A 44,063-nucleotide genomic window follows, 5' to 3' on the forward strand; every position below is an offset into this window, starting at 1 on the left:
GCGTAAAGGGAGACTAGGAGTCCCCCCGCAAATCCACAGAGTAAGTCATACATTGTATCTTTATTTCCTCCTCTTTGCATGGTGTGAGTAAACGTTTGATCCCCCACAAACTCATAGATCTCCCAAAGTGCACTTGCTAGGACTGAGAGTGAAAGAACAAAAAGAAATAAAATCCATCTTGAAGCATCATTCCGCACATCTTTCGGAATGAATAATTTAAATAAAGTTATACCAACAAAAGCTACATATATACCCTTTAAAATATGAATGGTAGAGTCCCACCATTTATAATGAAGGTAAAAACTAGCGATCGATCCTAAAAATAATGTACAGAAAATAAACATATAATAACCTATTATAATTGGGAGGTTAAATGGATTCTTTTTCTTAAATATTAGTAGGAGTGGCAATCCACTCACAAGAATGCCGCCAAGTGCTACTTGCCATCTCGAGGAATCCCCTTTAATAAGGTAATAAACAAATAAGGCAGACATTAATAGAATAAAAACAACACTTAAAAGGATAATTACTTTCCGTTTCAAATACTTCACCCCATTAAACAAGATTCCTTACAATTATGTCCAATAAATACAAATGAAATCATGAAAGTTAAACTGAGTGGAAATGAAATATTTGTTCTCGCATATACACATGGAAAAGAGTATATTTGATAAGTAGCAATTACTATAATTATGTACAGACTCAGGTAAAGATATAGATGGCGGAGGAAGCTATGCAAAAGGCACAAATACCAACTTACGAGCGAATTGCGATAGATTTAGCAAATAGGATCTACGATGGGAAATTTAAGGTAGGGGAAAAGATACATGGCAGATCGACGTTAGCAAGTGAGTACAAGGTTTCTCCTGAAACTGTTAGAAGAGCGATTAAGATTCTAGAGGATGTTGAGATTGTCCAATCCACTAAAGGTAGTGGAATCGTCATATCTTCTCGGGAAAATGCCTATAAATATATTCAACGGTTTTCCAACATCGCAAGTATTAAAGATCTTGAAAAGCAAATGAACTCACTGATTTCTGAAAGAGACAAGCTCGATGAGCAGCTGTTTGACACGCTTAGAAAAATCATGGACTACTCTGGAAAGCTTCGTCACACGAACCCATTGGCGCCAATCGAGGTAGAAGTTATTCCAGGCTGTATTCATATAGGACAAACTATTTCGGAATTGAAGTTTTGGCAAAATACCGGGGGAACCGTGATCGGCATGAAACGGAAAGGTGAATTAATTATCTCACCGGGACCTTATGCGGTAATTCTTGAGGGGGATGTCCTGCTTATCATAGGTGCTGAAGAAACTCATGACCGGGTGCTTCACTTTATGGAAGAGTAAAAACGATATGGAATATACGAAAAAGCCGGTTTCGAAGACCGGCTTTTCCTTTTGTAATTATTCTAATAATCCTTCTGATTCCAAAAATTCTTTTGCGACTTTGGCAGGTGACTGTTTGAGACTGTCGACCTTATAGTTGAGTTCGCGCATTTTTTCATCCGTCAACTTACCAGATAAAGAATTAATAACTTTTCTTAATTCTGGATGTTCCTTTAATGTTTCTTCTTTTAACATTGGTACGGCATAGTAAGGAGGGAAGAAGTTTTTATCATCCTCTAATACCTTCAATTTAAACTCTTCAAGTAACCCGTCCGTCGAAAAGGCATCGATCACATCACTTTTATGGTTGTTTAATGCAGTATAGCGTAACCCGCCATCAATGGCTTTTACGTCTTTAAATTTCAAATTATACTTTTTGGAAAGTCCGATTAATCCGTCCTCGCGATTTGGAAATTCGATCGTCGGACCCATGGTTAATTCCGAGCTTACCTTTGCTAAATCAGAGATCGTCTTTAAACCATATTCTTTTGCGGTGTCTTGACGAATTGCTAAGGCATAGGTGTTATTAAATCCAAGCGGTTTTAACAATTCAAAACCATATTTTTGCTTGAATTCCTTCTGGACAATATCGTAGACGATGTCCGGATCACTCTGTGGCTTCTTCTTTAAGATATTAATTAATCCTGTCCCCGTATATTCAACATACATATCAATGTCCCCATTTTTAAGGGCACTGAAGGCAACCTGACTACCACCAAGATTTAGTTTTCTTTCTACTTGAATATCAGTCTTATTTTCTATTAAATCAGCGAGCATATTACCTAATATCATTTGTTCGCTGAAATTTTTTGAACCTATTACAATTTTATCCTTTGCGTTTACCTTTGAATAAGCAGTAAAAGTCCCGGCAATGATTAACAAAATACAAGCCAAACTAATCATTATTTTTTTAGTGGTTTTACCAGTCTTTTTTGCTGATCTTTGCTTGCTTGTATAAGAAAGTGAGGATTCGAGTTTTCCGACAATATAATCAATGAGAAGAGCAAGAATACAGGCTGGAATAGCTCCGGCCAAAATCATATAATTGTCAACTGTTTGCACACCAGAAAATACGAGATACCCAAGTCCGCCTGCACCGATGAAGGCTGCAATGGTCATTAATCCAACAGCGGTAACCGCTGAAATTCTGATACCCGCCATAATCATCGGGAAGGCTAGTGGTAACTGAACCTTTCTCATCGTTTGACTCTTGGTCAGACCGATACCTCTGGCGGCTTCCAGAATGTCCCCATCAATATTCGTTAAACCTGTGTATGTGTTTTTAACAATGGGAAGCAGTGAATATAGAACGACCATGATTATCGCTGGGGTACTGCCGATTCCAACGAATGGGATGAGAAATCCAAGTAATGCCAAACTCGGTACAGCTTGGATCACATTCGTAGTTCCAATAATAGGTTTTGCGAGCTTTGGTTCTCTTGAAATTAATATACCAAGTGGGATCCCAATTATAATTGCTACTAAAACAGAAATCACACTTAAGTAAAGATGCTGGCCAAGTAAACTTAAAACCTGCTCATAGTTTGTGGTTAAATAGTTCCAAAATCCACTCATTAAAAGGCCACCTCCAAATCAATTAGTTGGCTGCTTAATGCAGATAGAATACTGCTTCTCGTAATGAGACCAATTAATTGGTTATGACCATTCACAACAGGTACATAACCGATTTTATGTTCATTCATTGTAGCTAACACAGAAATTAAATTGGCATCCTGTGAAACGGAAAGAACATTTTGTTCCATAATCATTTCAATCGACGTCGTTCGATTTAACAACTGGATGCTTTTTAATGTCACTAAACCCTTAAGGACATTATGTTTGTCAGTAACTATTAGGCTGTCTACCTTATGGTCCTTCATAATCTCAATGGCCTGAAGTACGGTCCGCCTTGAGGTAATTTTTACCGGATTAGGTATCATAATATCCTCAGCCATTAATAATTCAGGATTATTCCAAACTCTTCTTTTTCCAATAAATTCTTCAACAAAGTCATTAGCAGGATTTTTAAGAATGTTTTCAGGCGTATCATATTGGAGAATATCACCGTCTTTTAGAATGCAAATCTTATCTGCTATTTTAATAGCTTCGTCCATATCGTGGGTGACGAAAATAATCGTCTTGTTTAATTCCTTCTGCATTTGGAAGAGTTCATCTTGAAGGGAACTTCTTGTGACTGGATCTAAGGCGCTAAATGGTTCATCCATTAAAATGATATCGGAGTTGGTTGAGAAGGCTCTTGCTACGCCAATTCTTTGCTGTTGTCCCCCGCTCAATTCCTTCGGAAAACGATGTAAGAACTCCTTAGGATCTAAGCCGACCAACTCTAGCAATTCACCTGTTTTTTTGGTAATCGAAGCGGGATCTTCACCCTTTAGCTTTGGAATCAATTCTAAATTTTCTTTAATGGACATATGTGGAAATAAACCAGTATTTTGAATGACATAGCCAATGTTTCTGCGGAGCTCAATCGGATTTATGGTTGAGATATCCGTCCCATTCACATAAATTTTTCCAGAAGTTGGCTGAATCAATTTATTAATCATTTTCAGTAAAGTGGTTTTCCCACAGCCACTCGGTCCAATAAAAACAACTAACTGTCCAGCATCAATATCTAATGAAAAAGGATTAATAATTGTTTTTGTCCGATACTTCTTAACAATGTTTTTAAATTCTATCAATTCCATTCCCCCCAATAATTAAGTTGTCTTGCGTCAATGCAACAACTTAATGGTAACATAAGAGTTGTTGGTTTGTCTAATTACCTAATCGGTTATTCTTTCCAAATCAATATCCTTTAAGTAGAATAAAGTGAAGAAAATATGTTTAAAAAGTGAGTAGGTGTTAGTTTGAAGACGATTTTAATTGTTGATGATGATGTGTTCATCCGCAATCTTGTTAAAGATTTGTTAATGAGAGAAGGATTTAAAGTAATTGCAGCAGAAAATGGGGTGACAGCACTTGAGGTATTAAATAATCAGTTTTGTGATTTAGCGATAGTGGATATTATGATGCCTGTCATGGACGGCTATCATTTAACCACTGAAATTCGGAAACAGTATGATATTCCAATCATCTTACTAACAGCCAAAAGTCAAATTGAAGACAAAGAAAAGGGATTTGAGTCAGGAACTGATGATTATTTAATTAAACCGTTTGAACCAAAAGAGTTGATTTTCAGGGTGAATGCATTATTAAGAAGATATGGAAAAACGGGTGAAGCCAATATTAAGATTGGGTCCTTGTACATAAACAAAAAAAGCTATGAGGTAAAAATCAATAACAAGACCTTCATGCTTCCATTAAAGGAATTTGAACTTTTAACCTTTCTATCTACACATCCAAACCAAGTATTTAGCCGTGGTCACCTTATTGGAAAAATTTGGGGCATTGATTTTGAAGGTGATGAAAGAACGGTTGACGTCCATATAAAACGATTGCGCGAAAGATTTTCGAATTTCACCGAGGAATTTGCCATCAAAACGATTAGAGGGGTAGGTTATTCCCTGGAGGTTCAATAAATAATGATTATGAAATCTTTGTATAGTAAATTCGCCTTCATTACGATTATGATCATGGTCGTCAGCGGGATTATTTCATTTTTTCTCTCCAATGCTTATTACCAAATCAAATTGAAACAGCAAAATGACGAGAAAATCATGAATTTTGCTAATGAAATAGCAGACTTTGCAAGTAAGCACCCTTTGATTAGTTTACAGGATTATCTTGACCATATCGGGGCGATCGGTTACAAAATTCTTTTGGTAAATAACGAAGGGGAAAAGGAGTATTTTGGCTCTTCCTTTCGTGAAAAGAATTTACCTGAAGGTATTCCTAAAAAAGTATTACATGGCGAGGTATACCACGGGATTCGTTCTTTTCCACATAAAACCTTTGTAACCGGCTTTTTTGCAAATGAATTAAAGAATACAGTCGGTATTGCTTTTGTGTATAAAAGTAAAAAATATGCCATGTTTATCAGGCCAGATATTAAGCTTATGTTTAACGAGATGCATATTCTTTTCGGATGGCTGCTAATCTTATCTATTTTATTAAGCATTCTATTTGTTCTAATTGGTACCAAATATTTAGTCAATCCGATTAGAAAGCTTAATAAGGCAACAAGAGAAATTGCAGAAGGCAATTTTTCAATTAAACTGGATATTGACCGAAGCGATGAGTTAGGAAATTTAGCGATTAGTTTTACTAAGATGTCCCAGAAATTAGCAAAAGTAGATACGTTACGAAAAGAACTAATGACTAATATTTCTCATGATATCCAATCACCACTAGCCAATATAAAAGGCTATCTCGCTTTATTGGAGAATAGTGAAAAAAGTGATCAAGAGAAACAACAATATCTTCGTATTGTTCAATCCGAAGTAAACCGACTTTCCAGTTTGACCAAACAATTGCTGCTTTTATCCACGATTGAAAGTAAAAAAGATTTAATGGAAGTTAGTCAGGTTAATATCGCAGGACAACTTAAAGCTGTTATTCATCAATATGAATGGAGTATTCTAGAAAAAGACATTATGTTAAGTTATTCTCTTCCGGATGCCATGGTTAAAGGGGATCGAGCTTTATTATATTCTGTTTGGGAAAATCTGTTGACAAATGCGATTAAGTATAATCGTGAAAACGGTACAATTGATATAAAATTGTCTGAATCGGAGTTAGAAGTTGTAATAGTTATTAAAGATTCTGGCGTCGGCTTAAATCATCAGGAAATTGAAAGGATATTTGACCGTTTTTACCGCGCGGATGCCTCTAGAGCACGTTCAGTTGAAGGGGCGGGGTTAGGTTTGTCCATCGTCAAGTCCATCGTTGATATGCATCAAGGGAAAATAGATTTAAATAGTGAAAAAGGGAAAGGAACTACTTTTACCGTCATCCTCCCTAAATTGTAAAATGAAGTTCATCATCCGTTCATATTCAAGCAGTATTCTGTTTATGAAATGAAAGGGAAGGTGAATTTTTTTATGTACTTTGTACCGATTAAGGAAATGACATTTTTTAAAGTGAGATATTTATTAATCAGCTTTATATTATTTTTTGTTGCGATTCTTGTCTTCGTCATCAGTGGGCTTGCGAATGGCTTGTCAATGAATAACGCTTCTTCGATCATTAATATGCCAGCAGACTCCTTTTATCTGCAAAAAAGTGCTGAGGGACGAATTGACCGGTCCCATTTAGCAATAGATATAGAGAAATTGACAGCAACAAGTGACCTTCAGCCAATTGGTGTTCAAATGGGAGCCATTTCTAAAGTTAACTCCGAGGTTAAACTAGATATTACATTTATGGCAATAAAACCAGGCAGCTTTTTAGAGCCGGATGGAAGGGACGGAAAGAGTTTAGAAACGGGCGGGGAAAATTCTGTCTTACTAGACCACTCGCTATCTGGAACAATTAAGATAGGAACGACCGTAAAAGATGCACGGAGCGGCATCATCTTAAAAGTTGCAGGATTTCTTGAAGATCAAACCTTTAGCCATACACCAGTTGCGCTTATTTCCCTTGATACATGGAAGGAAATCTCTGGCGGCTTAGATAAAACTGAATTTAACGGTATTGCAATAAATAAAGCTAATTCAAGTTTGAAAGAGGATGTTTCTAGGATAGCTAAAAATGGGGAATGGGTTGAAAAGGAACAGGTGGTTAAAGGTATTCCTGGGTATACAGCTGAACAAAATTCGCTGTACATGATGCTCTCGTTTTTAATTGTAATAGCAGTTTTTGTTTTAGCCGCATTCTTTTATATAATGACCATTCAAAAAACGGCCCAATTTGGCATCCTAAAAGCCATTGGTGCAAAATCAAGTCAATTGGTCAAATCGACAATCTTTCAGGTCATAATATTAACCATTGGTAGTATCGCAGGTGCAGTTGCCTTTACAAAGGGGTTTATGACGCTTCTTCCGGATGATATCCCGTTTATTTTTGATTTGGTACAAATAGCTAAATTCTCAGGAATATTATTCCTAGTATCGATTTTCGGTTCGTTATTATCTGTTTTTAATATAGTGAAGGCAGATCCAATACAAGCAATGGGGAGGTTAGAATAACCATGGTAATCGAACCCTTAGTTCTAGAACATGTGGAAAAATCATTTAAAGATGGCGATAAGGAAAATCACATCGTCAGAAACTTATCATTTCGTTTGAAAATGGGCGAGGTCGTTGCCGTTATTGGACCTTCCGGATCTGGGAAGTCAACGTTTTTATCAATTGCCGGTGCCTTACAGTCTCCTGATAATGGAAAGGTAATCGTAAATGGGACGAATATTGCCTCCTTCAGTGACACAGAAAAAGCAAATATAAGGTTGAATCAGCTAGGTTATATTTTTCAAACTTCAAATTTAGTGCCTTATTTGAAGGTGGAAGACCAGTTAAGCCTTGTGTTAAAAATGGCCAATCAATGGACAAAAGGAAGCAAAAGGAAAATAAATGAGATATTAATGGCAGTCGGCATGGAGCATCGTACCAAGTTTTATCCACACCAATTGTCAGGCGGGGAAAAACAAAGGGTGGCAATTGCCAGAGCATTTGTTAATGATCCTGAAATCATTTTAGCTGATGAACCAACAGCGAGTTTGGATTCCAGTCGAAGTATGGCTATTATTGAACTAATTTCAAAAATCGTAAAGGAACAAAATAAATCAGCCATTATTGTCACTCATGATGAACAGATTCTCCCGTTATGTGATCGGATTTATCGAATGAAGGATGGACAACTAGTTGAAGTTGAAAAAAGAGGTTAATAGAAGCAGCTAGCAATCTAAGTGATTGCTAGTTTTTTTAATGGAGCATCCAGAGTTGAAATTTGTAATAGTGATAACGAAACGTGATAAAATGAAGTTAGCAAATAATTTAAAAAAAGAAGAGAATTTATATTTTGATCTTTGTTCGAGACAAATTCAGTGCGAAGTTTTTCTTTTTCCTCGTGTTTGCTTTTCTTTTAATACATGTGCCATTGCTATGAAGATTGTGTTAATTGATATATTGCTAGGTTTTATCGGTTTAAATCTTATTTTTTGGGTAAGGAATCCTTACGGGTTGTTTTGGCTATGCTCATTTGCCGTTGCATTTCTTTTATTACTCATTAAAGGGAGTCAAAACTTTAGAGATAACCTATTGCTTTTAATTGCATCAATTTTATTGGTTGATTCAGTACAAAGTGCTTATGAAATATTATTCATTAGTATATTTCAGCCCCAATCAGCAGGGGATGCAGCAAATCTTGCGCGGATCACAGGTTTTATTCCAGCTCATATTTGGGGGATTTTCTTCTTTGTCCAATCACTATGGTTTTGCTATTATGGCTTAAAACGGGGATATTATAAACTGGCGAATTAAAACTTTTACGTACAAAATATAGGGAGAGACATAAGATATTACGATGGGTTTCGAAATGAATATAAAAGGGGAGTCATTGATTGAAAATTATTGATTTAATTAAAACTCGGCGCAACATAAAAAAATTCAAACCTGATGAAATTGACAAAAATTTACTTCACTCATGGCTAGAGGCTGCTGCAATGGCACCCAATCACCGCATGACAGAACCATGGGAAATTTATTTTATTGGAGCAGAGACAAGAGAAAAGTTAAATCATAAAACAAATTTTGGAAACGCACCGATAGTAATGATGATTTTATCCAAGCACGGGGCGACATCCATAGAAAAAGTGGAAAATGCGCTGGCAACTGCATGCTTTATCCAAAATTTTAATTTAGCTGCATGGGCAGAAGGAGTTGGGACCTTTTGGTCATCGATTGGCATTACGCCCAAAAACAGGGGGATTCTTGGTGTTCCAGATGGCTATGATATTATTGGCGTTCTGGGAGTAGGCTATCCTGATGTAATCCCAGAGCCAAAGCCACGTACACCGATTCAGAACAAATTCAGAAATTTACCATAACAGGAACAGGAAAGAGCCTTCCGTATGACGGTTGGCTCTTTTAAATATGCTAGATAGCCTGATTGTATTCTAATGTAAGATTATCAATGATTGTTTGAACGGGAAGAATATCTTTGATTTCTCCAACTCTAGCCCCTGCAAAAACAAGGCCATTTTCCGCATCGCCATTCATGGATACCAAAAGAGAATCCATGGTGCAAAAGCGGTAAGAACAATTCTTTAAACAATCAATGCATTTAGCGATTTTTAGCTTATCTGTTCCACTAATTAATTTTGCAAAATTATTATTAATGGCTCTTCCCTGAAGACCAACGGTTGTTTTTACTAAAACCAAATCTTCTTTACCTGAATCAACATATTTTTGTTTAAAAGCTAATGGGGCATCACATTCCTCGCTGGCTACAAAGCGTGTGCCCATTTGTACACCAGAGGCACCCATTGAAAGAGCTTTTGCAATATCGCCGCCAGTCATGATTCCTCCTGCCGCAATAACGGGGATGGAAACAGCTTCAACGATTTCTGGGAGGATATCAAACATTGGGCGGTCTGTTCCAAGATGTCCTCCTGCTTCAAAGCCTTCAACGACAACTGCTGCTGCTCCCAGTCGTTCGGAAATCCTGGCTAATTTAGCAGATGAGACTATAGAGATAACAGGAATTCCTGCTTCTCTTCCCCATGCGTACATATCTCGAGAGATTCCAGCGCCAGAGATAATAAAGTCAACTTTTTCTTCTAGAGCTGCTTTCATTTTTTCAGCAAAGTCATTCACCGCGAATAGAACATTTACACCAATGTATCCTGCATCTTTGATCAGACTTTTAGCTTTTCTTATATGTGTTCTCATTTCGTCAGTTGAAATCCCTGTTCCAGATATAATCCCAATCCCGCCTGCATTTGCGACAGCTGAAGCCAATTTGCTTAGAGAAATACCGACACCCATTCCGCCTTGCATGATTGGAACTTGAGGTCTCATATGGCCTATTTTAAGTTGTGGAAAGTTCAAATTATAACCCCGTTTCATTATTTGTATTAGAAACTTCCCATGCATCATACCATGTCATTTTTAATATGTCTGTGATTACTATCACCAGGTCATAGTGGTAGGTGGTATTATTTTCTATATGATAAAATAAAGATTAATGTTAAATCATAACTAGGTTAACCTGCATAAAAAATTTGCTGAAACCAAACGATACGTTATGAAGCAAAAAATGGATGGTGGTAGATAGGATGATTATTTTTACGGATATTGATCTTGATGGTCTTGGTTGTGGACTTATTGCGAAACTGGCATTTGCAGACAAGGCCAATATATTTTACTGTTCTTATCGAAATTTAAATCAAAGAGTGGAAGCAGTTATTAAAAACCCTGAGAATAATAATGTGGAAATCTACATTACTGATTTAGCTGTAAATGAGCAGGTCGAGAAAAAACTCGAGGAGCGGTTCCAAAAGGGAAAACCAGTTCAAATGATCGATCATCATGTGACTGCTTTGCATTTTAATCAATACAAATGGGGGAGTGTAATTCCTGAGTATGAGACGGGAAAAAAGACTTGTGCAACTTCTTTATTTTATGATTACGTAATTGAACACAAAATGATGGAACGAAATAAAGCACTTGAAGAATTTATAGAATTAGTACGTCAATATGACACATGGGAGTGGGATGAAAATAATAATTTAACAGCCAAACGATTAAATGATTTGTTCTATATTATGAGTCGTGAACTGTTTGAGGAGGAAATGTTAAAGAGGTTGACTGAAAATAATGAATCATTTGCATTGACCGATACGGAACATATGCTGCTTGATATCGAGGAACAAAAAATTCATCGTTACATCCATTCGAAAAGTAGACAACTGCTTCAAACTTTTATTGATGATTACTGTGTTGGAATTGTTCATGCCGAACAATATTTATCAGAGCTAGGAAATGAATTAAATAATTTATATCCGCATTTGGATATGATTGTCCTTCTAAATATGGGTGGAAAGAAGATGGGATTTCGAACCATTCATGATGAAATAAATGTAGCCGAATATGCAAAAAGGTACGGAGGAGGAGGGCATCCGAAAGCCTCTGGATCAGAAATGACAAGTGAAGCGTTTGAAAAGTTTGTAATAAATGTTTTTGAAACGATTCCACTTAAACCAGATGCAGATCGGAATGAATTTAATGTTAAGGATTCACAGGTTGGAACATCTTATCAGAACCCGTTAGGAGAAAGTTCATATATCATTCCATGTGGAGATGGCTCTTTTTCTATAATACATAATAAGAAGAAATTGGAGCAGTCTTTCTCTGAATTCGCGGATGCAGAACGGTATTTAAAAAGAAATTATTCTTCTTGGCTTCGAAGCGACCATGAATATCTTTATCACGTTTCAAAAGCGCTTCGGATCTCACAAGATGAATTAAGAGGGAATTATCAGGAAATCATCAGGAACCATCTTGTAGATATTACTTTATGAATTAGTAAAAGCCATTCCTTATCGAAAAAAGGAGTGGCCTTTTTTTGTTTTTTTAACATTTAATTTTAAGGGTTTATTAAGAGTGAAGTGGTAATATAATCGTAGGTATATGAGATTATTATTTCAAAATCGTAATAACCATGCAACAGAAAGTTAATTTATATACATATTCCTGTAATGTTCTTTTGTTATGATTGGTTAACGACTATGAGAATTGGTCGTGGGAATTAAATGGTGAGGGTTTGAAAAAAATATTAATATACCTTTTTGATTGAATTAACCTATGGGGTGATATGATGGCTTCAGCTTCAAAAAGGAGTAAATATTTTGATAATGCAAAATTCATTTTGATTTTTCTCGTCGTTTTTGGGCATCTCATAAGTCCATTAAAGGAACATGATGGGTTCCTTTTCACTTTATATACAGTTATTTTTCTATTCCATATGCCCGCTTTTATCCTCATCTCTGGATACTTTGCGAAAGGTTATAAAAAGAAAGGCTACTTTATAAAGTCTATCAAGAAGATATTACTTCCTTATTTTATTTTTCAGATGATCTATTCCATTTATTATTATTTAAATGGGCAGGAAAAAAATATAGAATTTGATTTTTTACATCCTCATTGGTCGCTTTGGTTTTTGATGAGTTTGTTTTTTTGGAATTTACTGCTATATCTCTTTGCAAGGTTAAGATGGAGGGGCTTTTTTATTGCCATTGTCTTGGGAATCGCGATTGGTTTTGTTGATCACGTTGGTAGTTTTTTAAGCCTATCAAGAACATTTGTATTTTTCCCCTATTTCCTCTTGGGGTTTTTACTAAATGGTGATCAGTTAAAGAAAGTAATTCGGGCCAGATATTCACTTCCAGTTGGTATAATAATCATTATCGGGACTTATATTTTCTTTGGGTTCAGTTTCCCTCAAGATGCGGTGCCATGGCTTCTGGGCGATACATCATATGCAAATATGGGGGAAAAAGAGTTGGCCGATGGGCTGTTGCGAGGACTTCAATATGGGCTGACATTAATAGTTGTATTTGGGTTTTTAGCATTAATACCTTCCAATCAATTTAAAGTAACGAAAATTGGTGAAAGAACTTTATATGTCTATTTGCTTCATGGATTTATTATTAAATCGCTCCAAGAGATTCTACCAAATAAAAGTATCATCTCCGTTTCAGGAAATTATCTTTTACTTTTCGTTCTTTCCTTTATGATCTGTATCGTTCTAGGAAGTTATTTAATTAAAAAATATACTCAACCACTTGTCGAATTTAAAGTTTAAATGAATACAGTGAGTAGTAATGAAAGCCGAACTAGTATGGACCAGTTCGGCTATTTTTTGTGTATTTAAATTAGAAAATTGTAACGAACTAAAACCCAAATAATGAGCTGACAATATTTTTCTTTTTTCTTTTTACTTTACTGTGATCAAATACAAGTGGTTCTTCCATTTGCGAGGTCATTTTTAGTTGGTTCATTTGTTTTTGAAGTTGTTCTACCTGCTGCGATAAATCTTTTACAAGATGTTGCAAATCCTCTAGTTCACGGCGATGCTGAAGGAGTTGATAGGTAGCAACCGAATCTGCTTTTGAATTTAGATTACTTTCCAATTCACTGACTTTTGAATATAACTTTTCTAATGCTTGATTGTCATTTACCGCTTTAACAGCACCTTTTCGAGGATTTTTTTTCTCTTTTAATGGGACTATTTCTTGGATTAGTGTTCCGTTTTGGAGCTGTTCGTGTATTTTTTTTAATAGTTCTATATCCTCGCTGCTAAAATGGTAATGACCACGCTCATTTCTTTCCATTGGAAGTTCAAGCTGTTTTACCCAGCGCTGAATAGTACTTGTAGATACTCCTAATAATTTTGCTACTTCACTTGTATTCATTTCGAATCCCTCCATTGATAAAATAAACCGCAATCTACGAGTGACGAAATTATTGTTTTTTGTCTTTAAAAGGGAGTCGTTCTAATCGAAGAAAACTTTCGTATTAAGTCCAGAATTTCCACCATTTCTTTTCTTTTGTTGCTGCGACATGTCTATAACTGTTAAGCATTTGTTGAAAGGCTAATTCTCTTTGCGAAATTTCATGTCGGTACTGATTACGCTCTTCAAGGAAAAATTCACGTTCTTTTGACATTGCCTCAGTTAGACTTGAGATTTCGTTATTGGTAACATCCACATAATGGGATAGTTCTTCAGAAGTTTCTGACAACTGCTTGGAAAGTGTATAAATTTCTTGCGAAGTCTCTACAGAGGCGTTAACAATGTTGTTGGATAGGTACTGTAATGAGTCAGCTGATAGTTCAGAGGCTTTTTCAAGAGTCTCTGATAACTCCTGAATCTCAGCTCTTGTGTTAGCAGATGATTTATATATCGAGTCAGATAATGATTTAACTGTGGTATAAGTTCCATTCCTTATTTCCTTTTTTACTTCATCTAGTACTTCTCTTCGAACAACCGTCCGAATTTCATCTTTTACGTCGCTTAAGAAATTTTGCTTGTACGTATCCATTGCCTCGAAAAACTGATGTGCATCTATAGCGTCTTGGATGGTTATCGGTTTGGCTGTGTCCGAAATGACCTCTAATGAGACTATAGGTGGTTCTTTCATATCTAGATTTTCAATGGCCTTGAGTGATACAGCGAGTGATTCTGAGACATCCTGATTTTCAGTGACCTTTTGGGAAACTGCGAATGATTCTGAGACATTCTGATTACCAATGGACGCTTGTGAAACTTCGGGGAATTGGGGAACATCCTCACTTTCAGGGTGAAGTTTTTTTTGCATCCATTTCCTGATTGTTTCCTTACTTAACTTTTTTTCATATAGTTGTTTAATTTCTATTAGCTGTTCAATCTCCCTTTCTGTACATATTCTGGCCCCTTGTTTTGAACGTGGAATTTCTAGTAAATCAACTAAATCTTTTTCCCATTGACGTATGGTGCCTGGTGTTGTATTTATTTTTTTGGCTACTTCTTTTAAGGTATAGGACTTCATATAAAAATCATTCCTTTCTATTTATCTCGGAAATAATTCATCGTTGTGTTAGTAATTCACCATTCGGTAGCACATTTTCCTGCTAGATGACAAAAGCTATCAAAACAAGACGGAAAGCATGAAATAACAACAATATTTTGCAAATTGAGCATCTATTACGAAAAAACGATTGAGCAGAATAGAAATGAGGTTTATTATATGGAGTGGAAATGATGTAGAAAGAAGGAACTCAACATGTGGATTGCAGCGGCCTTTGTAACTATGGTTTGTTTTGGGACAAATAATACTATTTTCAAGTGGAGTACGGAGAAGAAAGTGTCGAAAGTACATATTCAGTTCTTCTTCTATTTTGTAGCATTCCTATTAACTTTGGGATTTGCTTTTGTAAACGGGACAGTCCATTTGAATCTTATCACCATATTACTAGGAGCTTTTATTGGAATATTAAATGCAAACGGAAATATCCAAATGTCAAAGGCCTTTGAAAAGGGCCCTGCTAGTTTGACATCGCCATTAGTAGGAACAAATACAATATTTCCAATCGTATGTGCTGGCGTTCTTTTTCATGAACAAATCACAGTGATTCAGTGGGTAGGAATCATAATTATGCTTGGCTCAGCCATGGCCATACAGTATTCATCTGGTAATAATAGAGGAATAAATTATTTCCCTTGGATGATTCGCGTTGGGCTTGCAATATTTTCTTTTGGTTTACTAGGGGTTTTAATGAAAACTACATCCTATTTGCAAATAAATTCATTAGATATCCTCATTGCCATGTATGGCGGGGGGAGTTTCTATTTAGCTATTTGCAGTATCTTGAAAAAAGAAAAGTGGAAGAGGTCAGAAGCTAATGTGGGATCCATTGTGGGACTAATTAGCATTTTAGGATATAGCAGTTATTTCTATGCCCTTAATACTGGAACGGCAAGTATCGTGTTTCCAATTGTAAGTTTAAATTGTCTAGTAGTGGTTCTAGCTGGGTTTTTACTTTTTAAAGAAAAATTAAAAAGATATCAAGTGATCGGTGTATGTACTGCTCTACTTGGGATAATTTTCACAAAGATCTAAAGCGCAAAAAAGTGCAGATTGTTTCAAGTTAAATTGAAATTCTCTGCACTTTTTATATGGCATCATGATTTATTACCTATCTCAATTCATCAACCCAAGCTTTTTCAACCCATTATAAATTCCAGAATCAGTAACCTTGGTAGTTTTATGCTTTGCGTATTTAAAAAGGTCTGGATGGCCGTTCCCCATGACAAAGCTTTCGCCAGCGTTTTGAAGCATTTCCTTATCATTCATTCCATCTCCAAATGCAATCGAACTTTCCTTATTGATGCCTAGCCGCTTCAAAACTACGTGAACTCCATAGCCTTTGTTCACTTTGTCCCTGATTACATCATAGCAATGATGCATTCCCTCGACATTGACTTGGGATAAATGGATTCCCTCTTCTTTATTGTAAAGGATAGGGTCATCTTTTTTTAGATTGATTAGTGTCATCCCTAAGATCGAACTATTAACTGAAGGAGAATAAGGTTCATTTTTATGTAAGTGGAATTTGTGCATAAACTCCGTTGTGATCTCAGAATCTACATTGGTAAAAACGTTCTTATGATTCGTATACAGGACCACTTCATGCTGGTTATCCTTAGCGATCTCTAAGAAATTCATAACTGTAGACCTCTTCATAGGCTCCTGGAATATATCTTCACCTTTATAAATGGCATATGCACCGTTATAACCAATGAATGAGTGAATATTTAACTCTTTTGCGAGTTCATCTAATTCATGTAGTGGCCTTCCTGTAGCTAAGAAAACTTCCAAGCCCTGAGCCTGAACCTTTGAAATGGCCTTTTTTGTTGAATCTTCAATCGTACCATCTGGTTTCAGTAATGTTCCATCGATATCTAAAAATAAAACTTTATAATTGGTCATGAATAGCTCCTTTTGAAGAATGTTGTTTTTAGTTTACCACTTTTTGTTAAAGGAAGTCACATTAAATAGAATCGTTCAATCAATTAATAGCGACAGTAATTCCTTGAGGGGATATTAGTTTCATGGCGTTTTTGTAATTCGATTGGATTTTCAACAAACGGAAAATGCTGCGTCCGCAGTTTTTTAATGAAATGGTATTTTGGAGGAATAATAGGTGGTGATAAATATAAAACGAAAAAGTGAGGAATTTTATGAAAAAGATTTTATTACTATTCTTATCTCTTCTCATTTTAGGACTTCCCAAAAGCGTCTATGCTAAGCAAAAGATTCCTATATTAATTTATCATTCCATCGCTCAATTTAACGGTATTGGATCCAAGGAGTTATATGTAACTCCAGAAAATTTTGAGAAACAAATGGCATATTTAAGAGAACATGGTTATACCTTATTAACTTTCGAGCGTTGGAAGGATATTAAAACTGTTCAAAAGCCAATCTTTATCACCTTTGATGATGGTTACAAAAATAATCTTAATGCCTATTCGATTTTTCAAAAACTCACAACAGAAAGTTTTCATCCAGCCGGTACCTTTTTTGTGATTTCTGATTTCGTAGGAAGGGCAAACCGCTTATCTAAAGCAGATCTAAAATTGTTAGCGAATTCAGGATTAATATCTATTCAGTCACATACAGCTACACATCCAGATTTAACCAAAGAGGAAAACTTAAAATATGAACTAAAAGATTCTAAAGAAAAAATTCAGCAAATAACTGGGAAACCCGTTATTGCACTAGCTTATCCCTATGGTAATACAAATGAACATGTGGTGGCGGAAGCGAAAAAGTATTATCGGTATGGACTGACTACAACGCCAGGCCCATTTTCAATGACAGGCTTTAAGAACGAGCTTTACTATTTACCTCGAACGTATATAAAATATTCAACTACACTCGATGATTTCGAAAAAGCAGTGAAGATAGACTAATTTAAAAACTATTACTTTTAAAAGGCAAACGTTTGCACAGTTTTTTATTGATTTTATACGAGTTCTTTATCCCAATAAATCTGCCACGTATTAATAACCTAGAAAGTATTACCAGTGTGGATCCAATTACTCAGGTGATTAAGGAGAAAGACTCAAAAAAATAGCTATTGAAAAGACAATGTAAACTAGCCGAAACCTCTATGTAATCAAACCACGTTATAATAGTGTAAACATAATTCGAGACTGTATTAGGGCGGGTGTTTATATGGAAGAGACAATGGTAAAATCCTACTTGCAAAAATCACTAGATGAGTGGAAAGATGATATTTCACTTGTCTTAACTGAAATTGCAAATGAATATGATGAAGTGGCACAGGAATTAAAGGTTTATTCTTACAAATATGGGATTACCAAGCAAGTAATTCAATCGACAGTAAATGAGGAAATTATTGATAAAATTCGTGACATGTACCATAAACCATTTGAAGAAAGCTATAACCAACTGAAAGAATACATAAAAGACCTAGAGGAGAAAAGGCGAGTTTTTCAAATGTTTATTCAAAAAATTGAAGAAGTAACAAGGAAAGAATCTGCGAAAATTACTACATATTAGTAAGTAATTTCATCCCCCTATAACTCAAAAGCAGCCTTATCAATTGATGAGGCTGCTTTTTTATTTGAAAAAAAGCATATTCGTAAGAATTATGTAAGATTTTTGTCTGATGATGTAAACATGAAACAATTTAATTAAGTTGGAGAAATACCAGAGGAGCAGCCCTTATAGGAGGCTGCTCTTTTTAGATTTCGTTAAAGAAACCGTGCTAAAGATTCCTGCATATATTAATAACAGATTTATATTGTGAGGTGTGAAACAAATGATCACCGCTAATATTGGAAGTAAAACCTATCGGATCCCGGATAACCTTGAAGAATATTTTCAACCGTTTCGCTCACAAGTGATTGGGACGAACCAAGTGTTTGATTCCCCCTATGGGAAAAAGAAAATCATCTATGCGGACTGGACGGCAAGCGGACGACTTTATCGACCCATCGAACAGAAAATTTCTGAGGTATTCGGACCCTTTATGGCAAATACACATACAGAATCGAATATAACTAGTTTAATGATGACAGGGATATATAATCAATCCAGAAAAATTATTAAGGAACATGTTAACGCCGACGAGCATGATGCCCTAATCCTGGATGGATTTGGAATGACCTCTGTGATGAATAAGTTTCAGAGATTATTAGGAATTAGAGTTCATGAACAGTGGAAAGGGCGGCTGCAGATTTCCGAAAGTGAGCGACCAGTAATTTTTATTACGCATATGGAACATCACTCAAACCAGACATCCTGGCTCGAGACACTGGGGGATGTGGTTGTATTAAGTCCAGACGAGGATGGAGGTGTGGACAAAAACCGGCTTGTTCACCTGCTGCATCAATATAAGAATAGAAAAATGAAGATTGGTTCGTTTACAGCATGCTCCAATGTAACAGGGGTTCAAACCCCATACCATCAATTAGCAAAAATTATGCATCAACATGGTGGCATTTGTATAGTCGATTTTGCGGCTTCGGCTCCGTATGTGACCATTAATATGCATCCAATGGATCCTTTGGAAAAACTTGATGCCGTCTTTTTCTCTCCTCATAAGTTTTTAGGGGGACCGGGAACTAGTGGTGTTTTGGTCTTTGATACTAGATTATATGCTAATCATGTTCCAGACCATCCCGGGGGCGGGACTGTGACCTGGACGAATCCATGGGGCGAGCATCAATATCATACTAGCATCGAGCTGCGTGAAGATGGTGGGACACCAGGAATATTACAAGCCATTCGGACCGCCCTATGTTTGAATTTGAAGAATCAAATGGGTGTGGACAATATATTAACAAGAGAGAAGGAACAGTTAAGTATTTTATTACCTAGATTAGTAGAGATTCCCGGCCTTCATTTATTAGATGGTCATAAAAAAGATCGTCTGGGTATTGTTTCGTTTTTTATTGAGAATATCCACTATAATTTAATCGTCCGCTTGCTTAATGACCGGTATGGGATTCAAGTAAGAGGTGGATGCTCCTGTGCTGGGACCTACGGGCATTATCTTCTTCACATTGATAAACCTTCCTCTAAGCATATTTCTGAACAGATTAATCAGGGAGATCTGTCGGAGAAACCAGGGTGGGTTCGTTTCTCATTACATCCGATTATGACTAACGAAGAAATCCTATTGTTTGTAAATGCCATAAGAGATATCACCTTAAACATAAATGAATGGAAAAACGATTATCGATATGATAAGGCAAGTAATGATTACTTTTTTGTGAACCACGTAAGAGAGGATATGGCCCCACTATTTCGGTTTGAATAATGCTGATCCAGCTAGAAATGCAGGATATCAGTACCTATTCTAAATAAGGCAACCATAAACTTGTATGGGCATATGCTATCAGAAGAGAGGTGGGATCGTATGATTCATATAGTTAAGCCGGGTGAAACGCTGGGGATTATCTCTGCTAATTATCGCGTAAGTCTCCGTAGACTTCACGCAGCAAATCCTGGGGTCGGTCAATTACATGTAGGCCAAAAAATCCAAATTCCAGGTCTGCCAGAATCCACTACTATACCCTTTTCCATTCAAATCTCTGTCGGAAAACTAAGACTTACATTATATAACCATGGAAGGCTAGTAAAAATTTTTCCAATCGCGGTAGGGATGATGTTGACGAATACTCCAACAGGTGATTTTGTGATTGTAAATCGGCAGTATAATCCAGGGGGACCATTTGGAGTGTTATGGCTTTCACTTTCCAAACAAGGTTACGGGATTCACGGCACAAATGACCCAAGTTCGATTGGAAAAGCCGTTTCCCATGGCTGTGTGAGAATGTATAATCGGGATGTTTTGCAGCTGGCGGATATGGTACCAAATGGGACTAGAGTGATTATTCGTCCCTAAAAAAATCCCACCTTCTAAAGTAAGAAGGTGGGACTCATTTAATTACTTATAGATTACGATTGAGCCAACAGATTTGTCTTTGGATTGTCCGTTAACACGAACCTTAAGTCCATAATGAGGGATATCTCGACCTGCATCTGGTAAGAAGGTATTAAAAAACGAATTGCTGTCATTGAATAACGATACAGCAGTTTGACTTGGAGCAGTTAATGTCTGTACACCTGGATAATTTAGGTTTAATCCTGAAGTAGAATTTAAGCCGAAAGCTGCATCCGCAATTTGATAACGAGTGCTAGCTTCAGGAGTAGATCCATCAGTAACTAAAAGCCATCTCAAATCCTTTGATAGATGGGCATCTACTACACCTAGGAAACCATTTCCTGGGTGTACACCTGTCCAGTTATCAGTGTAGCTATCATCCACATACCAAACCACTAATCCGCCATCATAACTCATTAATGAGCTGCCGCGTTTAATGTTGCCTAGACCTTGGTCAACTCCTTGATGATTACGCCATTCTAATAAATAATAGTGATCACTATATTTTTTTCCATTTTCTTTAGTAAAGCCATTTAATGTAAATAGCGAAGTAGTATTTTCAGCACCGTCATCGATTATAGTTTGACCATCCGCGACAACTTTAATGTTATCGGCATAGAAGCCAGCAAAAGAACTGCCCCAGTCTGTTGCATATCGAATGCGAAGCTTAATGTTTTGACCTTTATATTCTGATAAGTCAAAGGTTTGTGGCTGCCATTTCCCATCAGTGCTTCCAGTAAGACCAGGCATTGAATCTTTAATTGTTGGATAACCTTCTGCAACAACATCCGAACGAGTATTTGTATTACCTAAAGACTTCCATTTAACGCCATTATCAGTAGATACTTGTACAAAGGCAAAGTCCCACTGTGGTTCAATATCATACCATGCATCAAATGTCAATGTAGCAGATGTTTTTCCGGTCAGATTAACATCAGTTACCATATTTGTATCCGATTCATCTGCTTGTCCACCCCAATATTCATAACTGCCTGATGGGACGTTAATTGGAGTTACTTTTGTAGGTAAGTTTACGCGAATTGCTTGGTTATTTTTGCCAAGCGGTGAGTTTGCTTGGTCTAGTAAGAACTGCGCACCTTTTGATGGTACTTTATCCCATTCTACAACAGTTGGATTAGTCCACTTTCCACCGAGTGTTGATTGGAAGTATTGCTTTGCCCAAGGAGAGAAGCCTGTTGGTTCTGAACCTGGGATTTTTCCTGCCCATGATCCAGCTGACATAATGGACCAATACCCAATCGGTTCGTCAGCACCGGAATAGATTGTATCATATTCATCAGGAAGCCCTAAATCATGTCCGTATTCGTGGGCAAATACACCAGTTGCACCATCTTCAGGCATGATCGTATAGTCGTAGAAACCAGGTAATCCTTTACCAAGACCGTCTGGATCATAGAATACTGCTGAACGGTGTGACCAAATGGAATTATCACCTTGAGCACCGCCGCCGGCTTCTTGTCCCATACCAGCATGAATAATCTGGAGATGATCAACTAAACCATCTGGTTCCCAGAAGTTGCCGTTTCCATTTAAATCATGCGGATCTTCTAAATCATAATCATTTAGCGGTACCCCAGCCGCTTTTGCAGCAGTTAATGTGTCTACTACTAATTTTGAGACGCCTTGTTCAGGATAATTATCATGCCCGCCGGCAGGATTATCTTTTCCATAATATTCAGCCGTTTGAGGCAGTTTTAACCAGCCATAAGCTTTACCTTCAATCGTGTATGTGCCACCAGATTGCTCCAAATAATATTCCTTTTGAGAGATTTGATCCTCTCCATTTGGACCTTTATATTGGCCCTTATCCCCAAAAATCATATCTTCATAGTGTTCAAGATTATAGTCCGTGTAATAGTTATCAGTATCCTTTGAAGTAAGTTTGTTATGTTCTAAATCAGAATACTCAACTGTTAAGGTTAATAGTTTCCCTTTTTTCTGGACTCCTGGTGATTTCCCCTCTTGGACTGGATCTGGATTGCCTTTCAACTGTCCATTTTTGTTGCCGTTTCCTTTTAGAAGGCCGTGATTAAAATCTTTAAATTTACGTTGCTTTTCTGATTCAGCAGCTTTTACTTTAGCGGCTAGAGGATCAGATTTTTTAACGGTATTTTTCCCTTTTAACTCTATATATTTGTGTAATGCCTTTTGTTTTTCAGCAGTAGATGCTCCCTTTGAGATAACACCACGTTTAATAAGGGCATCTAGTAATTTATCTTCATTCACTACCGATAGGTCTAGTGAACCATAAGAATGAGAGATTGTACTTGGACTCTTATGTAGCAATTCTCCAACATTTGTACTAGCATAGTTTCCCGGAAAACCGGCAAACAATGTACCAGCCATTATTGCGGTGGATAGACCTGTTTTTAATAGTTTCTTCATAAAACTCCCCCTAATTTTTTTGGCTTGCTAGTAAATAATATTTCGAAAATTGAAATAAAACAATAGGATTATTTCCTTAATTTTCTGTTAATTCAGATAAGTTGTGGTCCTTTTGAATTATTTTATCGACAGCGATTTTAATTTTTAAAAGGTTATATCATATATGAAAATAGCCGGTTGGACTAATCTATTATTTTAAAATTGGTGTATTCTATAAAAAAATAAGGCGTGAATTCGATGTGAATTCACGCCTGAAATGACTTAATGTGTTTGATTTATCTTAATTACTCCGCTTTGGCTGCTTGAATTTGTAAGTTGATTTTTACTTTGTCAGCAACAAGAACGCCGCCAGTTTCAAGTGCCGCATTCCAAACTAGGCCATACTCAGAACGATTGATCGTACCTTCTGCACTAAATCCAACCTTTTCATTTCCCCATGGATCTTTTCCTTGACCTTCGAAAGTAACTGCAAATGTTTCAGGTTTTGATACACCACGTAATGTTAAATCACCAGTAACATTGTATTCGCCGTCATCTGTTTTTTCAATTTTAGTAGAGCGGAAAGTCATAGTTGGGTGATTAGCTGCATCAAAGAAATCTGCAGAAACCAAGTGTCCATCACGGTCTTGATTTCGGGTGTCTACACTTGCAGTATCAACTGAAAATTCAATGCTTGCAGTTGTTAAATCGGTTGGATCTGCATCAATCGTTGCGTCAAACTTGTTGAAAGTACCTTTCACGTTTGCGATCATCATGTGACGAACAGAAAAATCTACACTGCTGTGTGATGCATCAAGAGCCCATTTAGTTTTTGTCATTTTATTTCTCCTCCAGTATGTTTATTTAATTGATTTATCTCGAAATAAAAATAACTTAATTCAAGACAAATTATATGTTGTGGGCAAACATATTGTCAATTAGATTTTATAAATTTTTTTTGAATTTTTTCCAATACTATCTATATAAGTATTTAGGATTGGACGAATTAAATAATTCAAAGAGAATATATTTAAGTTTACGGATCACAGGAAAAAGGATAGGAAGAAAATTGAGGATTACATAAACTTAGATAGGACAATAAAAAAAACGCCCCTGAAGGCGTTTGTTAATGGCATAGAAAAATCTCCTTGAAAATGTAGGAGGAGCATGATATGATGATATTTGGCATAAATATTTATTATTGTAATTACTTAAAAAGTATCTATTATAACATTAACACAATTTTATTCGATTGTCAACAAATGACCAAAACAATTATCTGGGGAGTGGTTTGATGAGCGATTTACAGAGCAAAGGCCTCAAAATGGAACAAAGAAGAGTGATCACGGTTGTAAATGAAATCGAAAAAAAGATAAATAAATTAAAGCTAAATGCTGGAAAGGTAAGTTCTGATGTTCTCGAAATACGTAAAGAATTTTGGGAAGATGTAACCGTCAATATGGATGAACCTGATGATATGATAGAAACAGCAGCGAGTATCAAACAACAGGCCGAACTGCTCTCAGAACGTGAGCGGACCCATAGACATTTGGATAAACATCTCAATACACTATCAAGGTTAAAGTATTCCCCATACTTTGGACGGATTGATTTTTTAGAAAACGGGGAAGAAGCAGAGGACCGGGTATACCTAGGAATTGCATCGTTAATGGATGAACAGGATGAAAATTTTTTGATTTATGACTGGCGTGCCCCTATATCTAGCCTTTATTATGATTATTCACCTGGTCCTGCCATATATAGTACCCCTGAAGGAATGATTGAAGGGGAAATGAACTTAAAACGTCAATTTATTATTAGGGCTTCAGAAATTAAAGGGATGTTTGATACAGGGGTAACTATCGGAGATGAAATGCTTCAGGAGGTTCTTGGAAACAACGCGAGTACGCAAATGAAAAGCATTGTTGCTACTATTCAAAGAGAGCAAAATGAAATTATTCGCAATGAGCGGGCGAAAATTATGATCGTTCAAGGTGTAGCAGGAAGTGGAAAAACTTCTGCTGCCCTGCAACGGGTTGCTTACTTGCTCTACCGTTATCGAGGGACATTGAATTCAGAAAATATTATGCTTTTTTCACCTAACCCTTTGTTTAATAGCTATGTAGCAACGGTTTTACCAGAGTTAGGTGAAGAAAATATGCAGCAATCCACCTTTCAGGAATATTTACATTCTCGATTAGGTAAAGAATTTAATGTGGAAGACGCCTTTACGCAAATGGAATATTTGTTAAGTGAAAATGATGATGAAAAGGAGTATAAACTTAGAGGTGAAGGAATTCGTTTTAAAGCAAGTCTTGAATATAAAAATATCATTGATCGATATGCGCATGGATTAACGAAAAGGGGTCTAATTTTTAGGGATTTAATATTTAGAGGAGATGTATTGATTTCTAAAAAGGAGATCCATGATTATTTTTATTCACTAGAAGAAAGCATTAGCATACCCAACCGCATGCAGCTTGTAAAGGAATGGCTTTTAAGAGATTTAAAGCGGAAGGTTAGACAAGAGCGTTCGAGAAGCTGGGTGGAGGAAGAAGTCCAATTTCTCGATAAAGAAGCCTTTATGGAGGCCTTCAAAAAACTTCAGGGAAAAAATCAATTTTCGGAAAATACATTTGATGATTTTGAGCAGGAGCAAAAACTCCTTGCTGAAATGGTCGTAAAAGAAAAATTCAGGCCATTATTTGCGAGAGTAAAAAGTTTGCGGTTTATTGATTCTCCAAAAATTTATCACCAACTTTTTAAGCAAGCTGAAAATATGGATGAACGCTTACCTGTTGATTGGGACCAAATTTGCAGGGAGACAGTGAAGAAATTGAAGGATATGGAAATTCCTTATGAAGATGCCACACCATATGTTTATCTCCAGGATTTAATTGAAGGTCGTAAGTCCAAATCTACTATTCGTCATATTTTTATTGATGAAGCACAGGATTACTCACCCTTCCAGTTTGCTTTTATACAAAAGCTATTTCCTTTTAGCAAAATGACTTTACTCGGTGATTTTAATCAAGCGATATTTTCTGGTGCCACTGGTGCGGAAACGGTTTTATCTGACCTAAATATCTCGGGCGAGACAATCGAATCGTTTGTCCTTACAAAAACCTATCGATCGACTAAAGAGATTGTTAATTTTACCAGTGCGTTGATTGAGGGTGGAGAAAATATTGAACCCTTTAACCGTACGGGCAGGAAGCCGTTAGTTACTGAAATAGAACCCGATGAAATTACGCGATCAATAATCGAAACAATTAAAGATTTTCAAAATGATGGCCATCGAACCATTGCTGTAATCTGCAGGACAGCCGATGAGAGCAAGAGGGCCTTTGAAGCGCTCAAGAACAAGGTATCGCTCCATCTCATTGAAAAAGGAACGATTTCGTATGAGAAAGGAATTCTCGTTATTCCCTCCTATCTTGCGAAAGGAATTGAATTTGATGCCGTTATTTTGTACGATTGTTCTCAATATAAAAAAGAAAGTGAACGCAAATTATTTTATACCGTCTGTACAAGGGCCATGCATGAACTTCACTTGATCGCAACATCTGGGATTAGCCCGCTAATGGAGGTTGCTCCTAAAGATACCTACACACTTGTAAAACCAAGTAAATGCTAATGAAAAAGAAGCTGTATGTCTCGATGACCTGAGCACACAGCTTCTTTAAGTTTAGGCTATGTAAAAAGTACTATGCATTTGCGCCAAATTCATAAACTAACTAGAAAAAATTAAAAAACAGCTGAATCTATTTCCGCTGTTTTTTGCTATATTATTTTTTCCATTGTTTTTGAACTTGTTCTAAAGCAAGTTGGAATATTTCATCATCGGATGTTTCCCGATTAGCAATGACATTCGTTAAATAGCTTTTTCCTTCGAAAGTTACTGTTACTTCTACTTGTACCATAATTGAATCTCCTTTTCTATGTTTAAATTATTAGTAAAAAGTGTAGTCATAAATTACACAACGATTCAGTGTATTAAGTTATTTAAATAATTATGACGATATTTTTTCGACAAATGTTACTAAAACTTTCAGTTTTGATATAATTGTTTTATAAAAACAATAGGGAGGTAAACAAATTCAATGCATTTTGAAGAGGTAACAAAAGCAACATTGTTTATTGCACTCGAAATGATAAACTCGAATCCAGAATGTAATATTTTTGAAAATGGCAAAGAGGCAAGAACACTAGCTGACATGGAAGAAGAATTCTTAAATCCTAATACTAACAGTGCATTTATAAAGCTTGATGACACCTATATTGGAATAATTGACTACTTATTAGAAAATCCGAAGGATCATTACCCCTGGCTTGGTCTTTTACTGCTTCATAGTGATTATCAAGGTTATGGTTTCGGTGCACAAGCTTTTGCAGTATATGAACATGAGATGCTTAAACGAGGAAAGAAGTGTGTTAGAATTGGTGTCTTAAAAGAAAATAAAAAGGCTCAACGCTTTTGGGAATCATTAGGATTTATCTATTATAGTACTTCAACAACACAAAATGGAACTGGTATTTTTTGTTATGAAAAACAAATTGGATAATAATCCAAAATGGATACCTTAAATTTCTTGATACATAAATTGCTCAGCAAATTGCTGAACTTGATCTTTATCGATTTTATTCTTTTTCAGGAACGATTCAGCGATGACCAGATTGGCTTGAATAGATATATTTCTTTTTAAATCACGAATGGATACATCTCCATTCAATAATTGGATAGCTTTTTCTCTAATGTCTTGATTCTTAGATGACTTGTATAAAAGGTAGGCAATACATGTGATCTTGTCCACATCAAACACTCCTCTTAAATCAAGTATAAACATTTTTTTACTAATTCGACGATAAGCAACGTTTTTCCTGCTATTATTCTGAAAATTTTAAAAAACTTAAGGGACATTGTACGGATAAGAGATTTATGGATTTATTCGTTCTATTAATCTGAAAATTCAAATAAGTTAGTAAAAAAGAATCTTCGCGGGGGCGGTAAAGAATGTTTGATTACGATGTAGAAACACGAGCAGGATTTGAGGTGATTTCATCTATTTCAAAAGAAGGTTATTCTATTTATGATGTTAATTATGAAAGCCTTTTCAATAGAAGGATGCCTGCCCTTCTTTTTATTCCTAACAAGGGAGGACCATTTCCTGCTGTCATTTATATGCACCCTAGTCAAGGAAATAGAAAAACTTTTTATCATGAAGCAAAATTGCTTGCAACAAAAGGTTATATTTCCCTCCTAATTGAAGCACCGTTTTTCGGTAGGAATAGTCAAACGGATGATCTTGATAGGAAAAAATTCACAAAAAAAATTGAAGCCTTAGCGGATATTCAAGAATACATTCATACTGTAATGGATATTAGGATGGGAGTCACACTACTTAGTAATCTTACGATTGTGGATGAAGCCCGGATTGCTTTTGTTGGCCACGGTTTTGGAGCGGCTTGTGGCGGGATAATTTCAGGAATTGATTCGCTCATTAAAACGTTTGTCTTAATATCAGGGTATGGGGAGGCTTCAGAGTGGCAACTGACTAGTGAACATCCAATCGCAGCCATCATTCGCAGCTTTTTACCGCCTGAAAGATTTGAATATTTTATTTCAAGTCTTAGAAAATTAGATGCCATCCACTATGTAAAAAATGCTGCGCCGGCATCAATACTCTTCCAATTTGCCAAAAATGACGAATTTATCGAACGTGGCCATGCTGCCACTTTTTATTCTGCTGCAAGCTCTCCCAAAAAAATCATCTGGTATGATACCGATCATCTATTTACCAATTGCAAAGCAGCCTTACTTGACCGTCAAGAATGGCTCTCTGACCATATTTGTGCTCAAAATAACACGTTTTCAAAAGAATCTACAAAAAACTAAAATAAATCTCTTTCATACCGGAAATTTTGTTGAAAATTGCTTATTTGATATGGTATTTTATATAATGTTGAAGGGATAAAAGAAATACGATGATCGTACGGTGGAATTTTACCTTTCGTCCCAAAAGGGATGGAAGGTTTTTTACTTTTTTACATAAGATTTAGGAGGAAAACCAATGAAACAGGCCTTAATCAAGGATTTGTACAGAAATACGGAAAGCTATATTGAACAAAAAGTCCAGTTATCTGGATGGATTCGCACGATTCGCGACTCTAAAACTTTTGGGTTCATTGAATTAAATGATGGCAGCTTTTTTAAAGGGGTGCAGATTGTATTTGATGAGCAATTAGAGAACTTTAAGGATATTGCAAAGTTACCAATTAGTTCATCTATTAGGATTGAAGGAGACTTTATTTATACTCCTCAAGCGAAGCAGCCCTTTGAAATTAAAGCAACTAATATCGTGATTGAAGGTTCGTCAAATGTAGATTATCCCTTACAAAAGAAAAAGCATTCGTTTGAATATTTGAGAACTATTTCCCATTTAAGACCAAGAACCAATACGTTTTCAGCTGTTTTTCGTGTGAGATCACTTGCTTCCTATGCATTGCATAAGTTCTTCCAAGATAAAGGTTTTGTCTATGTTCACTCACCAATTATTACCGGCAGTGATACAGAAGGTGCAGGAGAAATGTTCCGAGTGACAACACTAGATATGGACAATCCTCCAAAAAATGAAGAAGGCAAAACAGATTTAACCAAGGATTTCTTTAACAAGGAAACTAATTTGACTGTTAGCGGACAGCTTTCGGCTGAGGCGTTTGCCTTGGCTTTCCGTAATGTCTATACCTTCGGCCCAACGTTTAGAGCAGAGAACTCTAACACTGCACGACATGCAGCGGAATTTTGGATGGTAGAACCGGAACTTGCCTTTGCTGAGCTTCCAGATATCATGGACTTGGCTGAAGAAATGGTGAAATTTGTGATAGGCTATGTCCTTGAACAAGCCCCTGAAGAAATGAATTTCTTTAACAGCTTTATCGAAAAGGGGTTATTGGATCGTCTAAATAATGCCTACACAGCAGACTTTGGCCGTGTGACATATACCGAAGCCATTGATATATTAAGGGAGTCCGGAGAAACTTTTGCCTATCCGGTAGAGTGGGGGCTTGACCTGCAAACGGAGCATGAACGTTATTTAAGTGAAACAGTATTCAAACGCCCAGTATTTGTAACAGACTATCCAAAAGAAATTAAAGCCTTCTATATGAGATTAAATGAAGACAACCAAACAGTAGCGGCAACTGATTTACTTGTCCCAGGAATTGGTGAATTGATTGGCGGCAGCCAGCGTGAAGAACGCGAAGAAATTTTGGCTGGGAAAATTAATGAGCTTGGTATGAATGAAGAAGATTATTGGTGGTACCTTGAATTAAGAAAATATGGTGGTACGAAACATTCTGGTTATGGTATTGGTTTTGAGCGTTTAATTATGTACTTAACTGGAATGACTAATATTAGAGATGTCATTCCATTTCCGAGAACAACTGGAAATGCTGAGTTTTAAAACAAATTTAAAAAGGAGAAAGCTGATTCACAGAATCGGCCTTCTCCTTTTTATTTATTAAAGAACCTTTAATTCCTCTTCAAAAAAGAATGTTTCTGGATGTTCCTTAACGATATAAGAATATCTTTTCATGTTTTTAACATATTGTGATTTTAAAATTGTGACGACCTCGCCAGTTTCTTTAATGTTAACTGACTGTCCGTTTTTGTACAGATTGTTTGAGCTTTTCATGTTTCACACTCCTTTACCTATTCCTAATTAAGTATAACATAAGCCAAGATGGAAAGGGGGAAACCCTTCTTCCTTTCAATTACGAACTTAATGTGTTATGCTTTTAAAAAAGTGAGGTGTCATTTTGACAAATTATAAAGCGAAAAAAAGTAACCTCAAAGATTTATTATCAAAAAACGGCATGGACCTGGAAAGTTTGGAACGGAATACAAGTATTCCTCAAACTCAGCTCAACGACTACTTGTCCAAAAAAGTGATGAACCTAAATACTGCGATGACAATTTCAAGAGAATTAAATTGCTCTATTGAAGACTTATACATTTGGTCATCTGAGGAAAAGAAAGCGTAATACTTAAAAACAGGCTCTTCAATTGAGTCTGTTTTTTTATTGGATTAAAAAAGCACGCGGAAATTTTCGCGTGCTTTTTTCTAAACAAACTAATTTCTTAAATCACACTTTTCTAAAGGTATAACCTTAGTTTTCTTTGTGAATTTATATCCTAGCCATACAATAAGGAATAATGGCAGTCCGATATATGAAACAAAAACACCATTCCAATCGATTTGGTCACCCGTGAATGCTGAATAATTTTGTCCTAAGACAACAAACCCACAAACGGCAAACGCGAAGAGCGGACCAAAAGGGAAGAATTTTGATTTATATGGTAACAAGCTAAGGTCCTTACCTTGGGCGACAAATGCTTTACGGAATCGATAATGACATACTGCAATCCCGAGCCATGCGATAAAGCCGGACATACCAGAAGCGTTTAACAACCATACATAAACCGTTCCATCCCCAAAGAAGGAAGCAAGAAATGCGAGTGTTCCCACTAAGGTTGTTGCAATTAAGGCATTGACTGGAACACCTTTTTTGTTTAATTTACCAAGGAATTTCGGTGCTTTGCCTTGACGGGCCAAATCCCAAAGCATCCGAGTGGATGCATACATTCCTGAATTTCCTGCCGATAATACAGCAGTAAGAATAACAGCATTCATGATTGAAGCGGCGAAAGCGATGCCTGCCTTTTGAAAAACCAGCGTAAATGGACTAACGGTTATATCCCCATTTGCTAAATTCCCGTTTGTATATGGAATAAGCAGTCCGATTACTAGTATAGCCAATACATAGAATAATAAAATACGCCAGAAAACTTGTTTCACTGCACGAGGAATAGCTTTCTTTGGATCCTCCGTTTCACCAGCAGCAACACCTAAAAGCTCTGTTCCTTGGAAGGAGAAGCCTGCAGCCATAAAGATTCCCAGCATGGACATAAAGCCGCCGTGGAATGGAGCATCACCAACAGTGAAGTTTTTGAAGCCGATTGCTTCATTACCCATGATGCCGAAGATCATTAAAGTACCAGTAACGACAAAAATAATAACTGTAACCACTTTAATTAAGGAAAACCAATATTCTGCTTCTCCGAATCCTTTAACAGAAAGATAGTTTAATAGAAACATGATGACTAAAAAGATGCCGCTCCAAATGAATGAAGGCGTATGTGGAAACCAGAATTTCATAATCATAGTTACAGCAGCTAATTCGGCAGCAATCGTAATCGCCCAGTTATACCAATAGTTCCAGCCTAGAGCAAAACCAAGGGAAGGATCGACAAATTTGGTTGCATACGTACTAAAGCTTCCGGCAACTGGCATATATGCACCCATTTCTGCTAAGCCCTGCATCAAAAAGTAAACCATAATACCAATTACAAGGTAGGAAAGAATTGCCCCGCCGGGTCCCGCACTATGGATAGCGGCGCCGCTAGCTAGAAAAAGTCCAGTGCCAATCGTCCCGCCAAGGGAAATCATTGTGAGGTGACGGGATTTTAAACTTCGTTTTAATTCAGTTGGATCCTGTTGTATTGTTAAGTCACTAGTATATTCACTCTCTTTTAATACTCTTGCTGTTTGCATTGTCTTGACTCCTCTTTTTCTAATTTTTTCGAGAAGGAGTTTGGAATAAAAAAATGCCATCGAAGAAGTATCGATGGCATTGTAAATACCCCGCATCATACCTTCCGAAAGATAGCTCAACACGCTTAGCTGGTAGGTTTAAGCGTGACAGTTCTGTTCCTATTTGGAGACAGCCCCAGCATGCTTTTTCAGAGATGAAAGCACACTTCGGCAGCTTTTCCTTTCAAACGGAGTCAGAGATGTCTCTCTCATCTCGTCCGCTTTACTGATAAAAACCGCGACCTCTACCTCATCGGTTTTGATGAGGATTTATCATATATAGTTAATATATTACTAAAGTATAAATATTATTTTAGAATTGTCAATAATATATTATTCCAGAAATAAGAAGTCTTTATTCAATCAATTAGAATAGACAGATAATTGAGTTTCTTTTTAATAAATTATTTAATTTACTTTAAAAGAGAGAATAGGTATTATTTTTAATTAGAATTAATTGCCTGTTTTTCATAGGAGGATTTTTACCATGCAGATTGTTGGAATGATTTCGGGATCGCTAATTGTTGTGGTTGCCTTTAACCTTTTCTTAATCCCTCATGAAGTGTTAAGCAGTGGATTGAGCGGAATTTCTATGATTTTAGGGATGATCTCGCCTGTTAATACAGGGGTGGCAAATTTCCTGCTGAATTTTCCGTTATTGATTATTGGTTATAAAATGTTAGGTAAAAGATTTATCGTGAATTCCATCTTTTCTGTAATAATGATCTCAATCGGCCTTTATTTAATTCCCGTTCATGCCATTGCCGATGATAGGATTCTCTCTTCTATTTTCGGAGGTGCTTTAACCGGGTTAGGTGTAGGAATAGTTTTTCGCTGTTCTGGATCGACCGGTGGATTTGATATTATTGGCATGATTGTGGCGAGAAAAAGGGATTTTCCGATTGGTGTTTTACTTTCAGGCATGAATGCAGTCGTCATCTTGATCAGTGGATTTTTATTTGATTGGGATTCTGCTCTTTATACCTTGGTTTCCATTTTTGTTACAGGTAAAGTGGTGGATGCAATTTATACAGATCATGCTAAATTAACTTTAATGATCATTACAGATAAGGGCGAAGAAATGAGAGGTCATTTGCTTACAAACTTGTACCGAGGACTGACGATTATGGATGGTGTTGGCGGCTACTCAAATCATCAAAGAAACGTAATGATAACGGTAATTTCTAGGTACGAACTTAATGAAGTTAAAAACTTAATTTCAGAAGTTGATCCATCAGCATTTGTCAATATTACCGAAACAATTGAAGTCATGGGGCTGTTTCATCGGCCAAGTCCATAAAAACAAAAAAGGTTTGCTTCTATACAATAGAGCAAGCCTTTTTTGTGTAAGATAGTTATCGAGCATCACAGGGATTTCCCACGTTTTTTTACCCATTTCATTAGCACATGAATAACCTCATCTAGTTCTTTACCAGTTGGAGTCAATTCATATTCCACTTTTTTTGGTGAGGTAGTAATGACGTTTTTGACAATCAATCCCTCATTTTCTAAATCACGTAAGCGTTCGGTTAAGAGACGATCAGATATTCCTGGAATAGATGATATTATTTCATGGTACCGCTTCGGTCCTTCCATAAGCGTATAAATAACAGAACCCATCCAACGTTTGCCAATAAATTCGATTGCCTTATGAAAGTTAGTACATATATGTTTAATTTCCTCTGCAGAATGAGTCATACAATCTTGGTGGTTAAGTTCACTCATATAAAATCCCTCTTTTTTACTATTCTAACTGTATAATAACATATTTGAATTACTTGACGATATGTACTTACTAATAGTAAGATGAATCAGAACTTACTTTTAGTAAGTTAAAAATTCACAGGGGGAAATCTCTCATGCAAACCACATTAAAAAAAAGTTTATCTGAAGTGATAAAAGAACGTCACTCTGTCAGAAAATATGATTCAACATACAATATTTCTCAAGAAGAAATTAAAGATATGCTAAAAGAAGCGACACAAGCACCATCCTCTAGTAATCTTCAACCATGGCGTTTTATTGTAATTCAAGATCAGGAGGCGAAAAAGGAACTAAGAGCAATTGCCAACAATCAAGAGCAAGTAGAAACAGCGTCTGCCGTTATTGCAGTATTAGGCGATAAGGAAATGTATAAAAGTGTGGAAACAGTCTATCGAAGTGCATACGAGGCTGGTTTGATGGACGAAGCTAATATGAATCGATTAATAGAAGGTACAAATAAAACATACCCATTTGCTCCAGAAGAAGTCTTGAAAAATATTGCCTCATTTGATGCTGGTTTAGTGTCGATGCAGGTGATGTTAATTGCAAAAGACAGAGGGTATGACACCGTTCCAATGGGTGGCTTTGATAAGGATAAATTCGCAAAAATGTTTAATGTCTCCGATCGTCTTTTCCCAATTGTGTTGATTTCCCTAGGGAAGGCGGCAGCACCTGCTTTCAATACAACACGTTTACCATTGGAGGATGTATTAATAGATTATAGATAAAAAAGTAGGCGCATGATAATTTTTCATGCGCCTACTTAGTTTATTAGTTATTAATATACTTTTCAAACACATAGCCGAAATCTTTTACAATATATTGTTTTTTGCTATCTTCTAACCACTGAAAGGCTGCTTGATTAAGCATTTTGAATTGAACAACCAAGTTGCTGTCTGCACTTGTCACACGACCGAGAGTAGTGGAAGCGACATCAAGGCTTTGTTTAGCAAACTGAAGCGAAATTTCATTTTCATGTGAGATTTCTGAAATTTTGATTAAGGCTTTATATAAATCCTTAACTTCTTCAATATGTTTCTTATGAACGTCGATGGAGAAAGGAACTGAGCCGATTTTAAATTTTATTTCTACATCAAGGTCAACGGTTCCGGCCGTTTCGAGTTTTACGTCTGAAATTCTATTCGTTGCATAACTATAGCGATGGAGCATTCGCTTTTTGCTGGTTGCACTTGTCCCATCTAAATGGATAAGGGCGTTGTTTGTAAAACAGTATTCATCAGACTTTGATTTGATGAGAAAATAAATTTTCTCATTGTCTTCATGCATGACATAATCATCTGCGTCCACCTTATCGTAATTTTCCGGCTTAATGACAGAACCCACATCACTTAATCCCAAAATATCCGCTGCTACTTTTCCAAACATTGGTATCAACCTCACTTTTATAAAATCATTCCATCCATTTTTACGAATGGGGGACAATAAAGTTTCATCCTTACCCCAAAAACTTTATGCTTTAAAAAATGGTAGTATGCACCTGATTTCTAAAAACATATTAACAAAACAAGTAATAAAAATAGGGAAACTACTTGATGGTTTCCCTCTCAGATTGTCGAGAAAGGGTATTTTTCTCGGCAATTTTTTATTCTCAGCATTTAATTATTCATTGTACCTGCTAATGGGCCTGTTGATTTCCGCTCTAGGCACTTCGCTTTCCGCGGAAATCAACAGGGAGGTAATCAACCTAAAGAATTGCAATACACTTTTTCTAGCCTTGCTAATTGTGTTGGAATCTTTTTCATATTTTGGCAGGCTGCCGTAAGGCGAGCCTGTTCGCTTGCTTTCTTCAATCCCCGTAACCGGCAATATTATCATCACTATAATAAGGACGTACCTTTTCAAAAAGGAATGAAAGATCAATATATTTATCGATAAAACGAAGAAGGTGATTGTCAGGAACCAATTCATCAATAGAAACAAATTCATATTCACTTTGGGTAGATACCTTGGTTTAAAAATAGATTTCACCACTTAATTTTTTATTGTTTGGTTGTGTTAAGAGCAGTGTATTATTGATTTTTACAGCTCTGTTGATTTGCGCGGAAGGCACGCAGACTCCTGCGGGAGTACGGGGCAGGGGAGACCCCGCAGGCCGCTTCAGCGCCGAGGAGGCTCCCCGGCACGCCCGCGGAAAGCGAAGTGCCTGGAGCGCAAATCAACAAACATGTTGCAAAGCCTATATATTAATAATATTATAATAAATTAACGCGGTGAATGGTTAAAGTTATTGTAGAAAATAAGAGGCTGTCGAAAGTTTCTCGATAGCCTGAGAGGGAAACTACTTGATGATTTCCCTCCTTTCATGGAAAATACACTATGTACATATTAAATATAGATACAGAAGGGATAGAGGAACCATGCGGCCCTTAATTTTAGGCATCCTTGCGGCTTTCTTTTTTGCATTTACATTTATCCTTAACCGATCAATGGACCAGGCTGGGGGTAGTTGGATTTGGAGTGCATCATTAAGGTATTTCTTTATGGTTCCATTTCTTTTCACAATTGTGATGGGAAGAAAAAATCTTAAACCATTACTTGTGGAAATGAAAAAACGACCTGGCGGTTGGTTTATATGGAGCACGGTTGGATTTGGCTTATTTTACGGTCCGATTTGTTTTTCGGCTGCCTATGCCCCAGGCTGGCTCATTGCAGCCACATGGCAGGTCACAATCATCTCAGGTTCCTTGCTGGCCCCACTTTTTTACGAAATGGTTATGACTGAAAAAGGACCAATCCAGAAAAAGGGGAGAATTCCTTTTAAAGGTTTAGGGATGTCATTAATCATCCTCCTAGGAATTATTCTGATGCAATTGGAACAGGCAAATCACATATCGATTGCTGCCATAGCCTTAGGCGTCCTTCCGGTACTAATCGCTTCATTTGCCTATCCGCTTGGAAACAGAAAAATGATGGATATTTGCGGAGGGCGTATTGATGTCTTTCAACGGGTATTAGGGATGACAATAGCGAGTCTGCCATTGTGGGTTGTTTTATCTGTTTATGGTTTATTTACTGTTGGTCCACCAAGTAAAGGACAAATAGTCCAATCTGGCCTTGTTGCGGTAACCTCAGGAGTAATTGCAACCATTCTATTTTTTAAAGCAACGGATCTTGTTAGAGGAAATATGCAAAAGCTTGCTGCTGTGGAGGCCACGCAATCAATAGAGGTCTTATTTGCAGTAATAGGAGAATTGTTAATTTTGAATACTGTTTTCCCGACTGAATTATCCTGGTTTGGTATGGTATTGGTTATGGTCGGAATGATATTGCACAGCTTTTTTTCACATAAAAGTAACCCGAAAAATCATCGCAGTGAAAGTCATAAAAAAACTGTGCCTAGAAATGTTTGATCCTTATCAATTTAGATTGATAAGGATTTTTTTTCGTAGTTCATGACCTTTTTTAACCGTTTAAATAGGGACTAAGCTTGTCAATTGTTTCTTGTACCTTTACTGAATTTCTCTTGTACATTGCTTTTGATTTATCACAATCTGTCTCAAGAGAAAAGATCTCTAAATCAGCCTGAACTTTTTTTAGTGTAGCCAGGAGTAATGGACGTTGAGCGGGTGCTGGCACTTGAATTTTATCATCATATAGATCGACCGTTAGCTCTCCATAGGAATCGACTTGTCCTATGAAGACATTATCAAGAGTCACATCTAGTTTTTCTAACTCTGTATAAAGCCAGCCTCTGCCTTTTCCGGAACATCTTAATGATTCATCGATGATATTCCCGTCCATAATGACTGTTTGTGGTTCTTTTTCTTTCGCCATTTTCATTTGTAAATCTTTAGGTGTCAAAGGACGGTTTTCTGTTTTTAAAAGTGTGCTTAAATTTCCACGCGGTTCCAACACAGCAAATTCTACGTCTGCAATCCTAAAAATATCCTTTTGTCGAAGTAACGCAGAAAGTTCGTCAATCGAATATTTTTCTTTTTTTAGATTATTTTCTAGGACCTTCCCATCTTTAATGACCACGGTTCCTTTACCTTCAGCAAAATCACGAAAAGCTTTACTCTTTAGAGAGACAAAGTCAACGAGGAAAGTTACCAAGAAGAAAATGAGGACGGCTAACATTCCATGCCATACATTTGCTTCTAGTCCAGTAACTACTTCACCGGCAATACTTCCAATGGTAATTCCTGCAACATATTCAAAGAAAGAGAGCTCAGAGATTTGTTTCTTTCCAAGTACTTTTGTTGTAATAAATAAAAGTCCCAAAAAAATTAATGAACGAGTTATGATAAAAATCCAATCTGGCATTAGTTTCTCTCCTCAAAATTTTATGAACCCATATATTGGGGTTCATGTCGTTCAAGTTCCAAAACACGGTATTGTAGATCCTTCTTTACCTCTTCAATCGTTAGTGTAGCTTCATGAAAAATAGCTTGAGCGTCTTTATCGAGTGAATTTAAGGCGAAGGAAGACAATTGTGCTTCGATCCCCTTAATGGTAGAGAGACATTGCTTGACATTAGAAGCGATTGTCACAAATTTAACTTCCTTTCATAAGAAAATTAAAAAATGAAAAAGGGGTTGGCAGAATCGCCAACCTAAAACTGCTTTTATTGATTGTATTGTGGTTCTTCGTTCAAAATTTCTTGAAGACGTGGTTCTAAGCTATCTAGAACCGATTGAGTTTGTTGGGCTGCTTGTTGATAAAGCTGCTTTGCATTTTGGTTATCAGTTGCTAATGCGAATCCTTCAAAACTTGCCTGTGCACTTTTTAGTCCAGCTAATGCTTGTTTTACCTGAGTTCCTACTGTCATTACATAATCCTTCTTTCCTGATATAAAATGAAATTACAAAAATAGTATGTGGATTATTCGGGTGGATATGTATTTAATGTTTTTTTGCTTAATTCTAAATTTCCCTGAAACATTATCTGGAAAATCCCATTAGACAAGAATATTTTCTAGAACTAGCGGGTGCAACGCATTTGTTTTATCAATAAAAATAAATCCATCATATCGCAGCCCCATTTTCGATGGGACGTAATTACCATATTGTTCGTATTCCGGCCGGTAAACCACACCAATTGCTCTATGCCCAATCGTTGTTGTAAATTCATGACGGTTCTGTTCATTAAATATCAAATATTTATTTACAGCCCCTGTCTTATGCATAAGTGATTCCCAGCTTCCGGGTTGGGCGGGAGGTACCTCCGTTTTTTGAAAGTCAACTCCCCATTCGGTGGAGGCAATTACCGTACCGCTATACGTACCAAACCCTACAATAAAAACATTTTCGGCCCCGTTTTCTTCTCTAATTAGTTGTCCGACATTCACCATTCCTTCATCCTTCATATCAGTTGCTCGAGCATCACCTACATGTGTATTATGCTCCCATATGATTACCTTTGCATCATCACCATAAAATCTTCGTACTGAGTTGAGTGCTTCGACCATATGCCTGTCTCGAACATTCCATGACTTAGAATCACTAGTGACCATTGTCCGATAATATTCCTCTGCATTTGCAGTAACAATGGCATTTACCTCCATATTCAAGCTGTTTTCCTGGTCGTCATCGAATTTCCATTTGTTTTTCCGGATGGATGCTAGAAGTTCAAGTGCTTCCTTTGTACAATTCTCAGAGAGGTATCCGGCTGAAACAGCATAGGATTCATGATTGCGATTAAAGGGCTCAAAGCAAGAAAATGCTTTTTTTGCCTCCTTAAGGCTGGGAGAATTGGTCCTTTCTAAATAATGAATAATTTCATCCATACTTTCCCAAAGACTATACACATCCAAGCCATAAAAACCAACTTTTTGGGCTCTTTTGTTATGGTGATTATACTCTTTTAACCATTCAATGAGCCCAATGATTTCTTGGTTTGCCCACATCCAGGTTGGCCATCTATTAAAATCCTCGAGCACATCTCTAATGTCTTGTGATGATTGATTAAATCCTTTAATGTAACGATTGATGCTTTGGCAGGAAGGCCAATCACCTTCAACTGCAATCAATGAAAACCCTTTTTCCTTGATTAGTCTTTTTGTTAACTCTGCACGAAGTGTATAAAACTCTGAAGTGCCATGAGAGGATTCACCCAGTAGGACAAATCTTTTATCACCAATAGCGGCTATTAATGGGTCAAGATCATCAATTGTTTCAAAAGGTTTTGCGTAGGTATTAATGGCTTTAATCATAGGTTAGAGCATTCCTTTCCATAAGGACTCTGTTTTCTATAATATCCCCTATATCTCATTAACCTAAATACCCAATAATTCACATTTTTGACACAATTAGTCAGTAAATTCAAAAAATTATGTGTTATAATTTTGAATTAATTACTTCTACGGAACAAACACACATCGGGGATAGGTAAAGGTTTCCATTTAGATTGATAAGATTGCTAAAAGGGAATTTCATTTTAATTATCTATCAGCTGATGTCATGGTTGGGTCCCCTAAGGTGTTAATAAAATTAAGGAGTTACTTCACTAGTTGAGGTAGCTTCTTTTTTCATTCGAGGAGTATAGAAATAAAGAAGCATTTTATTATAAATAGTACTGATTATTCGTTATAATAAGGGTAGGAAATTATTTTTGAAAGGGGCCAGATAATGTCAGGAATACAAGAATTAAATTTAATTCAACAACAGGAAGAGATTATGGCGAAAATTCAGCACCGGAGATTAACAAAGAGAAAGATCCTGCAACGCATTTTATTAATCACTCTTGGTGCCGCCCTGATGGCAGTGGGCTTAGAAATTTTCCTCGTTCCCAACAATGTAATTGACGGTGGAATCACTGGGATTTCTATTATGCTTTCGTATGTTACAGGTTGGAAATTAGGGATATTCCTCTTTATTCTTAATATACCTTTTTTCTTTATTGGTTATAAACAAATAGGAAAAACCTTCGCATTATCAACACTTTATGGGATTCTCATCCTTTCTATTGGAACTACTCTACTCCATCCAGTCCCAGCTTTTACACAGGATATTCTCCTTGCGACAGTTTTTGGAGGAATTGTGCTAGGTATAGGCGTAGGCATAGTGATTCGCTATGGAGGGTCATTGGACGGTACCGAAATTTTAGCGATTCTTTTTAATAAAAAGCTTCCTTTTTCCGTCGGAGAAATTATTATGTTCTTTAATCTTTTTATCCTCGGGTGTGCCGGTTTTGTGTTTACGTGGGACCGTGCAATGTATTCACTTATTGCCTATTTTGTTGCTTACAAAACGATTGATATTACCATTACTGGCCTTGATGAATCTAAATCTGTTTGGATCATTAGTGACAATGCTAAGCAAATTGGTGATGCTATCATGAATCGTCTTGGTCGAGGTGTCACATATATCAATGGTGAGGGCGCATATTCAGGTGATGATAAAAAAGTCATCTTTTGCGTTATCAATCGTCTTGAAGAAGCAAAATTGAAGGAAATTGTTACTGAAAATGATGACAGTGCCTTTCTAGCTGTTGCGGATATCGCTGAGGTACGTGGTGGCAGATTTAAGAAAAAAGACATCCATTAGAAGCTGGGAAACATTGGCTTCTTTTTTGCGGAACTTTGACTTTATAGTAGAAATTAGACGTAAATTGGCAATTTGTCGTTATGGGGCTAAAATGCGGTAAAATCACGATTAGTTTAGTGTGTTTCTTGTATTTTCATGTCAGATAATGCTGAAATTCCCGAGTTGATGAATGGTGCTTTTGTCGTACCTTGCGCTTACCTCGGAAATAATTTTGCGAAAAATGAATTATTTCCAAAAAAGATGGCAGGATATTTCCCTTTTCCTGCCATCTTTTTTATAAAGTAAATCTCAGAATAAAAGCTCAAACACTTCATTTAGCTCGTGAGCCCTTTTTTCATCTTGCTCTTCTTTTGCATAGTTAATTTCTTTCGGCAGCATTCTATTTAAAAATGCAATTTCTTTTTGGTTCAAATCTCGAACAAAGGATCCTTCGGAGGCATAGCGACCTTCCGATAGTTTGCGGTAAATATGTCTGCCTTCGGAATGGTCATCAGTGTAATTTGACAAAGTTTCTCTTAAGTAGCCCAAAGTTTTATCCAAGGTTTTCACCTATCCTTTCACCACATATTTTTTAACGAGATTCCTTTAATATACATGCGAAAGTTAGGAAATAGCTGGCCAGAAAAAAGCCTCTGATAAACACACTTAAGAGAGAGGCTTGTAATAAACAATTAAGATTTCGAACAAGTGATAATTCGATAGCTTAATATATCCTGGTATTTTAAGACAATATTTCCATGTTCATTTAATATTTGGAAAAGTTCAGGTTCAAAATTTTTGGAAAAATTGAACTCTGCTGTATTGTTCCCATGACTGATAGCAGTGTTTTCGATTTTTAGGACAATATCTTGGAAGCCTGTTTTCTCTAATAACTTTCTCCAATCATCCTCCATTAATAATGAATCTAAAGCATAAAATTTCATGATTTCAGCTTCTTCATCCTGACTCAGCTTTGTGTTTATCGTCATTTCGTTTGCAATAAAACGTCCACCTTTTTTTAAGACTCGATAAAATTCTCTTAGTGCGGTCGGTTTATTAACAAAAGCTAATACGGATTCAGATAAAATAAAGTCAAAGCTATTGTCTTTAAAGGGAATTTTCTCAACAGATCCTGGGATTAACTGAATGGGTAAAGTTAATGATTGAAAGCGCATTCTTGCTTTATCTATCATGATTGGATTGATTTCAAGTCCTACTACCATTGCCTTATATTGCTGATATAAATATGCCGCGGTTTGTCCAGTGCCGCAGCCTGCATCTAAAATGCTGGATTTGTTTGTAATGTTTTCACCAGACAGTATGTTTTTTGTTAATGGGATACCACCTGGATGGGCCCCACCCACGCCAAATTTGGCCAAAAAGTCAATATAGGTTAAACCTCCCATAAATAAAGACACCACCTCAATGATCTTTTAGCATTTTATGATAACTAGTGGAGAGAGGTTCTTTCTAAATAGTGATCCGGAATAACAATTAACAATAGAAATATTATGTAAACAAATAATTGACCATTTAAACATTTATCACTCAAAAACTTACCAGCAAATAACAAATTATGTTCAGTTTCCTTCTAATATTTTAAGCGATTACGCGCAAATTAATGAAATGGAAGGGGTAGATTCCTTTCCATTTTAATATGAAGGAGTGCTTTGGATGAATAAAGTAAAAGTTCAGCCGTTTTTCAATATGTTTGGAAGAAAACGAAAAAGTAGAGGAGCTATGTGGGCATCTCTATTAGGCATTGGTATAAGTGCTGCTGTTTTTGGAGTGACAAAGGGAAAACGTAAGGACCTTGCACTTCCTTTTCAGAATATGGTAAAGAACTTTACGCCAAAAACAAATCTTAATTTAATGGATAATCAAGCGATAACAGAATTTTCGGAAGAACTATTAATGAGTGCATTAAATAAAGATAATAAACGTTAAAAAAAAGTCCGCATTGCGGACTTTCAGGCTGTCGAGAAATTTTCGACAGCCTCTTATTTTCTACAATAACTTTAACCATTCACT

45 protein-coding genes and 1 riboswitch (1 of these 46 running past the window's edge) are annotated in these 44,063 nt (G+C 36.5%); of the genes, 24 read left to right on the forward strand and 21 right to left on the reverse strand.

All coding sequences use genetic code 11. From position 1 onward, the window contains the following. Positions 1 to 542 carry the 5' portion of a membrane-spanning protein gene (locus ACSU6B_RS13390; protein ID WP_410885865.1) on the reverse strand. 25 nt of this gene lie to the left of the window's left edge, so only the first 542 of its 567 coding nucleotides appear in the window; it begins with the start codon at positions 540 to 542; the stop codon falls past the left edge of the window. Between the two features lie 191 nt (positions 543 to 733). Between ACSU6B_RS13390 and ACSU6B_RS13395 the strand changes: the two genes are divergently transcribed. After that, positions 734 to 1,351, forward strand: a complete 618-nt coding sequence (locus ACSU6B_RS13395; protein ID WP_214998395.1) for a TrkA C-terminal domain-containing protein — start codon at positions 734 to 736, stop codon at positions 1,349 to 1,351. 57 nt (positions 1,352 to 1,408) lie between these two features. Here the strand turns inward: ACSU6B_RS13395 and ACSU6B_RS13400 are convergent, their stop codons facing one another. Next, positions 1,409 to 2,965, reverse strand: a complete 1,557-nt coding sequence (locus tag ACSU6B_RS13400; RefSeq protein WP_410885867.1) for an ABC transporter permease/substrate-binding protein — start codon at positions 2,963 to 2,965, stop codon at positions 1,409 to 1,411. Next, the gene (locus tag ACSU6B_RS13405) at positions 2,965 to 4,089 is read right to left on the reverse strand and encodes an ABC transporter ATP-binding protein (protein WP_410885869.1); all 1,125 of its coding nucleotides are present in this window, start codon (positions 4,087 to 4,089) and stop codon (positions 2,965 to 2,967) included. Before ACSU6B_RS13405 ends, ACSU6B_RS13400 begins: the two co-directional genes overlap by 1 nt. Before the next feature lie 168 nt (positions 4,090 to 4,257). On the opposite strand from ACSU6B_RS13405, the gene ACSU6B_RS13410 reads away from it, so the two are divergent. The 6 genes from ACSU6B_RS13410 (at position 4,258) to ACSU6B_RS13435 (ending at position 9,332) form a co-directional block, all read left to right on the forward strand. Further along, positions 4,258 to 4,929: a response regulator transcription factor gene (locus ACSU6B_RS13410; RefSeq protein WP_410885871.1), complete on the forward strand. Its 672-nt coding sequence runs from the start codon at positions 4,258 to 4,260 to the stop codon at positions 4,927 to 4,929. A 3-nt stretch (positions 4,930 to 4,932) separates the two neighbouring features. Then, complete coding sequence (locus ACSU6B_RS13415) at positions 4,933 to 6,318, forward strand: HAMP domain-containing sensor histidine kinase (protein WP_410885873.1); 1,386 nt, start codon at positions 4,933 to 4,935, stop codon at positions 6,316 to 6,318. A 72-nt stretch (positions 6,319 to 6,390) separates the two neighbouring features. Next, on the forward strand, positions 6,391 to 7,476 hold the full coding sequence (locus ACSU6B_RS13420; protein WP_410885875.1) for an ABC transporter permease: 1,086 nt from the start codon (positions 6,391 to 6,393) through the stop codon (positions 7,474 to 7,476). A gap of 2 nt (positions 7,477 to 7,478) precedes the next feature. After that, on the forward strand, positions 7,479 to 8,171 hold the full coding sequence (locus ACSU6B_RS13425; RefSeq protein ID WP_410885877.1) for an ABC transporter ATP-binding protein: 693 nt from the start codon (positions 7,479 to 7,481) through the stop codon (positions 8,169 to 8,171). Between the two features lie 55 nt (positions 8,172 to 8,226). Further along, positions 8,227 to 8,766 carry a M50 family metallopeptidase gene (locus tag ACSU6B_RS13430; RefSeq protein ID WP_410885879.1) on the forward strand — a complete coding sequence of 180 codons (540 nt, stop codon included), beginning with the start codon at positions 8,227 to 8,229 and terminating at the stop codon, positions 8,764 to 8,766. A gap of 80 nt (positions 8,767 to 8,846) precedes the next feature. Beyond that, entirely contained in the window at positions 8,847 to 9,332 is a 486-nt protein-coding gene (locus tag ACSU6B_RS13435; RefSeq protein ID WP_410885881.1) for a nitroreductase family protein, read from the forward strand. A gap of 49 nt (positions 9,333 to 9,381) precedes the next feature. Here ACSU6B_RS13435 and ACSU6B_RS13440 read toward each other — a convergent pair whose 3' ends face one another. Continuing rightward, a complete protein-coding gene (locus ACSU6B_RS13440) occupies positions 9,382 to 10,353 on the reverse strand; it encodes an NAD(P)H-dependent flavin oxidoreductase (RefSeq protein ID WP_410885883.1) in 972 nt (323 codons plus the stop codon). Between the two features lie 209 nt (positions 10,354 to 10,562). Between ACSU6B_RS13440 and ACSU6B_RS13445 the strand changes: the two genes are divergently transcribed. Then, on the forward strand, positions 10,563 to 11,807 hold the full coding sequence (locus tag ACSU6B_RS13445) for a DHH family phosphoesterase (protein WP_410885885.1): 1,245 nt from the start codon (positions 10,563 to 10,565) through the stop codon (positions 11,805 to 11,807). Positions 11,808 to 12,100: 293 nt separating this feature from the next. Continuing rightward, positions 12,101 to 13,090, forward strand: coding sequence for an acyltransferase family protein (locus tag ACSU6B_RS13450; RefSeq protein WP_410885887.1), 990 nt, complete (start codon positions 12,101 to 12,103; stop codon positions 13,088 to 13,090). A gap of 88 nt (positions 13,091 to 13,178) precedes the next feature. Here ACSU6B_RS13450 and ACSU6B_RS13455 read toward each other — a convergent pair whose 3' ends face one another. Continuing rightward, positions 13,179 to 13,733, reverse strand: a complete 555-nt coding sequence (locus ACSU6B_RS13455; RefSeq protein WP_410885889.1) for a MerR family transcriptional regulator — start codon at positions 13,731 to 13,733, stop codon at positions 13,179 to 13,181. Positions 13,734 to 13,803: 70 nt separating this feature from the next. Continuing rightward, entirely contained in the window at positions 13,804 to 14,814 is a 1,011-nt protein-coding gene (locus tag ACSU6B_RS13460; protein WP_410885891.1) for a MerR family transcriptional regulator, read from the reverse strand. Between the two features lie 234 nt (positions 14,815 to 15,048). On the opposite strand from ACSU6B_RS13460, the gene ACSU6B_RS13465 reads away from it, so the two are divergent. Continuing rightward, a complete protein-coding gene (locus ACSU6B_RS13465) occupies positions 15,049 to 15,885 on the forward strand; it encodes a DMT family transporter (protein ID WP_410885893.1) in 837 nt (278 codons plus the stop codon). 81 nt (positions 15,886 to 15,966) lie between these two features. Here ACSU6B_RS13465 and ACSU6B_RS13470 read toward each other — a convergent pair whose 3' ends face one another. Beyond that, positions 15,967 to 16,755 carry an HAD family hydrolase gene (locus ACSU6B_RS13470; RefSeq protein ID WP_410885895.1) on the reverse strand — a complete coding sequence of 263 codons (789 nt, stop codon included), beginning with the start codon at positions 16,753 to 16,755 and terminating at the stop codon, positions 15,967 to 15,969. Between the two features lie 251 nt (positions 16,756 to 17,006). On the opposite strand from ACSU6B_RS13470, the gene ACSU6B_RS13475 reads away from it, so the two are divergent. The 4 genes from ACSU6B_RS13475 (at position 17,007) to ACSU6B_RS13490 (ending at position 20,707) form a co-directional block, all read left to right on the forward strand. Further along, positions 17,007 to 17,741 carry a polysaccharide deacetylase family protein gene (locus ACSU6B_RS13475; protein ID WP_410885897.1) on the forward strand — a complete coding sequence of 245 codons (735 nt, stop codon included), beginning with the start codon at positions 17,007 to 17,009 and terminating at the stop codon, positions 17,739 to 17,741. A gap of 265 nt (positions 17,742 to 18,006) precedes the next feature. Continuing rightward, positions 18,007 to 18,354, forward strand: coding sequence for a hypothetical protein (locus tag ACSU6B_RS13480; RefSeq protein WP_088088565.1), 348 nt, complete (start codon positions 18,007 to 18,009; stop codon positions 18,352 to 18,354). A gap of 262 nt (positions 18,355 to 18,616) precedes the next feature. Further along, complete coding sequence (locus tag ACSU6B_RS13485; RefSeq protein WP_410885899.1) at positions 18,617 to 20,119, forward strand: aminotransferase class V-fold PLP-dependent enzyme; 1,503 nt, start codon at positions 18,617 to 18,619, stop codon at positions 20,117 to 20,119. Positions 20,120 to 20,218: 99 nt separating this feature from the next. Continuing rightward, complete coding sequence (locus ACSU6B_RS13490; RefSeq protein WP_410885901.1) at positions 20,219 to 20,707, forward strand: L,D-transpeptidase family protein; 489 nt, start codon at positions 20,219 to 20,221, stop codon at positions 20,705 to 20,707. 42 nt (positions 20,708 to 20,749) lie between these two features. On the opposite strand, the gene ACSU6B_RS13495 is transcribed toward ACSU6B_RS13490, so the two are convergent. After that, a complete protein-coding gene (locus tag ACSU6B_RS13495; protein WP_410885903.1) occupies positions 20,750 to 23,152 on the reverse strand; it encodes an immune inhibitor A domain-containing protein in 2,403 nt (800 codons plus the stop codon). 284 nt (positions 23,153 to 23,436) lie between these two features. Beyond that, entirely contained in the window at positions 23,437 to 23,970 is a 534-nt protein-coding gene (locus tag ACSU6B_RS13500) for a YceI family protein (protein ID WP_214998414.1), read from the reverse strand. A 455-nt stretch (positions 23,971 to 24,425) separates the two neighbouring features. On the opposite strand from ACSU6B_RS13500, the gene helD reads away from it, so the two are divergent. After that, positions 24,426 to 26,768 (forward strand): RNA polymerase recycling motor HelD, encoded by a 2,343-nt coding sequence (gene helD / locus ACSU6B_RS13505; RefSeq protein ID WP_410885905.1) that lies wholly within the window; start codon positions 24,426 to 24,428, stop codon positions 26,766 to 26,768. Positions 26,769 to 26,919: 151 nt separating this feature from the next. Here the strand turns inward: helD and ACSU6B_RS13510 are convergent, their stop codons facing one another. Continuing rightward, entirely contained in the window at positions 26,920 to 27,054 is a 135-nt protein-coding gene (locus tag ACSU6B_RS13510) for a BA3454 family stress response protein (RefSeq protein ID WP_168244706.1), read from the reverse strand. A 180-nt stretch (positions 27,055 to 27,234) separates the two neighbouring features. Here ACSU6B_RS13510 and ACSU6B_RS13515 point away from each other — a divergent pair, with 180 nt between their 5' ends. Next, positions 27,235 to 27,696 (forward strand): GNAT family N-acetyltransferase, encoded by a 462-nt coding sequence (locus ACSU6B_RS13515; protein WP_410885907.1) that lies wholly within the window; start codon positions 27,235 to 27,237, stop codon positions 27,694 to 27,696. A gap of 18 nt (positions 27,697 to 27,714) precedes the next feature. Here ACSU6B_RS13515 and ACSU6B_RS13520 read toward each other — a convergent pair whose 3' ends face one another. After that, the gene (locus ACSU6B_RS13520; protein ID WP_214998417.1) at positions 27,715 to 27,945 is read right to left on the reverse strand and encodes a hypothetical protein; all 231 of its coding nucleotides are present in this window, start codon (positions 27,943 to 27,945) and stop codon (positions 27,715 to 27,717) included. A 200-nt stretch (positions 27,946 to 28,145) separates the two neighbouring features. Between ACSU6B_RS13520 and ACSU6B_RS13525 the strand changes: the two genes are divergently transcribed. Together ACSU6B_RS13525 and asnS are read left to right on the forward strand one after the other, a co-directional pair. Next, positions 28,146 to 29,027: an alpha/beta hydrolase gene (locus ACSU6B_RS13525; RefSeq protein ID WP_410885909.1), complete on the forward strand. Its 882-nt coding sequence runs from the start codon at positions 28,146 to 28,148 to the stop codon at positions 29,025 to 29,027. A gap of 175 nt (positions 29,028 to 29,202) precedes the next feature. After that, on the forward strand, positions 29,203 to 30,594 hold the full coding sequence (gene asnS, locus ACSU6B_RS13530) for an asparagine--tRNA ligase (protein ID WP_410885911.1): 1,392 nt from the start codon (positions 29,203 to 29,205) through the stop codon (positions 30,592 to 30,594). A gap of 57 nt (positions 30,595 to 30,651) precedes the next feature. On the opposite strand, the gene ACSU6B_RS13535 is transcribed toward asnS, so the two are convergent. Beyond that, positions 30,652 to 30,825 (reverse strand): hypothetical protein, encoded by a 174-nt coding sequence (locus ACSU6B_RS13535; RefSeq protein ID WP_168244701.1) that lies wholly within the window; start codon positions 30,823 to 30,825, stop codon positions 30,652 to 30,654. A 124-nt stretch (positions 30,826 to 30,949) separates the two neighbouring features. On the opposite strand from ACSU6B_RS13535, the gene ACSU6B_RS13540 reads away from it, so the two are divergent. After that, the gene (locus ACSU6B_RS13540; protein ID WP_088088554.1) at positions 30,950 to 31,174 is read left to right on the forward strand and encodes a helix-turn-helix domain-containing protein; all 225 of its coding nucleotides are present in this window, start codon (positions 30,950 to 30,952) and stop codon (positions 31,172 to 31,174) included. An 89-nt stretch (positions 31,175 to 31,263) separates the two neighbouring features. Here the strand turns inward: ACSU6B_RS13540 and ACSU6B_RS13545 are convergent, their stop codons facing one another. Beyond that, positions 31,264 to 32,745, reverse strand: coding sequence for an amino acid permease (locus ACSU6B_RS13545; RefSeq protein WP_410885914.1), 1,482 nt, complete (start codon positions 32,743 to 32,745; stop codon positions 31,264 to 31,266). A gap of 104 nt (positions 32,746 to 32,849) precedes the next feature. Beyond that, positions 32,850 to 33,040: riboswitch (Lysine riboswitch) on the reverse strand. A gap of 231 nt (positions 33,041 to 33,271) precedes the next feature. Here ACSU6B_RS13545 and ACSU6B_RS13550 point away from each other — a divergent pair. After that, positions 33,272 to 34,084, forward strand: coding sequence for a YitT family protein (locus ACSU6B_RS13550; RefSeq protein WP_410885916.1), 813 nt, complete (start codon positions 33,272 to 33,274; stop codon positions 34,082 to 34,084). Between the two features lie 65 nt (positions 34,085 to 34,149). Here ACSU6B_RS13550 and ACSU6B_RS13555 read toward each other — a convergent pair whose 3' ends face one another. Then, positions 34,150 to 34,509, reverse strand: coding sequence for a winged helix-turn-helix transcriptional regulator (locus ACSU6B_RS13555; RefSeq protein WP_410885918.1), 360 nt, complete (start codon positions 34,507 to 34,509; stop codon positions 34,150 to 34,152). A gap of 134 nt (positions 34,510 to 34,643) precedes the next feature. Here ACSU6B_RS13555 and ACSU6B_RS13560 point away from each other — a divergent pair, with 134 nt between their 5' ends. Beyond that, positions 34,644 to 35,276: a nitroreductase family protein gene (locus ACSU6B_RS13560; RefSeq protein WP_410885920.1), complete on the forward strand. Its 633-nt coding sequence runs from the start codon at positions 34,644 to 34,646 to the stop codon at positions 35,274 to 35,276. Between the two features lie 43 nt (positions 35,277 to 35,319). On the opposite strand, the gene ACSU6B_RS13565 is transcribed toward ACSU6B_RS13560, so the two are convergent. Further along, the gene (locus tag ACSU6B_RS13565) at positions 35,320 to 35,934 is read right to left on the reverse strand and encodes a PH domain-containing protein (RefSeq protein WP_335382190.1); all 615 of its coding nucleotides are present in this window, start codon (positions 35,932 to 35,934) and stop codon (positions 35,320 to 35,322) included. Positions 35,935 to 36,926: 992 nt separating this feature from the next. Here ACSU6B_RS13565 and ACSU6B_RS13570 point away from each other — a divergent pair. Next, positions 36,927 to 37,919: a DMT family transporter gene (locus ACSU6B_RS13570; RefSeq protein ID WP_410885922.1), complete on the forward strand. Its 993-nt coding sequence runs from the start codon at positions 36,927 to 36,929 to the stop codon at positions 37,917 to 37,919. Between the two features lie 52 nt (positions 37,920 to 37,971). Here ACSU6B_RS13570 and ACSU6B_RS13575 read toward each other — a convergent pair whose 3' ends face one another. The 4 genes from ACSU6B_RS13575 to ACSU6B_RS13590 all read right to left on the reverse strand — a co-directional run bounded on the left by ACSU6B_RS13575 (position 37,972) and on the right by ACSU6B_RS13590 (position 40,720). Continuing rightward, positions 37,972 to 38,832 (reverse strand): DUF421 domain-containing protein, encoded by an 861-nt coding sequence (locus tag ACSU6B_RS13575; protein ID WP_215007497.1) that lies wholly within the window; start codon positions 38,830 to 38,832, stop codon positions 37,972 to 37,974. Between the two features lie 20 nt (positions 38,833 to 38,852). After that, entirely contained in the window at positions 38,853 to 39,059 is a 207-nt protein-coding gene (locus ACSU6B_RS13580; protein ID WP_088088549.1) for a DUF1657 domain-containing protein, read from the reverse strand. A 74-nt stretch (positions 39,060 to 39,133) separates the two neighbouring features. Beyond that, on the reverse strand, positions 39,134 to 39,337 hold the full coding sequence (locus ACSU6B_RS13585) for a DUF1657 domain-containing protein (RefSeq protein ID WP_088088548.1): 204 nt from the start codon (positions 39,335 to 39,337) through the stop codon (positions 39,134 to 39,136). A gap of 129 nt (positions 39,338 to 39,466) precedes the next feature. After that, positions 39,467 to 40,720 (reverse strand): erythromycin esterase family protein, encoded by a 1,254-nt coding sequence (locus ACSU6B_RS13590; protein WP_410885925.1) that lies wholly within the window; start codon positions 40,718 to 40,720, stop codon positions 39,467 to 39,469. Positions 40,721 to 41,183: 463 nt separating this feature from the next. Here ACSU6B_RS13590 and ACSU6B_RS13595 point away from each other — a divergent pair, with 463 nt between their 5' ends. After that, positions 41,184 to 42,053 (forward strand): YitT family protein, encoded by an 870-nt coding sequence (locus ACSU6B_RS13595; protein WP_374103904.1) that lies wholly within the window; start codon positions 41,184 to 41,186, stop codon positions 42,051 to 42,053. Between the two features lie 288 nt (positions 42,054 to 42,341). On the opposite strand, the gene ACSU6B_RS13600 is transcribed toward ACSU6B_RS13595, so the two are convergent. Together ACSU6B_RS13600 and ACSU6B_RS13605 are read right to left on the reverse strand one after the other, a co-directional pair. Next, on the reverse strand, positions 42,342 to 42,593 hold the full coding sequence (locus tag ACSU6B_RS13600) for a sigma-G-dependent sporulation-specific acid-soluble spore protein CsgA (RefSeq protein WP_215007513.1): 252 nt from the start codon (positions 42,591 to 42,593) through the stop codon (positions 42,342 to 42,344). 131 nt (positions 42,594 to 42,724) lie between these two features. Beyond that, positions 42,725 to 43,438, reverse strand: a complete 714-nt coding sequence (locus ACSU6B_RS13605) for a class I SAM-dependent methyltransferase (protein ID WP_410885927.1) — start codon at positions 43,436 to 43,438, stop codon at positions 42,725 to 42,727. A gap of 268 nt (positions 43,439 to 43,706) precedes the next feature. Here ACSU6B_RS13605 and ACSU6B_RS13610 point away from each other — a divergent pair, with 268 nt between their 5' ends. Then, complete coding sequence (locus tag ACSU6B_RS13610; RefSeq protein WP_410885929.1) at positions 43,707 to 43,979, forward strand: hypothetical protein; 273 nt, start codon at positions 43,707 to 43,709, stop codon at positions 43,977 to 43,979. Positions 43,980 to 44,063 lie beyond the last annotated feature (84 nt).

Source organism: Neobacillus sp. C211 (genome assembly GCF_051842875.1).
In the GTDB taxonomy this organism is placed as follows: domain Bacteria; phylum Bacillota; class Bacilli; order Bacillales; family Cytobacillaceae; genus Neobacillus.

Excerpts from the sequence above, each read along its gene's own strand:
- ACSU6B_RS13610 (WP_410885929.1), top strand. The coding sequence starts at position 43,707 with ATGAATAAAGTAAAAGTTCAGCCGTTTTTCAATATGTTTGGAAGAAAA.
- ACSU6B_RS13575 (WP_215007497.1), bottom strand. The coding sequence starts at position 38,832 with ATGCCAGATTGGATTTTTATCATAACTCGTTCATTAATTTTTTTGGGA.
- ACSU6B_RS13565 (WP_335382190.1), bottom strand. The coding sequence starts at position 35,934 with ATGTTTGGAAAAGTAGCAGCGGATATTTTGGGATTAAGTGATGTGGGT.
- ACSU6B_RS13550 (WP_410885916.1), top strand. The coding sequence starts at position 33,272 with ATGCAGATTGTTGGAATGATTTCGGGATCGCTAATTGTTGTGGTTGCC.
- ACSU6B_RS13495 (WP_410885903.1), bottom strand. The coding sequence starts at position 23,152 with ATGAAGAAACTATTAAAAACAGGTCTATCCACCGCAATAATGGCTGGT.
- ACSU6B_RS13515 (WP_410885907.1), top strand. The coding sequence starts at position 27,235 with ATGCATTTTGAAGAGGTAACAAAAGCAACATTGTTTATTGCACTCGAA.
- ACSU6B_RS13590 (WP_410885925.1), bottom strand. The coding sequence starts at position 40,720 with ATGATTAAAGCCATTAATACCTACGCAAAACCTTTTGAAACAATTGAT.
- ACSU6B_RS13460 (WP_410885891.1), bottom strand. The coding sequence starts at position 14,814 with ATGAAGTCCTATACCTTAAAAGAAGTAGCCAAAAAAATAAATACAACA.
- ACSU6B_RS13395 (WP_214998395.1), top strand. The coding sequence starts at position 734 with ATGCAAAAGGCACAAATACCAACTTACGAGCGAATTGCGATAGATTTA.
- ACSU6B_RS13440 (WP_410885883.1), bottom strand. The coding sequence starts at position 10,353 with ATGAAACGGGGTTATAATTTGAACTTTCCACAACTTAAAATAGGCCAT.
- ACSU6B_RS13490 (WP_410885901.1), top strand. The coding sequence starts at position 20,219 with ATGATTCATATAGTTAAGCCGGGTGAAACGCTGGGGATTATCTCTGCT.
- ACSU6B_RS13525 (WP_410885909.1), top strand. The coding sequence starts at position 28,146 with ATGTTTGATTACGATGTAGAAACACGAGCAGGATTTGAGGTGATTTCA.
- ACSU6B_RS13500 (WP_214998414.1), bottom strand. The coding sequence starts at position 23,970 with ATGACAAAAACTAAATGGGCTCTTGATGCATCACACAGCAGTGTAGAT.
- ACSU6B_RS13400 (WP_410885867.1), bottom strand. The coding sequence starts at position 2,965 with ATGAGTGGATTTTGGAACTATTTAACCACAAACTATGAGCAGGTTTTA.
- ACSU6B_RS13570 (WP_410885922.1), top strand. The coding sequence starts at position 36,927 with ATGCGGCCCTTAATTTTAGGCATCCTTGCGGCTTTCTTTTTTGCATTT.
- ACSU6B_RS13510 (WP_168244706.1), bottom strand. The coding sequence starts at position 27,054 with ATGGTACAAGTAGAAGTAACAGTAACTTTCGAAGGAAAAAGCTATTTA.
- helD (WP_410885905.1), top strand. The coding sequence starts at position 24,426 with ATGAGCGATTTACAGAGCAAAGGCCTCAAAATGGAACAAAGAAGAGTG.
- ACSU6B_RS13535 (WP_168244701.1), bottom strand. The coding sequence starts at position 30,825 with ATGAAAAGCTCAAACAATCTGTACAAAAACGGACAGTCAGTTAACATT.
- ACSU6B_RS13595 (WP_374103904.1), top strand. The coding sequence starts at position 41,184 with ATGGCGAAAATTCAGCACCGGAGATTAACAAAGAGAAAGATCCTGCAA.
- ACSU6B_RS13465 (WP_410885893.1), top strand. The coding sequence starts at position 15,049 with ATGTGGATTGCAGCGGCCTTTGTAACTATGGTTTGTTTTGGGACAAAT.
- ACSU6B_RS13415 (WP_410885873.1), top strand. The coding sequence starts at position 4,933 with ATGATTATGAAATCTTTGTATAGTAAATTCGCCTTCATTACGATTATG.
- ACSU6B_RS13585 (WP_088088548.1), bottom strand. The coding sequence starts at position 39,337 with ATGACAGTAGGAACTCAGGTAAAACAAGCATTAGCTGGACTAAAAAGT.
- asnS (WP_410885911.1), top strand. The coding sequence starts at position 29,203 with ATGAAACAGGCCTTAATCAAGGATTTGTACAGAAATACGGAAAGCTAT.
- ACSU6B_RS13470 (WP_410885895.1), bottom strand. The coding sequence starts at position 16,755 with ATGACCAATTATAAAGTTTTATTTTTAGATATCGATGGAACATTACTG.
- ACSU6B_RS13545 (WP_410885914.1), bottom strand. The coding sequence starts at position 32,745 with ATGCAAACAGCAAGAGTATTAAAAGAGAGTGAATATACTAGTGACTTA.
- ACSU6B_RS13485 (WP_410885899.1), top strand. The coding sequence starts at position 18,617 with ATGATCACCGCTAATATTGGAAGTAAAACCTATCGGATCCCGGATAAC.
- ACSU6B_RS13425 (WP_410885877.1), top strand. The coding sequence starts at position 7,479 with ATGGTAATCGAACCCTTAGTTCTAGAACATGTGGAAAAATCATTTAAA.
- ACSU6B_RS13420 (WP_410885875.1), top strand. The coding sequence starts at position 6,391 with ATGTACTTTGTACCGATTAAGGAAATGACATTTTTTAAAGTGAGATAT.
- ACSU6B_RS13560 (WP_410885920.1), top strand. The coding sequence starts at position 34,644 with ATGCAAACCACATTAAAAAAAAGTTTATCTGAAGTGATAAAAGAACGT.
- ACSU6B_RS13480 (WP_088088565.1), top strand. The coding sequence starts at position 18,007 with ATGGAAGAGACAATGGTAAAATCCTACTTGCAAAAATCACTAGATGAG.
- ACSU6B_RS13605 (WP_410885927.1), bottom strand. The coding sequence starts at position 43,438 with ATGGGAGGTTTAACCTATATTGACTTTTTGGCCAAATTTGGCGTGGGT.
- ACSU6B_RS13555 (WP_410885918.1), bottom strand. The coding sequence starts at position 34,509 with ATGAGTGAACTTAACCACCAAGATTGTATGACTCATTCTGCAGAGGAA.
- ACSU6B_RS13445 (WP_410885885.1), top strand. The coding sequence starts at position 10,563 with ATGATTATTTTTACGGATATTGATCTTGATGGTCTTGGTTGTGGACTT.
- ACSU6B_RS13450 (WP_410885887.1), top strand. The coding sequence starts at position 12,101 with ATGATGGCTTCAGCTTCAAAAAGGAGTAAATATTTTGATAATGCAAAA.
- ACSU6B_RS13475 (WP_410885897.1), top strand. The coding sequence starts at position 17,007 with ATGAAAAAGATTTTATTACTATTCTTATCTCTTCTCATTTTAGGACTT.